43 protein-coding genes (2 of these 43 only partly in view) are annotated in these 57671 nt (G+C 55.8%); 21 read left to right on the top strand and 22 right to left on the bottom strand.

Features of this window, described 5'->3' with window-relative positions:
- From VHE34_RS08155 to msrB, 3 genes are all read right to left on the bottom strand, one after another.
- Positions 1-252, bottom strand: the 5' portion of a protein-coding gene (locus VHE34_RS08155; RefSeq protein ID WP_325586567.1) for a hypothetical protein. 468 nt of this gene lie to the left of the window's left edge; 252 of the gene's 720 nt are visible here — the first part of the coding sequence; the start codon lies at positions 250-252; the stop codon falls past the left edge of the window.
- 146 nt (positions 253-398) lie between these two features.
- Positions 399-1043, bottom strand: a complete 645-nt coding sequence (gene msrA / locus VHE34_RS08150) for a peptide-methionine (S)-S-oxide reductase MsrA (protein WP_325586565.1) — start codon at positions 1041-1043, stop codon at positions 399-401.
- 1 nt (position 1044) lies between these two features.
- Positions 1045-1584 carry a peptide-methionine (R)-S-oxide reductase MsrB gene (gene msrB / locus VHE34_RS08145; RefSeq protein WP_325586563.1) on the bottom strand — a complete coding sequence of 180 codons (540 nt, stop codon included), beginning with the start codon at positions 1582-1584 and terminating at the stop codon, positions 1045-1047.
- A gap of 136 nt (positions 1585-1720) precedes the next feature.
- Here msrB and VHE34_RS08140 point away from each other — a divergent pair, with 136 nt between their 5' ends.
- Positions 1721-4084, top strand: coding sequence for an ABC transporter permease (locus tag VHE34_RS08140; RefSeq protein ID WP_325586561.1), 2364 nt, complete (start codon positions 1721-1723; stop codon positions 4082-4084).
- A 37-nt stretch (positions 4085-4121) separates the two neighbouring features.
- Here VHE34_RS08140 and VHE34_RS08135 read toward each other — a convergent pair whose 3' ends face one another.
- Together VHE34_RS08135 and VHE34_RS08130 are read right to left on the bottom strand one after the other, a co-directional pair.
- Positions 4122-4919: an ABC transporter permease gene (locus tag VHE34_RS08135; protein ID WP_325586559.1), complete on the bottom strand. Its 798-nt coding sequence runs from the start codon at positions 4917-4919 to the stop codon at positions 4122-4124.
- A 22-nt stretch (positions 4920-4941) separates the two neighbouring features.
- On the bottom strand, positions 4942-5724 hold the full coding sequence (locus VHE34_RS08130) for an ABC transporter ATP-binding protein (protein WP_325586557.1): 783 nt from the start codon (positions 5722-5724) through the stop codon (positions 4942-4944).
- A 196-nt stretch (positions 5725-5920) separates the two neighbouring features.
- Between VHE34_RS08130 and VHE34_RS08125 the strand changes: the two genes are divergently transcribed.
- From VHE34_RS08125 to VHE34_RS08105, 5 genes are all read left to right on the top strand, one after another.
- Positions 5921-7546, top strand: a complete 1626-nt coding sequence (locus VHE34_RS08125) for a tetratricopeptide repeat protein (RefSeq protein ID WP_325586555.1) — start codon at positions 5921-5923, stop codon at positions 7544-7546.
- Between the two features lie 190 nt (positions 7547-7736).
- Positions 7737-10562 carry a TonB-dependent receptor gene (locus tag VHE34_RS08120; protein ID WP_325586553.1) on the top strand — a complete coding sequence of 942 codons (2826 nt, stop codon included), beginning with the start codon at positions 7737-7739 and terminating at the stop codon, positions 10560-10562.
- 20 nt (positions 10563-10582) lie between these two features.
- Positions 10583-11950 (top strand): hypothetical protein, encoded by a 1368-nt coding sequence (locus VHE34_RS08115; RefSeq protein WP_325586551.1) that lies wholly within the window; start codon positions 10583-10585, stop codon positions 11948-11950.
- A 5-nt stretch (positions 11951-11955) separates the two neighbouring features.
- Entirely contained in the window at positions 11956-13278 is a 1323-nt protein-coding gene (locus VHE34_RS08110) for a histidine-type phosphatase (RefSeq protein ID WP_325586549.1), read from the top strand.
- An 80-nt stretch (positions 13279-13358) separates the two neighbouring features.
- Positions 13359-13736 carry a hypothetical protein gene (locus VHE34_RS08105; protein WP_325586547.1) on the top strand — a complete coding sequence of 126 codons (378 nt, stop codon included), beginning with the start codon at positions 13359-13361 and terminating at the stop codon, positions 13734-13736.
- A 31-nt stretch (positions 13737-13767) separates the two neighbouring features.
- Here VHE34_RS08105 and VHE34_RS08100 read toward each other — a convergent pair whose 3' ends face one another.
- Positions 13768-14175: a hypothetical protein gene (locus VHE34_RS08100; RefSeq protein WP_325586545.1), complete on the bottom strand. Its 408-nt coding sequence runs from the start codon at positions 14173-14175 to the stop codon at positions 13768-13770.
- Positions 14176-14550: 375 nt separating this feature from the next.
- Here VHE34_RS08100 and VHE34_RS08095 point away from each other — a divergent pair, with 375 nt between their 5' ends.
- Entirely contained in the window at positions 14551-15576 is a 1026-nt protein-coding gene (locus VHE34_RS08095) for a glycosyltransferase family 2 protein (RefSeq protein ID WP_325586543.1), read from the top strand.
- Here VHE34_RS08095 and VHE34_RS08090 read toward each other — a convergent pair.
- The 7 genes from VHE34_RS08090 to VHE34_RS08060 all read right to left on the bottom strand — a co-directional run bounded on the left by VHE34_RS08090 (position 15573) and on the right by VHE34_RS08060 (position 26678).
- Positions 15573-16874 carry a response regulator gene (locus tag VHE34_RS08090; protein ID WP_325586541.1) on the bottom strand — a complete coding sequence of 434 codons (1302 nt, stop codon included), beginning with the start codon at positions 16872-16874 and terminating at the stop codon, positions 15573-15575. The genes VHE34_RS08095 and VHE34_RS08090 overlap by 4 nt on opposite strands.
- 175 nt (positions 16875-17049) lie before the next feature.
- Positions 17050-19377 carry a hypothetical protein gene (locus VHE34_RS08085; RefSeq protein WP_325586539.1) on the bottom strand — a complete coding sequence of 776 codons (2328 nt, stop codon included), beginning with the start codon at positions 19375-19377 and terminating at the stop codon, positions 17050-17052.
- Positions 19378-19392: 15 nt separating this feature from the next.
- Positions 19393-20547 (bottom strand): DUF4249 domain-containing protein, encoded by a 1155-nt coding sequence (locus VHE34_RS08080; RefSeq protein ID WP_325586537.1) that lies wholly within the window; start codon positions 20545-20547, stop codon positions 19393-19395.
- Positions 20548-20549: 2 nt separating this feature from the next.
- Positions 20550-23306, bottom strand: coding sequence for a TonB-dependent receptor (locus VHE34_RS08075; protein ID WP_325586535.1), 2757 nt, complete (start codon positions 23304-23306; stop codon positions 20550-20552).
- Positions 23307-23316: 10 nt separating this feature from the next.
- The gene (locus tag VHE34_RS08070; RefSeq protein ID WP_325586533.1) at positions 23317-24024 is read right to left on the bottom strand and encodes a hypothetical protein; all 708 of its coding nucleotides are present in this window, start codon (positions 24022-24024) and stop codon (positions 23317-23319) included.
- A complete protein-coding gene (locus VHE34_RS08065) occupies positions 24021-26192 on the bottom strand; it encodes a molybdopterin cofactor-binding domain-containing protein (protein WP_325586531.1) in 2172 nt (723 codons plus the stop codon). The genes VHE34_RS08070 and VHE34_RS08065 overlap by 4 nt, the downstream gene beginning before the upstream one ends.
- Positions 26193-26198: 6 nt before the next feature.
- Positions 26199-26678 (bottom strand): (2Fe-2S)-binding protein, encoded by a 480-nt coding sequence (locus VHE34_RS08060; RefSeq protein WP_325586529.1) that lies wholly within the window; start codon positions 26676-26678, stop codon positions 26199-26201.
- Positions 26679-26884: 206 nt separating this feature from the next.
- Here VHE34_RS08060 and VHE34_RS08055 point away from each other — a divergent pair, with 206 nt between their 5' ends.
- Complete coding sequence (locus tag VHE34_RS08055) at positions 26885-27427, top strand: hypothetical protein (protein WP_325586527.1); 543 nt, start codon at positions 26885-26887, stop codon at positions 27425-27427.
- A 60-nt stretch (positions 27428-27487) separates the two neighbouring features.
- Entirely contained in the window at positions 27488-28273 is a 786-nt protein-coding gene (locus tag VHE34_RS08050) for an SDR family oxidoreductase (protein WP_325586525.1), read from the top strand.
- 1 nt (position 28274) lies between these two features.
- Here VHE34_RS08050 and VHE34_RS08045 read toward each other — a convergent pair whose 3' ends face one another.
- A complete protein-coding gene (locus tag VHE34_RS08045; RefSeq protein WP_325586523.1) occupies positions 28275-28946 on the bottom strand; it encodes a DUF4159 domain-containing protein in 672 nt (223 codons plus the stop codon).
- Positions 28947-28948: 2 nt separating this feature from the next.
- Here VHE34_RS08045 and VHE34_RS08040 point away from each other — a divergent pair, with 2 nt between their 5' ends.
- The 7 genes from VHE34_RS08040 to VHE34_RS08010 are packed head-to-tail and all read left to right on the top strand — an operon-like array spanning position 28949 to position 38280.
- Entirely contained in the window at positions 28949-29953 is a 1005-nt protein-coding gene (locus VHE34_RS08040) for a MoxR family ATPase (RefSeq protein ID WP_325586521.1), read from the top strand.
- Positions 29954-29973: 20 nt separating this feature from the next.
- Complete coding sequence (locus VHE34_RS08035) at positions 29974-30837, top strand: DUF58 domain-containing protein (protein ID WP_325586519.1); 864 nt, start codon at positions 29974-29976, stop codon at positions 30835-30837.
- Positions 30834-31868, top strand: a complete 1035-nt coding sequence (locus VHE34_RS08030) for a BatA domain-containing protein (RefSeq protein WP_325586517.1) — start codon at positions 30834-30836, stop codon at positions 31866-31868. Before VHE34_RS08035 ends, VHE34_RS08030 begins: the two co-directional genes overlap by 4 nt.
- On the top strand, positions 31849-33894 hold the full coding sequence (locus tag VHE34_RS08025; protein WP_325586515.1) for a DUF4175 family protein: 2046 nt from the start codon (positions 31849-31851) through the stop codon (positions 33892-33894). Before VHE34_RS08030 ends, VHE34_RS08025 begins: the two co-directional genes overlap by 20 nt.
- Positions 33891-35261 carry a hypothetical protein gene (locus tag VHE34_RS08020; RefSeq protein ID WP_325586513.1) on the top strand — a complete coding sequence of 457 codons (1371 nt, stop codon included), beginning with the start codon at positions 33891-33893 and terminating at the stop codon, positions 35259-35261. The genes VHE34_RS08025 and VHE34_RS08020 overlap by 4 nt, the downstream gene beginning before the upstream one ends.
- A gap of 31 nt (positions 35262-35292) precedes the next feature.
- Positions 35293-36933 (top strand): TldD/PmbA family protein, encoded by a 1641-nt coding sequence (locus tag VHE34_RS08015; RefSeq protein WP_325586511.1) that lies wholly within the window; start codon positions 35293-35295, stop codon positions 36931-36933.
- Between the two features lie 12 nt (positions 36934-36945).
- Positions 36946-38280 carry a TldD/PmbA family protein gene (locus tag VHE34_RS08010; protein WP_325586509.1) on the top strand — a complete coding sequence of 445 codons (1335 nt, stop codon included), beginning with the start codon at positions 36946-36948 and terminating at the stop codon, positions 38278-38280.
- Between the two features lie 64 nt (positions 38281-38344).
- Here the strand turns inward: VHE34_RS08010 and VHE34_RS08005 are convergent, their stop codons facing one another.
- The 3 genes from VHE34_RS08005 to VHE34_RS07995 are packed head-to-tail and all read right to left on the bottom strand — an operon-like array spanning position 38345 to position 42641.
- Complete coding sequence (locus VHE34_RS08005; RefSeq protein WP_325586507.1) at positions 38345-39925, bottom strand: M1 family metallopeptidase; 1581 nt, start codon at positions 39923-39925, stop codon at positions 38345-38347.
- Positions 39925-42129: a xanthine dehydrogenase family protein molybdopterin-binding subunit gene (locus tag VHE34_RS08000; protein WP_325586505.1), complete on the bottom strand. Its 2205-nt coding sequence runs from the start codon at positions 42127-42129 to the stop codon at positions 39925-39927. The genes VHE34_RS08005 and VHE34_RS08000 overlap by 1 nt, the downstream gene beginning before the upstream one ends.
- 11 nt (positions 42130-42140) lie before the next feature.
- Positions 42141-42641 carry a (2Fe-2S)-binding protein gene (locus VHE34_RS07995; RefSeq protein WP_325586503.1) on the bottom strand — a complete coding sequence of 167 codons (501 nt, stop codon included), beginning with the start codon at positions 42639-42641 and terminating at the stop codon, positions 42141-42143.
- A gap of 190 nt (positions 42642-42831) precedes the next feature.
- Between VHE34_RS07995 and VHE34_RS07990 the strand changes: the two genes are divergently transcribed.
- Entirely contained in the window at positions 42832-43392 is a 561-nt protein-coding gene (locus VHE34_RS07990; protein WP_325586501.1) for a DUF1345 domain-containing protein, read from the top strand.
- A gap of 37 nt (positions 43393-43429) precedes the next feature.
- Here VHE34_RS07990 and VHE34_RS07985 read toward each other — a convergent pair whose 3' ends face one another.
- Complete coding sequence (locus tag VHE34_RS07985) at positions 43430-44041, bottom strand: hypothetical protein (protein WP_325586499.1); 612 nt, start codon at positions 44039-44041, stop codon at positions 43430-43432.
- Entirely contained in the window at positions 44038-44949 is a 912-nt protein-coding gene (locus VHE34_RS07980; RefSeq protein WP_325586497.1) for a hypothetical protein, read from the bottom strand. The genes VHE34_RS07985 and VHE34_RS07980 overlap by 4 nt, the downstream gene beginning before the upstream one ends.
- A 57-nt stretch (positions 44950-45006) precedes the next feature.
- Here VHE34_RS07980 and VHE34_RS07975 point away from each other — a divergent pair, with 57 nt between their 5' ends.
- Positions 45007-47427 (top strand): glycoside hydrolase family 95 protein, encoded by a 2421-nt coding sequence (locus VHE34_RS07975; protein WP_325586495.1) that lies wholly within the window; start codon positions 45007-45009, stop codon positions 47425-47427.
- Between the two features lie 41 nt (positions 47428-47468).
- On the top strand, positions 47469-48506 hold the full coding sequence (locus VHE34_RS07970; RefSeq protein WP_325586493.1) for a DUF4097 family beta strand repeat-containing protein: 1038 nt from the start codon (positions 47469-47471) through the stop codon (positions 48504-48506).
- Positions 48507-48536: 30 nt separating this feature from the next.
- Here VHE34_RS07970 and VHE34_RS07965 read toward each other — a convergent pair whose 3' ends face one another.
- A complete protein-coding gene (locus VHE34_RS07965) occupies positions 48537-50195 on the bottom strand; it encodes a RagB/SusD family nutrient uptake outer membrane protein (protein ID WP_325586491.1) in 1659 nt (552 codons plus the stop codon).
- A 23-nt stretch (positions 50196-50218) separates the two neighbouring features.
- Positions 50219-53374 (bottom strand): SusC/RagA family TonB-linked outer membrane protein, encoded by a 3156-nt coding sequence (locus tag VHE34_RS07960; RefSeq protein ID WP_325586489.1) that lies wholly within the window; start codon positions 53372-53374, stop codon positions 50219-50221.
- A gap of 158 nt (positions 53375-53532) precedes the next feature.
- On the opposite strand from VHE34_RS07960, the gene VHE34_RS07955 reads away from it, so the two are divergent.
- Both VHE34_RS07955 and VHE34_RS07950 read left to right on the top strand, forming a co-directional pair.
- Positions 53533-54882: a M20/M25/M40 family metallo-hydrolase gene (locus VHE34_RS07955; RefSeq protein ID WP_325586487.1), complete on the top strand. Its 1350-nt coding sequence runs from the start codon at positions 53533-53535 to the stop codon at positions 54880-54882.
- A 138-nt stretch (positions 54883-55020) separates the two neighbouring features.
- Positions 55021-57453, top strand: a complete 2433-nt coding sequence (locus tag VHE34_RS07950; RefSeq protein ID WP_325586484.1) for an ABC transporter permease — start codon at positions 55021-55023, stop codon at positions 57451-57453.
- 1 nt (position 57454) lies between these two features.
- Here VHE34_RS07950 and VHE34_RS07945 read toward each other — a convergent pair whose 3' ends face one another.
- A protein-coding gene (locus tag VHE34_RS07945; RefSeq protein ID WP_325586482.1) for a VOC family protein crosses the window boundary here: on the bottom strand, positions 57455-57671 show its 3' portion. It continues 212 nt past the right edge of the window; 217 of the gene's 429 nt are visible here — the last part of the coding sequence; its start codon lies beyond the right edge, outside the window; the stop codon is at positions 57455-57457.

The following is a 57671-nucleotide window of genomic DNA, read 5'->3' as shown; positions in this document are numbered from 1 at the left end:
GACCAATGAGCCTGAGACGAGGTTGGGGGATTCGAACCAGGGGTTGCCTTCGATACCGCGATAATCGGGCTGATAGGCGACGCCGTTATAGATGGCTGCGTCCTGGCCGATATAGGATTGGTAGAAGATGGCGGCCCTTGCGGCGGGGATGCTGTCGGCGGGGGTGGGTTGGGCAAGGGTGGATTGTCGCAAGAATGACAGGGCCAGGGACAGGCATAGGATGGGCTGCAAGCGGTTAGTTTGAATGATCATAGCGGAATAAATATACCAAAAAAGAAACCGCCCCTGGATTAAAATTGGCGGTTTCTTTTTTGGCCATTGATGTCCGGCATGGGAAGCATGCCGGGGAAAAAAAAGGGCTGTCGCAAGACAGCCCTGTGTATATTCACCGATTTTAATCAGGATTTGAAGTTGAAGTTCGTTTTGTTGGCTTGTTTGAAGCGAAGCCAATCGGGGATGGAGACGTGCTCTACGTAAGGGTTTTCGGGATGGTTCTTTATGTATTCCTGGTGATAGGATTCGGCGGGGTAGAAGCTGTTGAAGGGGAGTACCTGGGTGACAATCTTTCCGGAGTACTTCTTCGAGGCGTTGAGCTTTGCGATCTCGTCGTCGATGACCTTCTTTTCCTGAGCGTTGCGATAGAAGGCGATGGAGCGGTACTGGGTGCCTTCGTCGGGACCCTGGCGATTGAGCTCAGTGGGATCCATGCTGGCGAAGAAGGCAGCCACGAGTGTGGAATAGGAAATTTTTGAAGGATCGTAGAACACCTGTACGGTTTCGGCGTGGCCGGTTTCGCCGGTGCAGACCTTTTCATAGTCGGGATGTTTGTCGGTGCCGCCGGCATAACCGGAGACTGCATCGCGAACGCCGACGAGGCTTTGGAAGACGATCTCCGCATGCCAGAAGCAACCTTCCGCGAAATAGGCGACGGCTTCATTGGAGGAGGGCTTTGTCTGGTCTTTTACCGGGATGTTGACCGGTTGTGTGTTCCCGCAAGCTGCCAGAAGGAAGAGGGCGCCAAGGGTTATAAAGAGTCTTTTCATTTTAGTGTGATTTTGTTGGTGCGGGTTGGCCGTCGGGCACGAAGATGAGTGCCGCGGAATTCATACAATATCTTTTTCCCGTGGGGGCGGGGCCGTCATCGAAGACATGGCCGAGGTGCGAGCCGCTTTTGCTGTCGACCACTTCCCATCTGTCCATGCCGTCGCTGCCGTCGTGTACGAGGCGGACCGCATCTGGGTTTATCGGGGCATAGAAGCTTGGCCAGCCGGTATGGGAATCGAATTTCGTATCGGAGCTGAAGACGGGTTGGAGGGAGGCTGCAGAGTAGTAGGTCCCTTTTTGATAGAAGTGGTCATATTTCCCGGTGAAGGCGCGTTCGGTGCCCTGTTCCCGGAGGATGTAATACTGGTCGGGCGTCAGGCGGGCCTTCCAATCGGCATCGGAGAGCTTCATGGGCCAGGCCGCTTTTGGGCCGACCGTCGGGGGATCGGGGTATTTCTTCGATTGTGCCGCGGCGGGCAGGGCTCCCAGGAAAACTACGGCCAGCGTGAGGATTGTCAGTTTCGTGATGCTCGGTTTCATGATCGTTTGTTTAGTATGTTTAAATAACGAAGGAAAGGGCAGGAGGGTTTGTTAAAGCGGAAAAAGTGAGAATTTTGTTAGAATTGCTGCAACATTTTGTATCCCATGCCCGTCCTATTGAAAAAAATGCGGGTCCATGTTTACCAACTATTTAAAAGTCGCCTTTCGCAACCTCTGGAAGAACAAGGGGTTTTCCTTTATCAATATTGCCGGTTTGGCCATCGGTATGGCCAGCGCCATCCTGATCCTGTTGTGGATCCAGAATGAGGTGAGCTATGACGGATTCCATGAGAAGCGGGCGCGGATCTATGAGGTCTGGAACCGGGCGGAATTCAGTGGGAGTCTGCATTGCTGGAATACGACGCCGAGGGTATTGGCTTATGCGATGCAGCGGGATTTCCCGGAGGTGGAGCATGTATGCCGGGTGGACTGGCAGCGGCGGCTGCTTTTTGAAATTGGTGACAAGAGATTGATGATCAAGGGTAATGTGGTAGATTCCATCTTTTTACAGGTGTTTACCTTCCCGATGGTGGAGGGGGACCCGAAGACGGCCTTGAATGACGGGCATAGCCTTGTGATCACGCAGTCGACGGCCAAGGCGCTTTTTGGGAATGCGGATGCGATGGGGAAGGTGGTGAGGATCGATAATAAAGACAATTATACCGTGACGGGGGTGTTGAAGGACCTGCCCAACAATACCCGGTTCAATTTCGACTACCTTCTGCCCTGGCCTTACAATCGCCGGGAGGGGAACGATGACGCAAATTGGGGTAATAATTCGACGCGGACCTATACGTTGCTGAAGGAGAATGCGAGTCTGGCGTCGATTGCGCCCAAGATGAATGTGATCAAGACCCGGTATGACAGTTCGGAAAAGAAGTGGGAGATGTTTTTATATCCCATTAGCCGGTGGCGGCTGCATTCGAAGTTCACCGGGGCTGCCGAGGATGGAGGGTTGATCGAATTCGTGCGGTTGTTCGCCATCATTGCGAGTTTTATCCTGCTCATTGCGTGTATCAATTTTATGAACCTGAGCACGGCGAGGAGTGAGCGGCGGGCGAAGGAGGTTGGGATCCGAAAGGTAGTCGGGGCGCCGAAGTCAAAACTTATTGCCCAGTTCATCGGGGAATCGGTGCTGATCTCGTTCCTTGCGGCGTTGGTGGCGATCGGGATTGTGTTGTTGAGCCTGCCGGGATTCAATACGCTTACACAAAAGCAATTGTATGTTCCGTTCGGGAGTGTCTGGTTCTGGGTTTCAGCGATAGGGTTCATTTTATTTACGGGTCTGCTGGCGGGGAGCTATCCGGCTTTCTTCCTCTCTTCCTTTCAGCCGGTGAAGGTATTGAAGGGAACATTCAAGGCGGCGAATGCCCTGGTGAGCCCAAGGAAGGTACTTGTCGTGGTGCAATTTACCTTTGCGATCATCCTGATCATCTGTACGATCATCGTGACGCAGCAGATCAATTATGGGAAGGACCGGGAGGTTGGATATGAAAGAGCCAATATGGTGTATCATTTTATGACCGGGGATATCGGGAAGAACTATGAGCTGATCCGGAGGGAATTGTTGTCTTCGGGCGTGGCTACGGCGGTATGCCGAACCAACAGTCCGTGGACGCAACGGTATAGTGATACCTGGGGTTTTGTATGGGAGGGGAAGGACCCCAATGACAAGACCGATTTTATCCGGGAATGTGCGGATGAGAATGTCGTGGCAACAACGGGTGTCAAGCTTGTGGCTGGGCGGGATCTGGACCTCGTGCACTATCCGACCGACAGCCTGGGTATCCTGTTGAATGAGTCGGCGGTAAAGGCGATGCATTTCAAGAATGCGATCGGGCAGACCATCAAGGATGATGACGTAGCCTTTCACGTGGTGGGGGTGATCAAGGATTTTATCATCGAGTCGCCGTATACGCCGATCGAGCCGATGGTGATCGTTGGGGCGAAGCAGTCCTGGTATAATTGTCTGAATCTCCGGCTTAACAATAAGAATTCGACCGAAGCGAATCTGAAGAAGATGGAGGCTATCTTCCGGAAATACAACCCGCAGTATCCTTTTGAGTATCAAATTGTCGATGAAGAGTATGCCCGGAAGTTCGATGATACGCGACGGATCGGCACGCTGGCCGCCCTGTTCGCTGTTCTGACCGTCGTAATTTCCTGCCTGGGGTTGTTTGGGCTGGCGACGTATATGGCCGAGAACCGGGTAAAGGAGATCGGGGTGAGGAAGGTGCTTGGGGCGTCGGTGGCCGGTATTACGACTTTGTTGTCGAAGGAGTTTTTGATGCTGGTATTGATATCGTTTGGGATTGCGACGCCGATCGCGTGGTTTGCGATGTACAAGTGGTTGCAGGGGTATCCCTTCCGGGTGGATATCGAGTGGTGGGTGTTTGCGATGGCGATGGTTTTATCACTGTTGATTGCTTTGTTTACGGTGAGTTTTCAGGCGATACGCGCGGGGATGGCGAATCCGGCGCGGTCGTTGCGGAGTGAGTAAGGGACTTCGGCCCGGGCGTACCGCCCGGGCCGAAGTATTATTTGGTCGACCAGCGGAAGTAACGGATGCCGAAGAGGGTGAAAATTGCGGTGTAGCCGATGCTGGCGAGGAGGTACATATTGGTTTGGTTTACCCAGGCGCCAGGGGTGAAGGCTGCTGCGAGAATATTCTTTGTGGTGCCGTAGGGGGACCAGTCGGCGATGGCTGTGATCTCGGGCCCAAAGGCGCCGAAGGAGGCGAACTGGCCGATCATGATAAAGAGGAAGAAGACCAGGCGAGTGGTGACGTTGACGGTTTCCGGCGTTTTTACGAGGCCGACGATCATCTGGCCGAGGCTCAGGTAGACGGCGCCGCCGACGATGGCCGTGAGGAAGCCGAGGGCATAGCTGGATGCTTTCAGGATGATGTGATCGAATTGGTAGCCTATGGCGAAAAGAAGCACCGTTGTGATAAGGATCATGAAGAGCTGGACTGCCAGGCGGCTGGCGATGATCGTCCAGCGGGGAGCTGGTGTGACGCGGAGGCGTTGGAAGATGCCTTTGTCGCGATCGCGGGCAATGGCGTTGGTGTAGCCCATGAGCCCGATAGCATTGAGGCCGATGGCGATGCAATTCGAAAGGGCGAACGCTCCGCCTTTGAAGGCGACGATACTTTTCCAGGAAATGAGAATGATGGACGGGATCAGCACGACCATGATGGTTGCGCGGCGGTTGCGCCACTGGGCCGTGAGGTCGGCCTTGAGGAGGCTGGAGAAGACCGTTTTGGCGGAGGGGAGGGTGAGGGCAGGCCGGCTTTGCCGGGTGATGGGGGCTGCGGTTGTTATCGTGGATGACATGTTTGTGTTTTTTGCGGATGAGTTAAGAGCGGATAGCGGCGCCGGTGAGGCCGATAAAAACGTCTTCGAGGGTGATGCGGCCTTTGCGGGAGGCGCGGATGACCTCGGGATTGTCGCGGTTAACGTCGATGATGGCCTGGGGTGTATCGATGGTGATGATCTGGCCGTGGTCGATGATGGCGATGCGGTCGCAGATCGATTCGGCTTCTTCCATCGAGTGGGTGGTCAGGAGGATTGCGTGGCCTTTGTTGCGCATGGCTTCGATGCGTTCCCAGAGCTGGCGGCGGGACTGGGGGTCGAGCCCGGTGGTGGGTTCGTCCATCAGGACCAGGGGTGGTTGGTGGATCGTGGCGATCACGAGGGATACCCGCTGTTGCTGGCCGCCGGAGAGCTGGCCGAATCGTTTGGATGCGCTGTCTTCGAGTTTGATATCGGCCAGGATGGCGGCGGTGCGTTCGTTGGAGAGCTCGATGCCATGGATGCCGGCGAAGAGGCGGATGATCTCGGATATGTTCAGTTCGGGTTGGAAACTGGTGGACTGCAGCTGGACACCCATGGAGGCGCGGGCGTGGAGCGGTTGTTCCCGGGTGTCGTGGCCGGAAATGCGGATCGAGCCGCCGTTTGGTTTTAGCAATCCTTCGATGGCGCTGAGGGTGCTGGTTTTGCCGGCGCCGTTGGGACCGAGGAGGCCGAAGATCTCGCCAGGTTGGACCTCGAAGGACACTCCCTTGACGGCCTGGAAGCTGCCGTAGCGGACGAGAAGGTTCTCCACTTCGAGGACAGGCTGGTTGGTTGGCTTGTTCATGGTACTAAGGTAATGCGCGCGGGGCAACGGGACAAGGGGAGGGCGGCGGTGATGGGGGGAATTGCCGGTGAAATCAATGGATTTCACGGCGAAGGCCTTTGTTTCGGCGACATTGGCCGGCCGGGGTAGGGGTTAACAATTACATAATATTAAAGACCGATCTTGCCGTTCCATGTCATATTTTGGCCGGCTTACAATGTCTGACCTTCGGTCGAACCGCATCCTGCGGCTCTTGATAATGTCGCTGCTGACTGCTTTGAGGGTTTCGGCGCAGGAGGGCGACCGGGCGGAGCTTGTGTATACCCAACGACTCAGCAAACGGTTCCCTGACAGCGCTTTTTTGTTGTTGCGGGAGATGTACAGCCAGGCGTTGGTGCGGAAGGACCGGCTGGGAACGGGTAGCTGTCTTCAGCAGATGGGCCAGATCTGTTTTTATCTTGGCAATTTCCCCAAGGCTTTGGATTTTCATGGGCAGGCGGATAAGCTTTTCCGGGAGGGTGGGAGCGCGGACCTCGAGCGGGTCGCGGCGAACCTGAACGATATGGGGATCGTCTATTATTATAATAAGCAGACCCCGCTCGCCTGGACGCAATATGAGGAAGCGTTGGGTATTTACCGAAAGACGAACAATGTCGAGGGGATGGCAGATACGTATGGGCGCATCGGGCATCTTTTCGAGAAGCGGCGGCGGTATGACAGCGCCATTTATTTCCAGCGGATGGCCTTGCAAGAGTATAGCCAGATCGCGCATAAGCAGGGGATGGCCAAGATCTATGAAAATGTCGGAAGCATTTATGAGGATCTTGAACAATATGATTCCAGCTGGTATTATTTCACCCGTTCACTGGAGCTGTATGAACAGGCGGGAGAGGAAGTGGCCAGCATCGAGGTCGTGAACAACCTGGGTGATATCTACCGGAAGACGGGCCGGTACCGGGAGGCCATTGTGCAGACGGGCAAGGCGTTGGCGCTGGCGGAAAAGACCAACGATCTTTATGAGAAGGGGGCGGCCTATCGCGATCTTGGGAAGGCCTATGATCTGCTGCACCAGGAAGACAGTGCCTATCATTACCTCGAGCTGTCCCGGCGGGCCACCATCGATATTTATAGTAAGGAAAATACCCGGCAGACGGCTTTTTTGAGCGTGCTTTTCGATATCGACAAGAAGAATGACGAGATCGTAAGGCTGGAGAATGCCCGGAATATCACCCTTATTGTGACGGTGGCCGTGGTCGTCGTTGTGTCGCTGCTGGTAGCGCTTGGGTGGATGATGGTCCGGCGGCAGAATGAGCGGATGGAGGCTGAGCTGGCGCGGAAGCAACTGGAGGAGGAGCGCCTCAAGCGGGAACTGGAGACAGACCGTAAGGAGCTGGATGTCAAGAGCCAGGAACTGGAGGTAAAGCGGAAGGGGCTGACCTCGTATACTTTACACGTAATCCAAAAGAACCAGCTATTGGAAAGCCTGCGGGACCGGCTGGCCTTTCTTGTTAAGGAGGACAAGCGGGACCAGAAGAAGCAATTGACGCAGCTGATCCAGCAGATCAACCAAAACTTCAACCATGACCAATACTGGGAGGAGTTCCGGGAGACTTTCGGGCAGGTGCATCAGCAATTCTTCGATACGCTCAAACGACATTCCGATGATCTTACGGCGAATGACATGCGGCTTTTATCGCTTATTAAGCTGAATCTGGCGTCGGCCGATATTTCCACCTTGCTGGGGATTTCCCAGGATAGCCTCCGGGTGTCGCGGTACCGGCTGAAGAAAAAGCTGAATCTTGGGGCCGATGAGAGCCTCACCACGTTTGTGCAAGGGGCCTAGTAACAATTTGGTAATGGCGATTTTGTTTCTCTGTCTTTTATTGATAAATAAGGAGTTGCGCGTTGTCTGTTAACGGTGCTGCCGCTGCGTATACGGTATTGGGGAGCCTGTTGTCATTTTGTTCACTCCCGTTTTTTCCCAGTGTTTCTACAGGATTGCATTTTTGGGGAGAAAACAAAAACCAGCTAATATGAAGCGACTAATCCCTTTACTTATTTTTTTCCTGGGTGGCTGGACGGCGGTGTTTGCACAGACTGCCCCGTTTGCAGGAACCGTAAAAGATCAGCGTACCGGGGAGCCTTTGCCCGGGGCGAGTATCGAGTTGTCCATCAAAGGCGTAGAAGGTAAGCAGAGAGATATTCATTTAATCGCGGGGCTTGACGGCAGTTTTGTGTTGCGGCATGTTCCTTCGGGTCATTATGCCGTATCCGTGAAGGTTGTCGGGTACGAGCGGGTTTCCCAGGAGATGGACCTGGTGGATGGAACGGTCAAGTTCTTGAATTTTACCATGGAGCCGGGTAAGAAAGAGCTGACGACGGTGAATGTTACGGCGGCCGGCGGTGGCCGGGGGACCGATCGGGGTTCGCAGCTGGCTGACCGGCGGGCGGATATCGTGCAGAATTCGCTTTCGGCGAGGGCGATCGAGGTGTCGCCGGATCTCTCGGTGGCCAGCACCTCGCAGCGGGTCTCGGGGGTTACGACGGAGCGGGGTAACAATGGCGAGGCGCAGTATGTGATCATCCGGGGAATGGACAAGCGATATATCTATACGCTGGTGAACGGGATCAAGATACCGAGCCCGGACAATAAGAACCGGTATGTGCCGCTGGATATTTTTCCGGCGGACCTGTTAGAACGGTTGGAGATCACGAAATCTCTGACCCCGAATATGGAGGGGGATGCCATTGGCGGCGCCGTCAATATGATCATGAAGGATGCTCCGAATAAATTCTCCGTGAATGCGAGTGGGGCGTTGGGGTATGCGAATGATTTTTTTACGCAGGATTTTCAGAAATTTAGCACGAGTGGGAGTTTGGACCGGTCGCCGCGGGTGTTGAATGGGCCCAGCTACCAGGCGACGATGAAGGATTTTCCCAATAATGCCTTTCTCCATAGCAAGAGTCACCATCCGTTTGGAGAGGTGCTGGGATTATCGCTTGGGGGACGGCTTTTTGGGAACAAGCTGGGTGTGCTGGTCGCGGGAAGCTTTCAGAACACGTTCCGGAATGTCAAGTCGATCCTTTTCGATCAACCTGATGAGCTTGTCGAGGGCAAGGGGCAGCTGGGTGATCTTTCCGTCCGCCATCTTTCGGTGCAACAGCAACGAAGCGGTACGCATTTAAAGTTGGACTACCAGCTGAATGATAAGAATAAGCTTGCCTTTTATGGAGGCTATATGAACCTGATGCGGCAGGAGTTCCGCAATGCCACTGATACCAATTTAGAGTTGGGGCGTACGGGACCGGGATTGGGCCGGGTCAGCAACAGCAATCGCGATCTGCATGAGGTGCAGCAGATCATCAATTTTACGCTGAAGGGAGAACATGCGATCGGCAGCAATTTCTTCCTCGACTGGACGGGGGCGTATTCGAAGGCTATATTGAACCGGCCCGATGAGGGGACGATCAATTGGGATGGTGGAGCGCAGACGGACAGCTATACGGGTGCGATCGTGATCACCAAGCCAACACTGGAGCGGTCGACGCGGGAGTTTACGCATAGCAGCGACGAGGACAAGAGCGGGTATTTGAATCTTCGGTATGCTTCGCTGATCGGCGGGGCTTCTGTAGATTGGACGATCGGTGGGATGTACCGGGATAAGAACCGGAACAGCCAATACGATGCATACAACCTGGACCCGGCTTCAACCGCAATTACACAGACCTACAATGGGGATGCCAACCAGAATAGCTGGACTGTGAATAATTCGACGGGTACGCCGGGCAATCCCCTGAACTATACCGCCGAAGAAAAAGTCGGCGCGGGTTATGGGATGGTGAAGATCGAGGCCGGTCCCTGGCTGATCACGGGGGGGGCGCGGTATGAGCATACGGATCTGACCTGGCTCAGCGCTCTTCCTTCCGATCAAAGTGGTAAGACCGGAGACATTGCTTATTATGATGTATTGCCCAGCGGCAACATCAAATATAGCCTTGACCGGAAGCAGGCGGTGCGGCTGTCCTATTATTCCGCCATCAGCCGGCCCAACTTCTATGAAGTGATACCGCATACCCTTTATGATCCGGAGACCGGGCAATTGGAAAGGGGGAATCCATATCTCAAGCGGACGACGGCCGACAACTTCGACCTGCGTTATGAATATTATCCGAAGGGATTGGATCAACTATTGGTGGGCATCTTTTACAAGAAAGTCCAAAATCCCATCGAATATACGATCACGAATATCCCTGACGTAACCCAGCCGCAGGTGCCCAGCAACAACACCTTTTATATGGCCGAGAACTTTGGCAATGCCAACAACAAGGGAGCGGAACTGGATATCACCAAATTCTGGCGTTGGTTTGGGATAAAGGCGAACTATACTTTTACCGATTCGAAGATCACTACTATCAAGCAGCGTGAAGTTGCGGCTACGGGGAGTAATATACACAGTACTCCCGAGCAAAGCCGGCCGCTGCAGGGTCAGTCGAAGCACGTCGGGAATCTCTCGTTCCTGTTCAAGGACGACAACAAGCTGGGGTTGAATGCGCAGCTGGCATTCCAGTATACGAGTGCGCGGATCAATACCGTTTCGCAGTACTATAACTACGACATCTGGCAAAAGGCGTTTGCACAAATGGATTTCTCGGTCGAGAAGCGCCTTGTGCGTCGCTGGTATGTTTTCGTCAAGGTGAACAATATCCTGAACACGCCCTATGAGCTCGAAGTCCATCAGCCTTACGATACGCAAAACATTAATCCCTATGCGCCGTATCAGAAGGAGGGCAAGAACCTCCTGATGCGTAAGGATACTTATGGGGTCAATTACCTGCTTGGCGTGAAATTTAAACTTTAATCTCTTTTAAAAACAGTATCATGTACAAGAGTATTTTAAGGATGAGCGTTGTGGCGGCTGTTTTGGTTGCGATTGGGGCTTGTCATAAGGAATCGAAGGTGTATGTCAGTCCTGCCCAGCAGACGGCCAGCCATCCGATCACCAGCGATTCACTGACGGGGGCCGTCGCAGGGACCCTGCTTTCCGGGAGGACCTATTATTTTTCTGCGGATATCACGATCAACAAGGGGGATACGTTGTTCATGCAGCCCGGTTCCCGGCTGGTTGCTATCGGCGATGGTAAGACGCCGCAGACGAGTCCGCAAGTGACCTGTAACGGCACTTTTATCAGCGTGGGAACGGCCGACAGCAATAACTATATAACAGTGCCGGACAATCTGCGTAACGCTGCGAGTATCGGTATGGGCCTTTGGGGTGGTATCCAGTGTGGCGAGACCAGCGGGGACGTGGTCATCAAGTGGACGCATATCGAGTTTGCGGGTGGTCCGGCGGGTGCCAATGCCGATCCGAATGTGTTTGCGCCCGCAGACCCGCGCAACAGTTTGTCGTATACCAATATCGATGGGAATATCATACTCGAGGATTCCTGGATCTTTGGGACCTCCGATGACGGGATACGGTTATTGCACGGACATGTCAGCGTGATGCGGAATACCTTTGAGGACTGCGGAACGAAGGGCGGGGAAGGGCTGAACCTTAAGAATGGCTGTGTAGGGGATGTAGCGTACAACCTGATCATCGGCGCTGCGACGAATGCCTTCAAGATATCCAATAGCGGTGGTGGTCCGGTAGAGAACAAGACGTATTTGTACAACAATACGATGGCCAACTGCGGTTTCCGTCAGCTCAAAACGGGGCGGGGCGGGTCTATCGACTATGAGAAGGGAGCCGGCGGGAAGATATATAATAATGTGATCGTCAACTGCCGGTTTGGGGTGCGGCTTACGCCGGACGCCGATCTTCCGAATATAACATATAGCAACCAGTTGTTTTATGGGAATGCCGCCTATCTGCTGGGACAGTTCTATTCCACTGACGGCAAGGGGGTGAAGCAGGGTGCGGACATCATGAGCGCCACGCCGAAAGATAACAATCCGCATTTTGTCAACTACAATGTCGACCAGTTTGACTACAGTACGGTCACGCCGCCGTTGTCGGCTGCGGCAATGCCGATGGCGATCGTGACGGATGCCGGTTATGATTTTACGTTGTTGCCGAGCAGTCCGGGATATGGCAAGGGGTTTACGGGCTTCCAGCCTTTGAAGACGGTGCCTCAGGGTGGGGTAACCGGCGCTACGACAGTGGGTCCCAATGTGGATATGGGGGCATTTCCTTCGGATGGGACCGGCAACAAGCATTTTACTTCGAGTCTGAGTTCGACAAAATAAGAGGCATGAGAAAATTCAAATGGGTACTTGTATTTGTGTTTGCGGCGTGGGTACAGCGGACAGCTGTGTCCCCGCCGCTGTTTTTAGGGACGAAGACCCCATACGAGGCGCCGGTGGGGCGGTCTACTACCGCGCCCGCAGGTTACCGGCCGGTCTTTGTGAATTATGTCGGCAGGCATGGGGCGAGACATCTTACCAAAGCCGGGGCGGATATCGGGACATTGCGGGTGTTGGACGAGGCGGCGGGTAAACAGGGGCTTACCCCATTGGGGTACCGGATGCGGGCGGCGGTGAAGCGGCTTTGTCTTATCGAGAAGGGGCAATATGAGAATATCACGTTGCTGGGAGCGGCCGAACAGCGGGCTATCGCGCAGCGGATGCGGGGCCGGTATCCGGGTGTCTTCCAGGGCCGCGGGCTGGATGTGGTGATGACTTATAAGATTCGGACGAAGCAGAGCGCAGATGCGTTCTTACAGGGACTCGGCGGATATCATGGGACGGTGCGGATGTCGCGGCTGCCGGATTCGCTGGATGCGGTCTTGCGGTTCTACGATCTTTCGCCGGCTTACCTTAAATATAAAAAAGGGGATGTGGTGAAGAAGGGGATGGATTCGGTGGATCGGGATGCGCGGACGGCGGCGGTTGCGGCGGCGGTGAGCGAGCGGATCTTTACGCCTGGGTATTTGAAGGGCCGGACGGCGGCGGAGGCAATGACCTTTTCCGATGACCTTTACGATCTGTTCTCGGTGCAGTTCTCGATGCCGGGGGAGATCAGGGAGCGGGGATGGAGTGCTGATAGTGTTGATCTTTCGCTTGCATTTAGCCGGGAGGATCTTGTTTGGGATGACTTTCGGAATGGGGCGCAGGATTTTTTGGAGAAGGGGCCGGCGCGTGATCCGTTGGGGATACAAGTGAAGGTGGCGGCGCCGTTGCTTGTTGATTTTGTCCGGACGACCGATGAGTTTGTCGCGGCAGAGGGGAAGGATGCGGTGTTGCGGTTCACGCATGCCGAGGCGATATCGCCATTTGCGAGCCTGTTGGGTATCCCGGAGGCCAGTGTGGCGGCGCCGGGTATTGCGCGGTATCATGACCATTGGCGGGCGGAGCGGATCATTCCCCTGAGTGCGAATATCCAATGGATCATCTATAGTAATGGCGAGGATGTGCGGGTGAAGCTGCTGCTCAATGAGCGGGAGGTGGAGTTGCCGATCGGAGGCGGTCCTTATTACCCGTGGAAGGAGTTGCGTGGCTATTGCATAGAGCGGTTGAAGGCTGTGCAGGCAGGGATGCAGGGGGATATGGTCGGGTGGTTGAAGGAGCTGAAGTAGGTTAAGCTATCGCTAAGGTTTAAGCGTTGGGGGATAGAAAGTGGGCGGATCGGCTAATTTGCGGGACAAAATTTTCTTTTATGCGCCTATTTGCGATCGCTATTCTTATTCTTTTTTTGTCTGTGGGAGCTAACCATCTGCAGGCACAGTCGCTGGCCAATACGGCCTGGAAATTCTATGTGGAACCGTTGCATGATACGCTGACGATGCATATCGGGGCGGATACGAGCTTTTCTACTTCGAGCTCGGGGGAGATGATCGTCCGGTCGTTGTGGAAGCAGGTGAAAGATACGGTGAAGATAAATGACCTGGATGGGATGTATCCCTGTACGGCCGGGGAGGGTGTTTACCGGGTGAGTATCGAGGGGGAATATCTGAATTTTATCATGGTCACCGACCCTTGCAACCAGCGGGCGGATGCGTTGAACGGGGTAAAATTCAAAAAGGCGGATCGGTAAACCGATCCACCTTTTTATCAATTTGGATAAATTAGAGCTGAGTTGCGACTGTGTTCTCGGTTACGGTCTTGCTAACCTGGAACTGACGAACGATCTCGGTGTTATCGGCGGTGCGGATAACGAAGGTCGGGTGGATGTCAGAGTCCGTGTCAGCGATGAAGACGTTCCTGGAGAAGTGAGCGTCGCTGAATTGCTGGTGGTAAACGATGTCCCCGTTGTCATTCTTGATGATGAGGGAGAACTTTTCGCCGGTGGGGTTTTCGAATTCGACCTTAAAAGCGATGGCGTTGTTAGTGGCGCCCTGGTATTTTACGGTTACCTGTTGTTCGGTTGCTGCCTTCTTGTTCTCACCACCGTTTGCGAGGGTGGTCAGGGGGTTGCCGGCGACGATTACTGCTGCGGTGAATGCTACTGCTACGATCTTTGCTACTGCTTTCATACTATTGTTATTTTTATACTTTACAAAATTGTTAACAAAAAAACTTTTTCGGCAGGCAATAGTCTTGGAGTGGATGGCAGGAGACAATCGGGATATGGCGAGAACAACCGGGTGAGCAATTTTCCTGTTTGGGGGCGGTTGGGCGCCGCTTTGCTCTTTTGTTACACAAATGTAGAACGGAATTCCGGCGCGTGGAAACCGTATTTAGTCGCCGTTTATTATGTCAACGGAGTAGAGTATTCAGGCAATGGTCTGAAAATTAAGTGGTTGTAGTCTGGTATTGAATGATAACCAACCCAGTTTGAGGCTTCGGAAAAGGGTGGTATATTGTGTGCTATAGAGAAAATATTCAACCTTACGATTTCTGTGGCCCCTATGAGTATTGAACGTATTCCTTTAGTACCCCCCACTATTGCTCCAGTCGGCGCCGGAGTCAGGCGTCCATTGTTCTCGGTTATGATACCGACCTATAATTGCTCTAACTATTTACGGGAGTCTTTGCTGAGCGTACTTGCCCAGGATCCGGGTCCTGACCGAATGCAGATAGAGGTTGTGGACGATTGCAGCACCGATGCCGATGTGCAGGCGCTGGTTGCCGAGATCGGGAAGGGCAGGGTTGGTTATTTCCGGCAGGAAAAGAATGTGGGCAGCTTGCGGAACTTCGAGACCTGTCTAAACCGGAGCACGGGGGAGTGGGTGCATCTATTACATGGGGATGACCTGGTGAAGCCGGGGTTTTATCAGGAGATAGAAGCTCTTTTCCATGAATACCCCGAGGCTGGGGCCGCGTTTACCGGCTACTTGCATGTCGACGAGCGGACGGATGTGTTGTATCCTAATGAGCCGTTATCGGACCGGCCGTGTATTATCGAGGACTGGCTGAGCGTGATCGCTTCGAGTCAGCGGGTGCAGCCGCCGGCGATGGTCGTGAAGCGGTATGTCTATGAGCGTCTGGGCGGTTTTTTTGCCTTCCATTATGGCGAGGACTGGGAGATGTGGGTGCGGATCGCGGCGTACTACCCGGTGGCGCATTCCCCGAGGCATCTGGCCAAGTACCGGGTCCACAGGAATAATATAACGAGTAATTATTTTTGCAGTGGGCAGAATATCCGGGATATCGAGCGGGCGATAGAGATCGTTCAGGAGTATCTCCCGGAGGATAAGCGGGCCGTGTTGTACGAGCGGGCGAAGCGGCATTATTCGCGGTATTTTGCCCGGACCTCGGACATGGTCTATCATGGTTTCCATCATCCACAGCAGGCGCTTGCGCAGGCGAAGAGGGCCTTTCGGATGGACGCGAATCCCACGACGGCTTATTTTGTGTGCAAGATGTATGTGAAGTTGCTGTTCCGGTACCGGTTCAAGGATATTGGTGGAAACGGGCTTCAGGCAAATTCCTAAACTTTGTGGGGGGCGTTGATGAGATGGCCCCATTTTTTCAGCATGATCACGAGCTGCCCGAGATCGACGGGTTTGCTGATGTAGTCATTCATGCCTTCTGCCAGGCATTCGTCGCGGTCCTGCCGGGTGGCGTTGGCTGTCATGGCGATAATGACGGGTTGGTGGCCTTCGCCGCGACGGATGAGACGGGTGGCTTCGAGGCCATCCATTTCCGGCATTTGGATATCCATCAGGATGAGGTCGAAGGGGGCCTTGTCGAGCTGGTTCAGTACTTCTTTTCCGTTGACGGCCACCATGGGGTTATAGCCCATTTTTGTGAGGATGATCAGGGCCAGCTGCTGGTTGATGGGGTTATCTTCGGCCAGCAGGATACAAAGCGGATATTTGTTGGCGAGAACGGGGATGGAAACGTTATCGGGAAGGGCATTTATTTCGACGGGATGAGCGAGGATGGTGAAGGTAAAGGTCGATCCGACGCCGGGGGTGCTATCGATGGCGATATGGCCGTTCATCAGTTGGACCAGTCTTTCGGAGATGGGCAGCCCGAGGCCGGCGCCGCCGTATTTGCGGCTGATGGAGGAGTCGGCCTGCGCGAAGGATTGGAAGAGATGGCTGAACTGATCGGGCTCGATCCCGATACCGGTGTCTTTTATCTCGAAGCCGATCTGGACATGACCGGGCGGAGTATCGGGCGGGAGGGGCCATGAAGGAAGGAAGAGGCGGATGCAGATCTCTCCCTGTTCGGTGAATTTCATGGCATTGCCAACGAGGTTGAGCAGTACCTGCCGGAGGCGGGCGTTGTCGGTGATAATGCGGGCGGGGACGTCTTCTTCGATCTGGCAGTGGAGGAGGATGCCGGCGTTGATGGCCCTGGCCATGAACACTTCCAATACCTCGTCCACGCAGCGGCGGAGATCGGTTTCTTTTTCTTCCAGGATGATCTTGCCGGATTCCATGGTTGAGAAGTCGAGGATATTATTGATCACGGTGAGCAGGGTATCGCTGCAGCTGCGGATGACTTCGACATAGCCGCGTTGTTCTCTTGTGAGGTTGGTCTGGGAGAGGAGGGAGGACATGCCCGTGATGCCGTTCATGGGCGTGCGGATCTCGTGGCTCATATTGGCAAGGAAGAGGCTTTTGGTACGCATGGCTTCTTCGGCCAGTCGGGTTTGCTGGTCCGCCAGGAACTGCAGCTGTCTGGATTTTTTTCTCAGCCTGCGGATGGTGACCAGGCAGTATGCCAGACAGGACGACAGGAGGCAGGCCAGTACTGTTATCTTAATGGTTAATGACAGCATCTGCTTAGGTTTCAGGGCTAAATAATAATATAGGATAGGACCGCGGGGTCTATGGTTAACGGCGCCTAAGGGGATGTATTTTGGGCTTTCGGCCCTATTTGGCCGTCATAAGGGTTTTCGCTTATTTGCGTCACTTTGATGGTTATAAAATCTGACGGTTAGGGCTACATGCTCTCTAAGGGTTAATTCTAAACTCCGCGACGGCACTGCCTGTTTTTCCGTCCGTGGTGATGCCCTGGACGATCACCGAGTAACGGCCGGGCATATCGGAAGAATAGAAGCTAAGCTGTTGTTTGCCTTGCGGGCCGGTGAGGATGTCGCCGGACCAGTAGAGGACGTTGCGGAGGTCGGGGATGCGGGAGGTCTGCCTTTCTTTGGAATCGTATACCGGGGAGTAGAATTCCCGGTGGAGCTGCCAGCCGTCATAGTCGACGGTATAGGCGTTTGCGTCGAGGGGGAAGCCGGAGATATCGCCCTGATAGGTGTTATAGCTGACGATGCCGTCGTAGAGCAGGCCGCCGGCGTAATAGCGTTTTGCGACCACTTCGATCCTTTGCATTTTCAGGGGATCGAACCGGATGATGTTGTTGGTGTTTGTGGTGGGTACTCCGTCCACGAGGATGAGCGGGGTTTCGTCGAAGAAGAGCTGGTTGGCCTGATCGGATTGGACGTGGAGCTCGAAATCTCCTTTCCTGGTGTTAAGGCGGACCTCTTTTACGTATTCGCGGATGACCTCTTCCATGCTTGTGAAGCGGGTGTAGTCGTCGAGCTTATAGCGGCGGTCGGGACGGCCGTAGAAGGCGTTGGTATCGGTTTGGACGGGGCGGGTAAAGTGCTGGCGGAGGGCGGCCTGATAGGCGTTCTGCGCCTGGGCGCCGATGCTGTGCTGGAGCAGCTGGGTTGATGAGGGGTGTGGTAGCGGGAGGTGGGTGAAGGCGGGCTTCGTGGCGGCGTCTGCGAAGGGGGAGGTGATCTCGATGTGGTAGTTGCTGTCGGTCGTTGCTGGTTGGACGACCAGCTCGCGGGCTCCATAGAGGTCGCCCATGTCCCAGAGGATGATGCCGTATGCGTCGCTGGTGGAGCGAGCGAGCTGGTAGTGCTTGCCGGGGGCGCTTAGCCAGGCGGGGATATTTGGGGCGGATGCGCCGGTGCGGCGATCGGTGATGTGTCCTGAGACGAGCAGGCCGCCGTATTCGGGGATATAATGGGGTTGCGACTGCGTCATTTTCAGGCGGCGCCACCCCTGGGTCATCAGGAGAAGGGAGGCGATGTCTTCGCGGTCCGTGTTTTGGGGCGAGAAGTAATAACCGGGGGATTCGACCTGTCCTCTGCAGTCGGCGGCCAGTCCGAGATAGTTGACGATATCCTGGTCGCCGGCGGACTGGACATCGTCCTGCAGGACCACGGCAATGGAACCGTTTAGGCTGAGCGGGGTATTACCGGCGTCCTGCGCCGAGAGGTCGAGGGTGATCTTTTCCCTTTTATTATAGGTGGGTTGGTCGGAGACGACTGTCAGTTTGAGCGGGGTCGGGGCCTTGAACCAGCCGCGTTCGCAAACCGGGATCATCGATCCGGTGATCTGTTCGGCCAGCACGGTGAGCCAGGTGACGCCGTCGGGGAGGCTGTCCTTCGGGATAAGGAAGGACGCGTTTCCGTTAGCCGGGGTTGTTAGGCGGGTAGTGATGGGGCGAAGGGTATGGGCGAGCAGCTGGACCGGGAGATTCTGGGTTTGGCCGGCCGAGTGGATATCGATCTGCAGATTGCCGTTACCGGCATCGGCGACGTGCATGGCGTAGCCTGAGGATTCGGGGATTGGGAGCGGGTGGAGGCTGGGTGGAAGGCTTCCGGTGCGGATTTGGGCAGTATAGCGGGTTTTTTCGGCTGGGGTGAGGGTAAACTCGCCCATGCCGAAGCGTTTTGTCCGGAAGTGGGCGAGGGTGTCGCCGGTGTTGTTGGTTACGGCGCCTTCGGCGCTGATGCCTTTGCCGGTGCTGTCGACGATGCGAAAGGCGATGTGGTTGGGGGTGCCGGCGATGAGGTTGCCGCCTTCGGGAAAGAATTGGATATCGTATGGGGGTGTGGCTGTTGTTGGGGTTGGAGGGGTTGCGGGGTTGTTTCGGAGGGTATTGAGGATGACCAGCTGTTTTTCGAACCAGCTGTCGGCCGGCGAATTCTTCATCCAATTGGTATAGGCACGGAGCCGATAGTTGCCGGAATGCAGGGAGAAGGGCAGTTGGAAGGAGCCGTTTCCGGTACCGCTGTCCAGGGCGATGCGGGCCTGGAGGACGGGTTTTTGTTCATCGGAGAGGATCTCGACGAAGGCGGAGCGGCTGAGCCTCCCTGGGCGCCGGGTGCCGCCATCGACAACATAGAGCTTCATCCAAAGGATCTCGCCTGCGAGGTAGGTGTCTTTGTCCGTGTGGATGAAGAGCTTTTCCTGCGGTTGCGAGTGGCTGAGGAAGGAGGTGAGGAGGAGACCGATGATATAGATAAAGCGATTCATTTTCGATGTACGTTGTTATGGCCAGTAAGAAGGTTTTTGAAGTGTTCCGCCTTGTAACCGGCAGTCGAGGCAATCCCGTTTTGTCAGATAGAGAACGGGTCCCGAGAAATAATAGGGGCCCCAGAGGGTATCGGGATAGCTGTAGTTATGAAAGTTATTTGGGTCCCAACCGGTTTGCCGGAGTGGGCAATCCAGTGCGAGGGTATCCCAGTTGTGTACCTGTTTGTTATCGATGAACAGCCGTTGTTGGGAGATGGAGCTGGCGGTGAGGTAGCCGATGACGGGTTCCTTTGGATTCGTCAGGCAGTGGATGTTCCCAGCCAGCTGGGAGGGCTGCGGATCGAAGAGGGTGCCGAGATTTTGCGTGTTCTTTTGAAGGATCAGCCAATATTGATAAGCATCCGGTGTGAGGACGTACTGGCTGGCGAGCATGCTGTATTTCACGCTGATCTTTTGCGCGCCCCGGGGGACTGTTCCTATGGGCTGCTGGCTGACGCGATCCTGACCGAAGGAGGTGGTGTTACCCAACACGATATCGGTGGAGTTGGCCGAGCGCCAGCAATAATAGATGAGGAATTGCTGGGTAAGGGAGTCGATGGCGTAGTAGATCTCGCCATTGATCAGCTGGAGTTCGGCCTGGAGGGGGGCGTGGTATTCCCAGGTCTCGGTGTAGAACCAGCGGTAGTAGTGGCTGTTATTGCCCGGGTCGTGGGTATTGACACTGACGATGACATTGCCGGAGCTGTCATCCTGCCGCCAGGTCAGGCTGTCGATGGATGGGGCGATCTTTGCAGAGACCGTGTCGGATTCGTATCGACCACCGTTGCGGGTGGTGATCTTCAGCCGGTATTTCTGGGCTGGGTCAAGGGAGAGCTGTGTGGAGCTATAGATGCCGTTGCCCAACTCCTGCAGCGGATAGCTATTCCCGTTGCCTGCGAGGATCGTGACCGTGGCTTGCAGTTCGGGTGTATATGCACCCAGGCTATCGCCGAGCTTTTGCGACCGGGAGAGATTGAAGGCCGTGGTAGAATTGGCGCCCATGTTGATAAAGCCGTCGATGACGAGGATATTGGGATTTGTCTGGAGGGCGGGTGGAGTATAGTCCCGTTTGCACCGGGTGGCGATGAAGAGAGTGAGCAGGAGCGGTATGGTCAGTGTCTTTTTGCGCATGGTCAGAACCTGATATTATAAGAAAGGAAAGGAATGGCGGTGCCAAAAATGGAGAGCTGGTAGCCTTTTATGACGCCGTTCGTTTCAGTGAAATAGACCGAGTAGGGGTTCTTGCGGGCCGTCAGGTTATAGACGCCGAAGGACCAGGAATTGTGGAAGCGCTGGTGGACCTTTGCGTTACCCTCCATGTTGAAGGAAATATCGGTCCGGAAATAGTCCGGTATCCGGTATTGGTTCCGGTCCGAGTAGTATACCCGCTGGCCGCCGCCGAGGTCGAAGGTGGCGATGGGCAGGGTAATGGGCCGGCCTGTGGTATAGATGCCGGTAAGGGACAGGCTGTAGCGATGGGAGAACCGATAGTTACCGACAAAATTGACATTATTCGGCCGGTCGAAATTGGCGGGATACCAGGCGCCGTTGTTGATCATCTGGCCGGCGAGGGGGTCATCCTGCTTCAGGAGGGTCCTGGACCAGGTGTAGCTGAGCCAGCCGTTGAGCTTTCCCGTCGTCTTTCTTATCAGCAGTTCGGCGCCGTAGGCTTTGCCGCGGGCATTGAATACATCGGTCTCGATATGGGGGTTCAACAGGAGGCTGGCCCCGCTTTTATAATCGAGATAGTGTTCGATCGTCTTATAATACAACTCGAGGGAGGTTTCGAGTGTGTTGGACCGGAAGTTCCGGTAGAAGCCGAGACTGATCTGCTTGCCCAACTGTGGCTGAAGGTGCGTGTCGCTTAGCTTCCAGATATCGGCAGGCGAGATGGCCGTGGTATTGGAGAGCAGGTGGATATATTGCCGAAGGGTATTATAGCTCAGCTTTACGGAGGTATTGCCGTCGAGCGTATAGCGGAGGCCGAAGCGGTATTCGGGTCCGCCATAGGTCTTTACATTCTTCCCCGCTGCATAATGAACGGTATCGAGGATGGTCGAGGTCTCTTTTGGCAGGCTGGGTTCGTAGTCGTAGACATCGTGAGGACCGAGGTAGTTATAATGGGAATAGCGAAGGCCGATATCCAGCGCCAACTTGTCGGTGATGGCAAAGCGGTCGCCGGCATAGATTGCCGATTCCAACGCCTGTTCTTTTGGAACGACGTTGGGGGTGACGATGGACTGTTCGCCTGAGGGCTGCATGGAGCCGGGCTGGAAGGCGTAGCGGCTGGAGCTGATGCCGAAGTCGATCGCGTGTTTGGCCGAGGCGTTGTAGCTGAAGTCGATGCGGGCCGAGGCCTGGTCGAGCTTGTAGGCGAAGTCGTAGGCGTTCACCGGATTCCTGTTCGCCGACTGGGAATATTGATAGTGATCCAGTCCCGCGGTGATGACACTGTAGAAACTATTGCTGAAGATGTGCTTCCATTTGATGTTGGCGTTGCGGTTGCCGTATTTATAGGTTGTGTCGCTGTTGAGGCGGAACTTGTCGTTGCTGAGATAGCCGGTGAGGTAGAGGCTGTTCTTTGTGTTCAGGGCATGGGCGATATGGAGGCTGAGATCGTTGAAGGAGGCGCTGCTGTTGTTGTATTCCTTGTCGGGCAGCGTTTTCAGGATCCAGTCCGAATAGGTCGTCCGGCCGCTGACGATAAAGGTCGTCTTATCCTTGACGAGGGGTCCTTCGAGGGTCAGCTTGCTGGTGAGGGGGCCGATGCCGGCGTTGCCGGAGAATTGTTTGCTGTTGCCGTCCCGGGTCGTCACATCGAGGACGGAGGAGAGGCGGCCGCCGTATTTTTCGGGGATGGAGCTTTTATACAGTTCGACCCCTTTGATAATATCGGCGTTGAAGGCTGAGAAGAAGCCGAAGAGATGGGAGGGGTTGTAGATGGTGGCATCATTGAAGAGGATCAGGTTTTGATCGGCGGAGCCGCCGCGAACGTTGAAGCCTGTGCTGGCTTCGCCTACCGTCGTGACCCCGGGAAGAGTGATCACGGCGCGGAGGACGTCCGATTCGCCGAGGACGGAGGGCATTTGTTTTATGGAGCGGACATTGATCCTTGCCACGCCCATCTGGAGGGCTTTTATATTGGATTGTTTTTCGGCGACGACGGTGGCGGTCAGGAGGCTTGGGATGAACTCTTCCATTTCGATGTTCAGCTTACCGTCGGAGTGGAGCAGGATCTGGCGGTGGGTGCTTTTCATCCCTGCGCTGCTGATTTGCAGGACGTGGCGGCCGACAGGCATTTGGAGGGAGAAGTAGCCGAATTGGTCGGTGATGACCCCGATGGCAGGTTTGTCGAGATATACTGCGGCGCCGACGATGGCCTCGCCGTTGCGGACGTCCCTGACGTAGCCGACGAGGGTGGCGTTGCCCTGGCGGGTGCGGCCGGTGAGAGAGCCGATCTCGAAGAGCTTGTTTTCGAGAGAGGTGCGTAGCGCCCTTGCGGCGGGGTATTTTCCCGCCGGCCATTCGGTGGTGTCCGAGGTCTGGCTATCGTGTATGTCTCCGGCGGCGCCGAGGGTTGTTTTGATGGCGTTGAGGCGGGTGATATAGACGTTGTTCTGATCGATGCCATAGTGGAAGACCGTGTTCTTAAAGGCAGCGTCGAGGACTTCCGGGAGGAGGGCGTGACGGGCTTTTAAATTGATGATGAGTGTATCGACCTCTTCGGGGTCGAAGAAGAAATGGTAGTGGGTGATCGATTCGATCTGGCGGACGAATTCGGGAAAGGGTTTGTCATTGAAGTCGGCGTCGATGCGGGTGGGCTCCTGGGAGAATGCATGGTAAGAGACGAGGAATGCGATAAGGAGGGGTAACAGGCGACGAAATCCCATGCGAGTTTAATTATTTGTTTGATTGGCTAAGGAGTTCCGCGGCGGCGGTGAGCGCTGCGACCGGGTCTTTTTTAAAGCTGATGTTCTTTGAGTGGAGGATGTTTCGAAGTCCTTTGTCGCCGGCGCCGAAGGCTTTCAGGAGGCTCTTCTGGCTATGGATGAGAAGATAGCGGTTGTTCATTTCGAGATACCAGCTATCGTATTGCCGGTAGATGGTCAGGTTCTCTTCTGCCTTGCCGTTATTCTGGACCTGTTTCCAGTGTTTCGCGAGCGCACGGGCCTTGCCGTTGTATAGGAGTTGGTAGTACCCGGCTGTGGGTTGGCCTGTGGCGGTGCTGTCTGCCGGGAGGTAGATGAATTTGTCTTCGCCGAGGCTGAAAGCGGTGAGCTTTTCGGTGAGGAGCTGAACGTAGGCGGACTTTTGTTTGTCGGGGATGATGACGATATCTTTTACGAGGTCATAGGAGAGGTTGAGGGCTGGGAAGAAGATGCCGTCGTAATCAGCGGCGCCTGGCTGGGGACCGCCGGAGCCGAAAAAGGGGTGGCCCTGGGCGTGATGGTCATAGCCGAGGTAGAGGGGGCCGTTGTATAGCCGCCATTCAGCGGCGGAGCTGCCGGTGTAGGCAAGTATGGCTTGCTGGGCAGCGGCTGGAGGGTGGGAAAGGATAAGGCCTAAGAGGATCGTCGGGCAAAGCAGTCGTTTTGGGTTCATCGTCATATCTCATCCAGGTTGAATGGCAGTTTTCGAATACGCTTATTTGTCAGGTCGAAAATGGCGTTGCATAGGGCAGGCGCCAGGGGCGGGAGGCCGGGTTCGCCGACGCCGCCGGCTTTTTCATCGTTGTCGACAATATGCACTTCAATTTCGGGGATCTCGTGTATACGTGGCATTTGGTAGGTGTCGAAATTATGTTGCACTGCCATGCCGTCTTTGAATTGGATGTCGTGTTTTGTTGCGGCGCCGAGGGCCATGACGATGCTGCCTTCCACCTGCTGGCGGATGATGTCGGGATTGACGTACCACCCGCAGTCCATCAGGGCGATGACCTTGTCGACCTTTATCTTACCGTCGGGTTTCCTGGACACCTTTACTACTTCGCCGACGATGCTGCTGAAGCATTCGGTGATGGCCACGCCCCAGCCCTGGTTCTTTCCGCGGTTCTTCCAGTCCGTTAGGGTGATCAGCTGGTCGATGAGCGCCTGGTAGCGATCGTTGTCGAGGTGTTGGCGGCGAAATTCCAGGGGGTCCTTGCCGGCGGCATGGGCCATCTCGTCGATAAAGGACTCGTAGGCGAAGCCGTTCGTGGAGGCGTATACGGAGCGCCACCACATGACGGGGATGGGCGAGGCGGTGGGGATATCGGAGAAGCTGTAGTTGCTGAAGGAGTCATAGTAGGGTTTGCAGAAGCCGTCGAGGGTGTCGCCGTTGTAGGTGTGGAGGTCGGCCCCGGGATTTTGGAGGCCCATGTTCTGGGTGGCAGTTTTTGTCTGGAAGGCTTCTACATGGCCTTCCTTGCTAAGGCCGCCTTTGCAGGCGTAGACGGCGCCGGGGCGGAAGGGGCCCTGGGTAATGTCGTCTTCGCGGGTCCAAACCACTTTGACGGGGGCTTTGATGGCTTTCGAGATGACGGCTGCTTCATGGGGATAGTCCAGGAAGGCTTTGCGTCCGAAGCCACCGCCGAGGAAGGTCATATTGACGGTGACCTTGTCGATGGGCATATTCATGCGCTGGCTCAGGTCGGACTGGATCCAGTCGGGGCCCTGGATCGGTCCCCATATCGTGATGGAATCGTCCTTTACGTCGGCGATACAATTGAGGGGTTCCATGCAGGCGTGGGCCTCGTAGGGGGCTTCGTATACGGCTTCGACCTTTGTGGCCGCATGCTGGAAGGCTCTTTCGAAGTCGCCGCCGGTGCGGTCGTTCAGGCCGGGTTTTTTCAGGTCTTCGTGCATGCGGGCGAAGAGCTGGTCGGTGCTGACGTGTTCGAAGCCGGTGTCATCCCATTGGACTTTGAGGAGTTTGCGGCCTTCCATGGCGGCCCAGAGGTTGTCGGCGACGACGGCGACTCCTTCGAACATGTTGTCGAAGACGGTGCGTTTTACGGCGATGACGTGCCGGACGCCGGGGATGGTCTTTGTCTGGCTGTCGTCGAAGCTTTTGACTTTGCCGCGGATACGGGGGCTGCGTTCGACGACGGCATAGAGCATGCCTGGGATCTTTTTGTCGATGCCGAAGACGGCTTCGCCGTTTGTTTTTAACGGGATATCGCGGCGGGGGAGGGGTTTGCCGATGAGCTTATAGTTCTTTCTTGCTTTTAGCGTTACTTCTGTTGGCGGCTGCAGCTTTGCGGCGTCCTGGACGAGATCGCCGTAGTTGAAACTTTTGCCGGAGGGTTTATGGAAGACCTTGCCGTTTTCTGCATAGCAGTCCGACTGTTGTGCGCCCCATTTTTTTGCGGCGGCTTCGATGAGCATCTCGCGGGCGGAGGCGCCGATGCGGAGAAGATGTTTATAGGAGCCGCGGACGGTGGAGCTTCCGCCGGTGATCTGGCTGCCGTATTTCTTTTGGTTGCCGGGGGCGAAGGCGATGTTGATCTGATCCATGGCGACCTCCAGCTCTTCGGCGATCATTTGCGGGACGACCTGCCAGGCGCCCTGACCCATTTCGGAGCGGTGGTTGAGGATGGTGATCTTGCCGGTGTTGTCGATGGATATCCAGGTCATCAGTTCGATGGCCTGCGGGAGGACGCCTGCGGCGGCGTTGATGACCTTTTGATCGGCGCCCGGGTGGCAGCCCGGAAGGTAGGCGCCAAGTACGAGAGCGAGGCCGGATAGGCCGGTGTCCTTTATGAATTGACGGCGGGACCGTGAAATAGTCGATTGCATGGCTGTTTAGTTGAGTGTGGAGGCGGGTTTGGCTGCGGCGGCGGCCGTTTTTATCGCTTTGCGGATGCGGGGATAGCAGCCGCAGCGGCAGATGTTGCCGGACATTGCCGCGTCGATGTCCTGGTCGTTGGGATGGGGGTTCTTGCTGAGGAGGGCAGCGGCGGCGAGGATCTGACCGCTCTGGCAATAGCCGCATTGGGGTACCTGTTCGGCGATCCATGCTTTTTGTACGGGGTGCGAGTTGTCGGTGGAGAGTCCTTCGATGGTGGTGATGGGCTGACCGGCGACGGCGGATGCGGGGATGGAGCAGGAGCGGATCGGGTTGCCGTTCAGCAGGACGGTGCAGGCGCCGCATTGGGCGATCCCGCAGCCGAATTTTGTGCCGGTGAGGCCGATGAGGTCGCGGATGACCCAGAGAAGCGGCATTTTTTCGTCCGCTTCGATGGTGGTGGACTTGCCGTTTATGTTTAGCGTGTATTTGGGCATGGCAATTCGGCTTTGGTGTGTCAGAAAGGTACCGAAATTATGGCAGGCCGGAAAATAATTTATAGGAACGGTTGTTCCGGATAAGCGGGACGAGCGGGCTTTAACAATTCTTTACGTTATTTATTGGTTATAGGCGACTTAGCTGATTAATCCTTGTACCATTTTTGCCTTCTTATACTAGATTCAAGAACGAAAAAATAAAAACTATGAAACGGATACTTGTAATACTGTTCTCGCTTGGCCTGGCCTATGGCGCTTCGGCCCAGCGTGGTCATTTTGCGGGAGGCGGATTTTATCATGGCGGCGGTCGTGTCGTGGTTGTTCCCCGGACTTATGTAGGAGTCGGATTCGGTTTTGGATATCCCTGGGGTTATCCATATGGCTGGTATGGTCCCTGGGGTTTGCCCTATCCGCCGTACTATTACGGCTATGGCGCCATGCCTTCCCAGCTGGAGCTGCAGGTGCGGGACATCCGGCAGGATTATGATCAGCAGATCAAGGATGTAAAGCACGACAAGTCGCTTACCAAGCAGGAAAGAAGGGCTAAGGTCGATCAGTTGAAGAAGGAAAAGGAGGACGCCATCGTTCAGGCCCGGCACGATTATTTCGACCGGAGCCGGAGGAACTATAATCCTCAGCCGAACAACAATCAACCAAATAGCAATCAGCCGAACAATAACGAGCCGAAGAACGGTTCTTCGTCCGGTGATGGACCGGAATACCAGAGCGGTGATACCGGCTCAAAGTAATACTTAGGTTTGTTGATAAAATATAGGGCCATCTTGCGGTGGCCTTATTATTTTTAATACATGAAAGTCATTTGGATCACCGGCGCCTCCTCGGGGATCGGGGAGGCGCTTGCTTATGCTTTTTCGGCTGCGGGAGACAAGGTGCTGATATCAGCGAGGAGAACGGAGGAACTGGAACGGGTAAAGGCCGGATGCGCCAATCCGGGTATGGTGAGAGTTTTGCCGATGGATCTGCTGGATACCGCTTCGTTTGGCGAACGGGTGAGGGAGGCGATCGGCGCGTTTGGGCAGGTGGATATCCTGGTGCATAACGGCGGGGTCACGCAACGCGGGTATGTGGTGGATACCGAGCTGGCGGTGCAGCGGCAGGTGATGGAGCTGGACTATTTCAGCTATGTCGCCTTGACGAAAGCGATGTTGCCGCATTTTATCGAGCGGAAGTCGGGGCATTTTGTCGTGATGAGCAGCGTGATGGGGAAGATCGGGACGCCGATGCGGAGCGCCTATGCGGCGGCCAAACATGCGCTGCATGGATTCTTTGATTGCCTGCGGGCGGAGGTTGCGGCGATGGGAATCCTGGTGACGGTGCTGACGCCGGGTTATGTCCAGACGAATATCTCGCAGCATGCTATTACCGGGGACGGGTCTGCGCTTGGGAAGGCTTCGGAGAATATCGAAAAGGGGCTGCCTGCTTCGCGGGCAGCGGACAAGATCATGCGGGCGGTGCGGAAGGGGCGTTATGAGGCGTATATCGGGAAGAGGAGTATGGAGTGGGTTGCGCTTGTGTTAAACCGGCTGGCGCCGGGTTTGGTTATGAAACTTGCCCCGAAATTTGTGCCGAAGTGAATCATATTTTATTCAGGGCGTACATGATGATGTTGACGCCGAATTTTGTGTTGTCTTCGGCCAGGAAGCGTTTGTTGCGGAAATCGTAGTCCCACTCACAGCCATAGTCTTTGTTGCTGTAGAGTACGGCTATACGGTCATCGATCGTGATGGCCTTGAGATAGTCGTGCACGAGGTCGTCGCCCCAGCCATTGAGCTCGAAGCCGGTATTCGGGGGGCCTTTTTCGAAATGAAAAAAGGAGTTGTAGATGGCATGGTTGTTTGGGATCTTTTTCAGGCTCCCGGCGCCGAAGAGGGTAGCCATCTGGGTTTCGAAGCTACGGGCGAACAGGCCATCGATGTCATGATTGCAATCATCGGCGAATACGAAACCCCCATTCTCCACATATTTTTTGAAGTTGGCGCTTTCCTGCGCATCGAACTGGACGAGCTTGTGCCCGCTTAGATACGCGAACGGATAATGAAAGATCTCCGGGCTATCCAGGGCGACAACCTTTTCCTGCAAATTGACGGGGACCGTCGTGTATTCAATAAGCGAATTCAGCAGGTTGGTGGGCATCCGCTGATCGGTGTCCCAGTCGCCGGACCGGTAGCGCAGCCGCATGAAGGTAAATGGATTCAACCGTTCCTGTAATTTTTTTAAAGTTGGTGATTTTATGGGTAATTTTCTCATATATGTTTAAAAGTTATGTTGAAACCCAGGTGGAGTCGCTGCTTGCAAAGCTGTCGCAACTAAAGGTCGAGATGGGGAAGGTGATCGTGGGACAGGAAGCCATCGTGGAAGAGATGCTGGCGGCGATGCTGGCTGGTGGACATTGCCTTCTGGAGGGTGTGCCGGGCCTGGCGAAGACCTTGATGGTGCGTACGTTGGCGCAGGCGCTGGACCTGGATTTCCGGCGGATCCAATTTACTCCGGACCTGATGCCGACCGATATTGTGGGGACCGAGGTGTTGGAGGAAGATCATGGAACGGGACGGCGCATCTTCAAATTCGTGAAAGGGCCGTTGTTTGCCAATATTGTGCTGGCGGATGAGATCAACCGGACGCCGCCGAAGACCCAGTCGGCGCTGCTGGAGGCGATGCAGGAGTTTTCTATTACCTACGGCGGGGTGACGTATCCGCTGGAGCGGCCTTTCTTTATTCTGGCGACGCAGAATCCCATTGAGCAGGCGGGGACGTATCCGTTGCCGGAGGCGCAGCTGGATCGATTTCTTTTGTATATACGGATCGGGTATCCTTCGGCGGAAGAGGAGACGCGCATTCTTTCCGCTACGACGGGGGTGCGGCAGCCGGTGGTCGGTGCGGTGCTGGGAGGGTTGGAGATCAGGCAGCTGCAGGGGCTTGTGCGGGAGGTGAGTATTTCCGATGATCTTGTCGGGTATGTGGCGGCATTGGTGCGGGCTACGAGACCCGGTGATGGCGGGGATGGTTATGTACGGGAGTGGGTGCGGTGGGGCGCGGGTCCGCGGGCGGGGCAGGCGTTGATATTGACGGCGAAGGCCAGGGCGCTGTCGCTTGGCCGGTATGGAGTGGTGCTGGAGGACTTGCATGCAATGGCTTTGCCGGTTTTGCGGCATCGGGTGTTGGTGAATTTTAAAGCCGAGGCCGAGAACATCGGTTCGGATGATGTCACGCGGCATTTGATCAAGGCGGTATCCCGGCCGGGAGGGCGGTTGTGATGGTAAGACCTGGGGAAATATTGGCCATTAAGGACCTGTCGCTGGCTGCGCGCCGGACGATGGATGGGTTTATGGCGGGCATCAATAAGAGTCTTGTGAAGGGGGTGGGGCTGGAATTCAGCCAGTATCGGAGCTATCAACCGGGGGACGATCTGCGGTGGCTGGACTGGAAGCGGGTGGCGCGGACAGACCGGTATTTTATTCGCGAGTCGGAGCTGGAGACGAGTATTTCGGTGCGGTTGTTGGTCGACGCGAGTAAGAGCATGGACCATCGTGACGGTTCCTTTTCCAAACTGGATTATGCGCGGCATTTGGCGGCGGCGCTGGCGTGGCTGGCGCATTCGCAAGGCGATGCCGTTGGGCTTTACACTTTTCGGGACGGGCAGGCGTACGCGGCGCCGGCGCGGCGCGATCCGCAGCATTTGGCGCGGGTGTTCCATCAGCTGGAGCATTTGACGGCGGGGGGAGTGGTTGGGGATGCGGTATCCTACCGGCATATCTTTTTAGGGGAGCAGAAGCGGGAGTTGCTGGTTTTTATCACGGATTTTTATGAGCGTTCCGGCGAGATCGGGCGGATGTTGGAATTGTTGGCCGCGTTGCGGCATGAGATCATCGTGTTCCATGTGATTGGGGGGAATGAGTTTTCGCTGGATTATGGTGGATATAGCCAGGTGGAGGATCTTGAGACGGGGCAGCGGGTGGTTGTTCCTTCGGGCACTGCTTTGCAGGGTGCTTATGGGGAGCGACTGGCGGCGTGGTTGTCGGGTGTCCGGATGGGATGTCTTGACCTGCAGATCGACTATCAATTGATGCGGATGGATGAGCCGATGGATGCTGCGTTGCGGAAATATCTGAAGGGCCGGATGGGGGCCGGCGGGGTTTGATCCATTTTTTACAACCTATAGGCTTGTTGGCCATGGCCGGGATCGTGATCCCGGTGATCGTTCATTTGTGGAAGGACAGGAGGGGCAAGGTTTTGCGTATCGGGAGTGTGGCCTTATTGACGGGGGGGGCGGCGCGGGCGGCGTGGAGTCCGCGGCTGACGGAGCTTTTGTTGTTGTTGTTGCGTTGTTTGCTGGTCATTGCGCTTGCGGGGTTGTTGGCGGGGCCATATTATTTTCGGCCCGCGTCGCGGAGGAAATGGGTGCTTGTGGCGGGGCGTAACTCCATTGCGGATTCATTGGTGAAGGTGGGGTTTGAGCGGCACGCGCTGGACAGCGGGGTTAATTATTGGGATGCCTTTCGGCGGATGGATAGCGTTGCGCCGGCGGGGGTTGCATTTTTTGTTTTTACGCCGGATCTGTTGAGTGGGTTTGCGGGTAGCCGGCCTGTGACGTCGAGGGAGGTTCATTGGGAGGTGTATCCGGCAGGCGATTCGGTGGAGCGATGGGTGGAAGGGGCTTACCGGGTTTCTGCGGATAGTGTTTTGGTGACGCGGGGGGTGAGCCGGGCTACGGGGACTAGTTTTTCGAAGGAGCGGGTGGCGTTGCGGGCGGATCGGTTTGAGGGCATTGCGGTGGATACGGCGGCGGTGGCGGTGATGGTGGATGATGGGGGTGATGTTCGCAGGGGCAGGCAAATCCGGGCGGCGTTGAAGGCGCTTGAAGAATATACGGGAAGGAGGATCCGGGTAGGGGCTGCGGGTACAGTGGTTCGTTGGCGGCCGGAATGGGACGAGGCGGCGTGGGATGGAAGGTTGCCTGTGGTGTTGGGGGAATTGATCTTTCCAGGCGGGGTAAGTGACAAGGACCGGCGGGTGATCGATCCGGAGCAAGCGGAGCCGGTGCATGTTGCCGGTGCGGCGGGTGGAGTTACCGAGCGGGTAGATCTGCGACCGCTGCTGTGGGTCATTGTACTTGTATTGTTTGTTTTGGAGCGGATAAAAGCATTTCATCATGGGCGCCAAAAAGCTTAGGAGCATCTGTTGGCGCTGGCGTGCAGGCGGGATCCTCTTCTGCCTGCTTGTTGCGTTGGCCGCCACAGTTGCTGTGGTGGAGGTGGGGTGGTCGGATTTCAAATGGCCCTTGTGGGCTGTGTTGCCTGTGTTTGCCGGAAGTTTTGGGGGAGCCTTATTGCTGTTCCCAACCTGGCGGATAAGATTGGCGGATGTGGTGAGCTACCTGGACCGGCGATTACCTGAGCTGGAAGACAGCTGCGGGTTGTTGTTGCGACGGCCGGAAGATCTGGGGAGGCTGGAGAGGTTACAGGCGGCGCGGGTGGAGGAGCGGCTTTTGTCGGCGAAGCTTCCGAGGCCGATGCTGCGGAGGTTGTTACTTGGGATAGGGTCGGTTGGTATCGGAATATTTGCGGGTATGGCTTTTCTTGTGGTCGGGGATCATTTCGGACCTGGCAAGATCCGTGATCGTTGGCCGCTTCCTGATATGCCGGCGGTCGGGGTTAGGGCGGTGCAGGTGCGGATCACGCCGCCGGCCTATACCGGGCGGGTGGTGAGAAGGCAGGATAATTTTTCCCTGGAGGCAGAGCAGGGGGCGCAGGTGAATTGGGAGGTGGTTACGAAGGGCGTGGCGGATACGGTGGCGTTTGTTTTCAATGATACGGCGGTGAAGGTGTTGAGGCGGGAGGATAGCGTGCGGTGGACCTTCTCGGAGGTTGCGCAGCAACCGGGTTTTTACCAGGTTCGGGTGGGCGGACAATTGTCGTCGTTATACCGGTTCGATGTGGTGAAGGATGAGCCGCCGAAGGTGCGGATCGTTCGGCCGAAACCGTATTCGATGATCGATTACGGGGAGTCCATGCGAATTCCTTTGCGGGTGGAGTTGACGGATGATTATGGGATCACCGGTTCGTCGGTGTTTGCGATGGTGTCCAGTGGGAAAGGGGAGGCGGTAAAGTTCAGGGAGCAGGAGCTGCGATGGGACCGGGGCTTTCCCGGGGGAAGGGATTATATGTTGAACCGGGTGCTTGATCTGCCGGCGCTGGGACTGAAGCCGGGGGACGAGCTTTATTTCTATTGCACCGTGCTGGATAATCATGGCCAGGAGGCGCGGTCGGATATGTATATTGTTGCGCTGGCCGATACTGCGCAGTTGATGAGCCTCGAGGGGATGACGATACCAACGGATGTCAAGCCGGAGCTCTTCCGGAGCGAGCGGCAGATCATTATCGAGACGGAGCAGCTGTTGAAGGTGAAGGATACGATCGCGTTACGGGCGTTCAGGGATAAGAGTAATGACCTGGGGATCGATCAAAAGCTGTTGCGGTTGCGATATGGGAAGTTCCTGGGTGAAGAAGCGGAAGAGGGTGGGGCGAGGAGCGATACCACGGATTTTGGAACCTTTGGCGACGCGGCGAGGATATTGGATGTGTATTCGGACAAGCACGATAATGCGGAGGATGCGACGTTTTTGGAACCGGCGGTGAAGGCGCAATTGAGGGCCACGTTATCGGAGATGTGGAAGGCGGAGCTGCAATTCCGGGTGAATAAGCCGCGGGATGCGCTGCCTTTTTGTTATAGGGCGTTGCGATTGCTGAAGGACCTGCAGCAGCAGTCCAGAGTGTATGTGGCGAAGACGGGGGTGCGGCTGACGCCGTTGAACCCGGATAAGAGACTGACGGGAGAGTTGGGGGCGATCGAGGCGCCGGTGCAGCGGCTTGGGCGGATAGATGAGTTGCCGGAAGAGGAGGTATTGCGGATGGGACTGGCGGTGCTGGAGGGAATGCGGGTTGGGATGCGCCTGGGTGAGAGGGATCGGATGGTATTGGGGCGGGTTGAGCGGCGATTGGGTAAGGAGGCGGCGGCGAAGCCGGGAAGGTTTCTGGCGGGATATGAGGGGATGAAACGGCTGAGTAACGAGGAAGAGATGGTGGCGGCGGAGAAGGCGATCGGGATGTTGTTGCCGGTGGCGGAGCAGCGGCCTGGTTTGCGGAATGTCGCGGCGGATGGCGGATTGGGAAGGCTTTATTTTCATTTTATTAAATGACCAGCTGGCATTATATCGTATTGGGGCTTTGCCTGGTGTTGTTAGGAGGATTGTTGTGGGCTGAGTGGCGGCGGGTGAACCGGGCGAGGTTGTTTTGGCGCTGCGCTGCTACGGTGGTGGCAGTGGCGTCCTTCGCGTGCCTGGGATTGCCGATGTATCATTGGCGGGAGATGGCGCGACCGAGTCCCGTGGCGGCGGACCGGCATTTGAGCGGTGTGGTGGAAATCGACTGGCAGCGGAAGTTGAATCGGGGAGAGCGGTTGCAGGTGCATGGTAGCTGGGCCGGCGGACCGGCGAAGCTGTTGTTGATGGGGATGGGCGAGGTGGTGGATTCGACGAAGCCAGGGGCTGGGGGGCGTTTTTCGCTTGGCGTTGTGCCGGCCCAGGTTGGGAGGGCGGTGTATCGATTGGTGGGTATTGTGGGGAAGGATACGGTGGACCGGGAGGAGGTGCCGGTGGAGGTGGCGACCGGAGGTGCGTTGAGGGTCCTGTTGCTGGCGGCCTCGCCGGATTTTGAGAATAGATTTTTGGTGAAATGGCTTTCGGGTGATGGGCATGTCATTGCGAGCCGGACGATGGTGAGCAGGGGGAAGGCGGAGGAGACCTTTGTGAACCGGGACCGGATAGCGCTGGCGCCATTGACGCCGGCGTTGCTTGGGAATTTTGACCTGGTGGTCGCGGATGGGGCGGCATTACCGGCGCGCGGAACGGTGGAGCGGGGTGTGCTTCAGCGGGAAGTAGCGGAAAGGGGACTGGGATTGGTGGTGAAGGTGGATAGTGCGGGTTTGGACTCGATGGTGCGCGTTATGGGGGGACGGATTTCGAGGGTGCTTGACCGGGATCCGGCCGGAAAGATTGTTGCGGGGGCTTTTTTTGAAGGGAGCGGGAAGGTGGTTTTTACGGCATTGGATACGAGTTATAGCCGGTTGCTGGCGGGAGATCACGTGGGGTATGCGAGGTATTGGTCGGAGTTGTTGCGGGAAGGGAGGAAGAAGACGGGGGCCAAGAGGGGTGGAGGGACTGGACGACTCAGGGTGGGTGAGGAGACGGTGGTGGAGTTGCCAACAGCAGATGATTGGCCGCAGGGAATTGCCGGCGAAAGGGCGGTGTATTTGGCGCAGGATGCGCAGCTGAGTTTTTTATGGAGGGGCAAATATTGGCCAGAGCGGGCGGGTTGGCAGGCAATAAGCCGGCCGATGGGGGATACTGTATGGTGGTATGTGTGGCCTGCGGTGCATAATGCGGTTACCGGTGAGCCTGTCGGGCGGGGGCAAGTGGAGTTTCCAAAGATCTGGTTCTGGGGGTTGTTCCTGTTGGGGGCGGTCTTTTTATGGGTTGAGAGAAAGATGGGCGGGATGAGCGGATAGATGGATCGTCTTTTTTTCGATAGCTTGGGTTATGAAAAGAAAAGAATTCCTACACATGGCGGGGATGGGGCTGGGAGCCCTTGCCCTGCCGAAGCTTCCTTTGGGCTCGCGGTTGATCGACGAGGCCGAGGCGCTGCAGGGCGGGATGGACGTGGCTACCAAGAAGAGCCTCGCCGATGTTGCTCTGAATGCGGCCAAATCGGGAGGCGCTACCTATGCCGATGTTCGCATCGGGAGATACCTGAACCAATTTGTTATCACGCGGGAGAACCGGGTGCAGGCGATCGCCAATACGGAGTCGTTTGGCGTCGGCATCCGGGTGATCGCCAACGGCAGCTGGGGCTTTGCGGCCACCAACGACGTTACACATGACGGAGTGGCGCGAACGGCGGCCAAGGCGGTAGCGGTAGCCAAGGCGAACGCGAAGATCATCACCGAGCCGGTGCAGCTGGCGCCCCAGAAAGGGTATGGGGAGGTTTCGTGGAAGACTCCCATTATCAAAAACGTCTTTGAGGTTCCGTTGAAGGAGAAGATCGATCTGCTTTTGCAGGTGAATGGAGCAGCGATGACGGGAGGCGCCAGTTTTGTGAATTCTGCGTTGCTGGCCATCAACGAACAGAAATATTTTGCTTCGACCGATGGGTCCTATATCGACCAGGACATCCACCGGTTGTATCCGAATTTCAATGTTACGAAGATAGATAAGGCGTCGGGTAGGTTCCAGACGCGCCGGAGTTTGAGCAGCCCGGTGGGGATGGGGTATGAATACCTGACGCCTACGCCCGAGGGCAAGGTGGCGGGGATCGTGACGCGGTATAAGGACCGGTATGATATCCTGGAGGACGTGAAGAATGCGACGGCTGATGTGGCGCAGAAGATTACCGCGAAGAGTGTCGAGCCGGGTAAGTATGACCTTGTGCTGGATCCGTCGCATCTCTGGCTGACCATTCATGAGTCGGTAGCGCATCCTACCGAGCTGGACCGGGTGCTTGGCTATGAGGCCAACTATGCGGGGACCAGCTTTTTGACCCTCGACAAGTGGAAGTCGGGGAATTTCCATTTCGGGAGCAAGCTGATGAATATCGTGGCGGACAAGCTGCAGCCCGGATCGTTGGGAGCCGTGGGTTATGATGATGAGGGTGTTAAGTGCGGCAAATGGGACCTTGTGAAGGACGGGGTGTTGGTGAACTACCAGGCCATCCGTGACCAGGCGCATATTATTGGTCTGAAGGCTTCGCAGGGCTGTTGTTATGCGCAGAGCTGGGCCGATGTGCAGTTCCAGCGGATGCCGAACGTTTCGCTGCAACCTGGTAAGGAGCGGCTTAGCGTAGACGACATGATCAAGAACGTCCAGAAGGGCATCTATATCATCGGGGACGGAAGTTTTTCGATCGATCAGCAGCGGTACAATTTCCAGTTCGGCGGTCAGACCTTTTATGAGATCAAGGATGGGAAGATTGTGGGGATGCTGAAGGATGTGGCTTACCAGGCGACAAACCAGGAGTTCTGGAACTCACTGGTGGCGGTTGCCGACGAGCGGGATTACCGGCTTGGAGGCGCTTTCAACGATGGGAAGGGTCAGCCGGGTCAGTCGAATGCCGTTTCGCACGGAAGCGCCACTTCCCGGTTCAATGGGGTCAATGTCATTAACACTGCAAGAAAAATCGGTTAAAAAAATAATTGTATGTCCATTTTTAGCAAAGAAGAAGCACAGAAGCTGTTAAAGAAAGCGCTGAGCTATTCCAAGGCGGAGGAATGCGAGGTCGCGTTGAACGGATCGGAGTCTGGAAATATCCGGTATGCCCGCAATGCGGTGTCGACGGCCGGGGAGATCAGCCGGATGAGCCTGGTGGTGAGCTCCAGTTTTGGCAAGAAGACGGGTACGGCCAGTATCGATGAGTTCGATGACGCCTCCCTGGAGAAGGTGGTGCGGCGCAGCGAGGAGCTGGCGCAGCTGGCGCCGGAGAATCCCGAGCATATGCCGTTGCTGGGACCGCAGGAGTTTCCCGAGTCTATCACGTTTGTGCCGGCGACGGCGTCGATCACGCCGGATACCAGGGCTGAGGCGGTGGCAAAGAGCATCCAGGTGTCGAAGGATGCGAAGCTGCAGGCGGCGGGTTACCTGGAGAACAGCACCAATAGTGTGGCTATCATGAATTCGAAGGGGTTGTTTGCGTATAATAAGGATACGGATGTGGTATTCTCGGTTACGACGCGCAATGAGGAGGGAACGGGTAGCGGCTATGCAGCGCGCGGGTTCAACGATGTGTCGAAGCTGGATACGTTCTCGGCGACGAAGGTTGCTACAACCAAGGCCAATGGGAGTGTGGGTGCGCGGGCGATCGAGCCGGGGAAGTATACCGTTATCCTCGAGCCGGTGGCGGTGGCGTATATGCTGGAGAATATGTTCTTTGGGCTGGATGCGCGGAATGCGGACGAGGGCCGGAGCTTCATGAGTAAGCCGGGCGGTGGGAACCGGCTCGGGGAGCAATTGATGGATCAAAAGGTGACGATCTATTCCGATCCCTTTCATCCCGAATTGCCTTCGTCGACCTGGAATCGCGAAGGGCAGTTGCTGACCAAGCGGAACTGGATCGAAAAGGGAGTGGTGAAGAACCTTTCGTATTCGCGGTATTGGGCGTCCAAGAAGGGGGTGGACCCAGTGCCGGGGCCAGGAAATATCATCATGGAGGGTGGAACGGAGAGTATCGAGGAGATGATCAGGAGTACGGAGAAGGGGGTTCTTGTTTCCCGGTTGTGGTATATCCGGATGGTGGATCCGCAGACGTTGTTGTTGACGGGTTTGACGAGGGATGGTACGTTTTATATCGAGAACGGCGAGATCAAGTTCCCGGTGAAGAATTTCCGGTTCAATGAGAGCCCGGTGATCATGTTGAACAATGTCGAGACTCTTGGGAAGCCCGAGCGGAGTATCAGTGTCGAGTCTTATCGGAGTTATCTTGTTCCGGCGATGAAGGTGCGGGACTTTACGTTTACGTCGCTTTCAGACGCGGTTTGACGTCGGCGGGTTTTCGGAGGTCGTGCGCCTTATTTTTGGGAAGATCCGGGAAATCCGGATCTTTTCACTTCGGGGGGCTGCCGGTGACCTCGAAGTCGGCGAGTAGATTGGTATCGGGATCGGGGACGATGCTTTCCGGCTTTTCTACGAAGGGTATTTCCAGGTGGGTGGTTTTGTGGCTGATGTCGAGGTGCTGGCTGATGCCGTCGATGCTGAGCTCGAGGGGGAAATGGAAGATGTGGTCGCCCTGCTGGGTGCAATCGAGGAGGACGGCTTTTTTATCGGGATCGTATTTCCAACTGATGTTAAGATGGGGATGGCCGGGGGTGTTTAGCCATTGATGGAAGAAGGTGTGGAGATGGGTATGGGCTACGGAGTCTACGACGTGCTCGAAGTCGGTGGTGGAGGCGTTCTTGTTGCGATAGAGGGTGTAGTAGGTACTGACGGCGTTCCAGAAGGCTTTGTCGCCGATGGTGCGGCGGAGCATATGGAGTACCCAGCCGCCTTTCTCATAGCTGTTGGGGTTGAGGAGCTGCATATAGTCGCTTTTCACGGTGGTGTCGACGACGGGCGTGAGGCGGCGTTTTTCGAAGCTGATGACTTTTTTCCGGTCGGCTATAAGGCTTTTTTGAAGGGTATCGGGACCGTATTTGTTCTCCAAATAGCATAGGGTCATATAGGTGGCGAAGCCTTCGCTGAGCCAGAGGTGTTGCCATTGTGTCTCGGTGGCGGCGTCGCCGAACCATTGGTGGGCTATTTCGTGGGCCATGAGGGATTCTATGCCGGGTGAGCCTACGGAGTTCTCATAGTAGAAGATGGCGCTGGCGTTCTCGAGGCCACCGAAGCGGGTCTTGGACTGGACGTTGCCGCATTTCTCGAAGGGGTAGGGGCCGATATGGGTGATGTAAAAGGGTAGGATGTCGAGGGCGTAGGCGTAGCTTTTAAATCCTTCTTCCTTATTTTCTTTATAGACATAGTTCCAGACGGGGATGCCCATTGCGTTGCCGGGGTGGTCGACGGCGAAGTCGGCGACGCCGATGACCATTACTTTGGGCGAAAGGGGTTGGGATTCGACCCATTGAGTGAGCTTGCGGTGGTCTTCGAGGGTTTGTTCGTTCTTCAGTGCACCGTTTGCGACGACGGTGTAGTGGTCGGGGGCGGTGATGTTGAACGATACGGTGGCTTTGTCGGAGGGATGGTCGACGCAGGGCAGCCAGTTGTGGGCGCGGTTGGGCCAGTTGTCGCCGAAGAAGCCGCGGCGGCCGAATTTGTTGTTGGAGATGATGAGGCCATCTGCGGGGATGCCTTCGTATTTTATCGTGAAGGTGTGCTGGGAGTCTTTTGTGCCGGTGGAGTGGATGACCAGGCGGTCCGTCTCCTGGGTGAATTTGATGGGGCTGTTGTTTTCGGTTATACCTGTGACGGTCATGCCTTTGCCTTCGGCGTTCTTTTTTGCCAGGTCGAGGTGGAATTCGTTGGCATTCGCGCGGAAGCGGATGGATACGGCGGCTGAGCCGTGGATCACGTTATTGCTATCCGAGAGGGTTAGATCGAATTCATAATGTTGGACGTCGATCGTTGGGTTTTGGGCGTTGAGGCGGGTACAGAGGAGGGCCAGGATGGCCAGGGCAATCAGTTTTGGCATTATACTTTGTTTAGGTCGAAGGGCAGTTTACGGATGCGTTTGCCGGTGGCGGCGAACACGGCGTTGGCGAGGGCGGGTGCAACCGGGGGAAGGCCGGGTTCGCCGACGCCTTTTATCACGGGGCCGCCTTCGGCGAGGATATGGACTTCCACGGCGGGCATTTCGTTGATGCGGAGCATGCGGTTGTTGTGGAAATTCGATTGGATCGATTTGCCGGCTTCGAAATGGACGGCGTCTTTTGTGGCGGCGACGATGCCCATGACGATGGCGCCTTCGACCTGGGCTTTTACCATGTCAGGGTTGACGACGGTGCCGAGGTCGATGACGGTGATGACCTTTTCGATCTTTATGCTGCCGTCCTTGCGGGTGGAGACTTCGACCACGTTAGCGGCGAGGCCGGCGAAGAACTCATATTGGGCTATGCCGCGGCCCCAGCCTTTTGGAAGAGGGTGGTCCCAGTTGGAGACCTCTTTCAATTTTGCCAGGACGCGTTTGGTATCCGACTCTTTTGTCAGCATTTCGAGACGGAATTGCAGCGGGTCTTTTTTTGCGGCGGCCGCCATTTCGTCGATGAAGGATTCGTGGGCGAAGGCGAGGGTGCTGCTGGTGACGGAACGCCAGGGTTGCATCGGGATATGGATGTCCGCGAAGACGTAGGCGTTCTTCATATTTGGAATTTCGTATTTCTGATCGCTGATGCCTTCGGTCATGGAGCGATCGGGTTTGGTCTTGTCGTATTTGTCTGATTTTGTTGCGCTGATCGAGGGGGAGATGACCTTGTGCTGGAAGGCGAGGGCTTTGCCGTCCGGGGTGACGGCCCCTTTCATAGCGGAGAAGGTCATGGGGCGGAAGGGTCCGAGTTGGATATCGTCTTCGCGGGTCCAGATGATCTTGACCGGTTTGTCAAGTTGTTTTGAGATCATGGCGGCTTCGCCGGCGTAGTCGGCTGCGAGTCTTCTGCCGAAGCCGCCGCCGAGGAAGGAGATATGGGCGGTGATGTTGTCCTGGGGGATGCCGAGGGTTTCCGCGAGTTCGCGTTTGACGATGCCGGCGCCCTGGACGGAGGTCCACACATCCACCTTATCGCCTTCCTGCCAGTGGGCGAGGCAGTTCATGGGCTCCATGGTGGCGTGGGCTACGACGGGTGTTTCGTAGAGGGCTTCGATCTTGTGGGTTGCGTCCGCGTCGGCCATGGCTTTGTCGAAGTCGCCGCTGTTGTGGGCGATGAGACCGTCGGTGGCGGCGAGGTCGCGGAGGTGTTGTTCGTAGTCTTTTGTATTGAAGCTGTCGAAGCCCTGGTGGTCCCACTGCACTTTCAGGGCTTTGCGGCCTTTGAGGGCGGCCCAGTAGTTGTCGGCGATTACGGCCACGCCTTCGTATCGGTTCTTGCCCAGGACGCGTTCGGCTTTTACTGTTTTTATGACGCCTTTGACCTTGAGGGTAGCGCTGTCGTCATAGCTGACCAGCTTGCTGCCGAAGACGGGGCAGCGTTCGACGGAGGCGTAGACCATGCCCGGCAGTTCCATATCGATGCCGTAAATGGCGCGGCCGGTGACCTTTAGTGGGATGTCGAGGCGGGGCATGGACTTGCCCAATATCTTAAAATCCTTTGGATCTTTCAGTGTGGGGTTGGCGGGTACTTCGAGGGTGGAAGCGGCTGCTGCCAGGTCGCCATAAGCGAGGGTCTTACCTGTTGCTTTGTGAACGATCTTTCCATTTTCGGCGATGCATTCTTCTGTTGCGACGTTCCATTGTTTAGCAGCGGCGGTGCGGAGCATTTCTCTTGCTGCGGCGCCGACTTTTCGGAGGTTGGCGTAGCTGCCGCGGACCGAGGAGCTGCCGCCGGCGGATTGGCCCGGGATATTTTTCTGGCCGCTGCTGGTAATGATGGTAACGGCGTCGAGGGAAACTTCGAGCTCTTCGGCGATGAGAGCAGGGATGGATTGATACGTACCCTGGCCCATTTCGGGTTTGGGGTTGATGATCGTTATTTTATTGTTGGGTTCGATGATGATATACGGGGTGATATTGGCTACATCGAATGCCGGGGCGCTCATTGCGGCGGCATCGATCCCGGCGGCGTGTAGTTTTGTGATGGCGGCGTTGGCTTCTTCGGTGGTGGCGATCCCCAGGATGAGGGCGAGGCCGGAGAGGCCGGTATGTTTGAGAAATTCCCGGCGGGCGATCTTATGTGGAAACGACATAATTTGTTTTTTTAGCTATGTGTAAGCGACTTTTGCAGGGAGGTGGGGTGGGAGGGCATGGCTGCGGCCTTGTGAATGGCTTTGCGGATGCGGTCATAGGTTCCGCAGCGGCAGATGTTGCCCTGCATGGCGACGTCGATCTCGGCGTCGGTGGGTTTTGGGTTGCGGTGAAGGAGGGCCACGGCGCTCATGATCTGGCCGGACTGGCAGTAGCCGCATTGGGGCACCTGCTGTTCGATCCAGGCTTTTTGAACGTTCTCTGCCTGTGGGTTGCCGGCGAGTCCTTCGATGGTGGTGATCTTCTGGCCTGCTACTTCGGAAACGGGAATGCCACAGGACCGCACGGCGCTGCCGGCGAGATGAACGGTGCAGGCGCCGCACTGGGCGATGCCACAGCCGAACTTTGTCCCTTTCAGGCCGAGGAGATCGCGGATGACCCAGAGAAGGGGCATGTCTGGTTCGGCATCCACCTGAACGGGCTTGTTGTTAACGGTGAAAGAGTAGACTGCCATAGAGAAGAATTTACTATAAATATACTTCAATTTGTCCTATTTTTATCTCACTCAATAATTCGTTAGTGTGCCTGAATATCTGAATTGTCCGAATTGGTTTCACCGGTTGCCCTCTATCTATAAGCTGCTTGTCAGTTTTTGTGTCGCCACGATCATTACTGCGTGTTTATGGCCGGTAAAAATGGAAGGCATGACGAGGGTCATGATCGGGTGGGATTCTTTTAGCATTTGCATGATCATCATCAGCGTCGTCATTTTTTCGAGCATGCGGCCGCGCCAGATCCGGGTGTTGGCCAAGCAGGAGGACGCGGGGCGGATCGTGGTTTTTTTGATCGTGCTGGCGGCAACATTAGGGAGCCTGTTAGGGGTGTTGTTGTTGTTGCAGAATAAGGAGCCCTGGTTGTTGGGTAAGGGGATCGAGACGGCGATATATATCACGGGCGTCAGTACCAGCTGGGTGTTGTTGCATACGATGTTTGCGTACCGGTATGCGTTGTTGTATTATGGGGAGCACCCGCTGGACCCCGATATCCATACGGTGGGCTTGCAGATTCCGAATGAGCTGTGGCCGGACTATCTTGATTTTGCCTATTTCTCGTTTGTGATCGGGATGACCTTCCAGGTCTCGGATATCGAGATCTCTTCGCGGCTGATCAGAAGGCTGGCGCTGGTGCATGGGATGCTTTCCTTCCTATTTAATACGGTGATCGTGGCGTTGACGATCAATGTGATCGTGGATTTGAGAAGCTGATGATCTTTGCTTATGATCGGTCTTCGTTTTTGCGAGATCATCTGAACCGGTCGGAGATGGTGTAGGCGACCTTGTCATTGAGGCGGAAGAAGACGGATGCGTTGATCTTGCGGATATGGCGGCGGCGCCGGCCGCTGAGCAGGCGGCCCTGGTTGTCGAAGTATTGGGGTTGTTGGAAGTAGGTGAGGATATAATATTTCTTGTTGACGAAGGGGGAGTTGAAGGCGCGGGGCCAGAGGGAAAGATAGATAAGGGAGTGGCGCTGTTGTTCTTCGTAGTAGTCGAGCTTGTCTATCCAGGTGCATTCCATGCTGTGCATCCGGGTGATGAGCCAGTCGATGGGGAGGCTGTCGTAGCCGTATTTTTTCAGGGTATCCTGCAGCCGGGTCTCCCCGATGCGATATTCGTAGATATAGGTAAGGGTGTCGGTGATGAGCTCCAGCGAGACGCGATCGAAGGGCCGGTCGGTAAATTCGATGGAGAAGGGTTTTTTGCTGTATGCTTTCCGATAGGTGTCCTCGATGCTGTCGAGGGCGGGATGGTGTCTTCGATAATATTTGGTGATGTTGAGCTTTGTGCAGGAAGTTGCGCCTGCGGTAATGACGAAGATGGCGATGAGGAGGGCCTGATATGGCAGGATCGTTCTCATGAGTGTTGGGGTGGGGTGCAGTGACTGACCCCGAAGAGTATTTTCTTCAGGAACCGGAGGTCTACCTGGCGGAGGGTGCGGCCGCCATAGTCCCAGTATATGATATCGACCCGGTCTCCGTCGCCGGGGAGTCTTGTGATGCTTTCCAGGACGATATAGTGGGTCGGGAAGCTTCCCCTGAATTTATTGTGGTTCTTTTTGTGAAGGTAGGTATTGTTGACATAGAGATAGGTAGTGCCGGTTTGCAGGCAGTTGGTGAGATAGTCGAAGAGATCGTGGAAATGGGGCCGGAAGAGGTCGGAGCCATGGGCGGTCACGTGCCATCCCAGCATTTGACGGATCATGCGATTGAACTTGCCGTAGTTGCAGGCTGCCCAGAACGTGTCTTCGGAACCGGGGTGGAACCGGCGGTTGAAAAAGTTGAGATAGCTGCGGAAGTGATCCGCGAGGGCGAGGAACCATAGTTGGTCGGCGGGGCGGATGTCGAGGATGCCTTTGAAGCGAAGGGTTCCGGCGGCCTGGTGGATCTCTTTGGAGGGGCGAAAGACGATGTTGTTCCATTCGGCTTCGCCATTGAGGTAGAGTGTGAGCATGAAGTGGGTCCAGCCGACCGGATCGTCCTGCAGGGGGAGGTAGGAGAAGGCGGCGTAGCCGCAGAAATTGGTGTTGCTGCCCTGGTACATTTTCAGGGGTTCAGTTATATTGGCTTTTAGGTTCTCGATAAACAGATTGAGCTTGATATTGGGCCACCAGATGCTGGAGTCGGGGAGTTTTATGTTTTTTATTAATTCGAGCGCTTGCTGGCTGGCAGAGGTGTGCCGGGCGGTGTCAATATTAGCGAACCCGGCGCGCCCAAGGGCGAGGGTGAGAAGAAGCAGTATAATCCTGATCGGTGCGAAGCGGTTCATGGTTGCGGTGCAAATTTACCGGATATTGGTTAACTTCCTACACATAAACAGGGCACTATGTATATACGTTATGGGTTATGGTTTGTTACATTTTTCGTTTTTTGGGGTGGGGTGGAGGCGCAGAAGAATATCCTGACCTATGGGGAGCCGGCGAAGATATGGACGGAGGCGTTGCCGGTGGGGAATGGGCGGATCGGGGGGATGGTGTTTGGCGGGGTGCGGGAGGAGCGGATCGCGTTGAATGAGGCGACGTTGTGGTCGGGCGGGCCGGTGCCTGTATCTATCAATCCGGAGGCCCGGCAGTATCTGCCGCAGTTACGGAAGGCGGTGATGGCGGAGGACTATTCCGAGGCGGAGCGGTTGGCGAGGAAGATGCAGGGGGTGTGGTCGGAGAGTTATTTGCCGTTGGGAGAGCTGGTGATCCGGCAGGAGCTGGGCGGGAAGGAGGTATCGGATTACCGTCGGGAGTTGAACCTGCGGGATGCGGTGGCGAGGACGTTGTACAGGGTGGATGGAGTGCAATATACCCGGGAGGTGTTTGTGTCGGCGCCGGACCAGGTGATGGTGGTGAGATGGATTTGCGACAGGATGGGTGCGCTGAATGTGGCGATCGGGGCAACGAGTCTGTTGCGAAATGAGAAGAAGACGGGGGCGGGGTACTGGGAAATGAATGGAAAAACGCCGGCGCATGTGGAGCCCAGTTATGTGGAAAGTGATAACCCCGTGGTGTATGAGGATAATAACCCTTGCCGGGGGATGCGGTGGGCGATGAGGGCCCGGGTGGCGAATAAGGGCGGGTCGGTAACGAGGGATACGAGTGGGATAACGGTAAAGGGTGCGTCGGAGCTGGTGTTGTATGTTTCGATGGGGACGAATTTTAAGGGTGCGCTGCGGTGTCCGGAGGGTGATCCGAATATGCGGGTAGTGGATAAGCCGTTTGAGCGAATTTGGACGGATCACCTGGCGGATGTGCACAAATATTTTGACCGGGTAGAATTGCGATTGGGAGAGACGCATACCGGGGTGTCCGCCACGGATGAGCGATTGGCGGCGTATGCAAAGGGTGGGGCCGATCCCGGGTTGGAGGCTTTGTATTTTCAGTATGGCCGGTACCTGCTCATGAGCAGCTCGCGGACGCCGGGGGTGCCGGCGAATCTGCAGGGCATCTGGAATGCCGAGCTGCGGGCGCCGTGGTCTTCGAATTATACGAGTAACATAAACGTTCAGATGAATTACTGGCCGGTGGAGGAATGCAATTTATCCGAGATGCATGCGCCGCTGTTCGGGTTGTTGGAGGCATTGGCGGTGACGGGTAAGCGGGCGGCGCAGGAATTCTATGGCGCGCCGGGATGGGTCGTCCATCACAATACCGATATCTGGGCATTGGCGACGCCGGTGGGGGATAAGGGCAAGGGGGAACCGAAGTGGGCGAACTGGCCGATGGGCGGCGCGTGGATGGTGCGGGATCTCTGGGAGCATTTTTTGTTTACGCGGGATACGGCGTTCCTGCGGGGTACGGCCTATCCTTTGATGAAGGGGGCGGCGGAATTTGTGTTGGGCTGGCTGGTGAAGGATGCGGAGGGGCGGTTAGTGACGGCGCCGTCGATGTCGCCGGAGAATGATTTTATCTATGCGGATAAGAAGGTCGGGGATGTGAGTGTGGCTACGACGATGGATATGGGAATCTGTCGTGATCTGTTCGACGCGCTGTTAGAGGCGGGGAAGGTGTTGGGCGGCGATGCGGGATTCCAGGCCCGGGTCGGGGAGGCGAAGAAGAGGTTGTTCCCATACCAGGTGGGGGCCCAGGGGCAATTGCAGGAATGGTATAAGGACTATCCGTCGCCGGACCCGCATCACCGGCATGTGTCGCATCTTTATTCGCTTTACCCGGCCGATGAGATCTCGGTGGCCCGGACGCCCGATCTGGCGAAGGCGGTGGAGAAGTCCCTCGAACTGCGGGGAGATGTGGGGACGGGTTGGAGTATGGCCTGGAAGGTGAACCTTTGGGCGAGGCTGCGGGATGGGAATCATGCCTACCGGCTGTTTCGCAGCCTGTTGCGGCTGACGAAGGAGAATGATATCAATATGCATGGGGGCGGTGGTGTCTATCCCAATCTTTTCGACGCACATCCGCCATTCCAGATCGACGGAAATTTTGGCGGGACGGCAGGTATCGCGGAAATGCTGTTGCAGAGCCAGGATGGGGAACTGTCCCTGTTACCGGCGCTGCCGGATGCCTGGGAAGAGGGCGCCTTCCGGGGCCTGGTTGCGAGGGGCGGATTTGTCGTGGATGTGGAGTGGAAGGCGGGGAAGGTGACCACTGCGGTGATCCGACCGCGGGTGGATGGGGTCTGCCGGGTGCGGACGGCAGGGCCGATGCGGCTAATTGGGGTAGGTTTGGCGTCTAAAAAGACTGCCGATGGTTGGGTATTGACTTTCAATGCCAAAAAAGGGGGACGGTATGTGCTTGGGCTGTAACTTTATCAATGGATGAAACGTCCTAACGCAAATTGCTATTTATGAAAAAAGTATTGTTTTTACTGGCTTTTGGGTTGCCCGTGGTTTCTTTGTATGCCCAGCGTGACCATGAACCCTATCTTCAGAAGAGTTTTGCCCGGGGAGCGGTGCATGAGTTGGAAGCCCAGACCTCGGGGGGGAATATCTCGGTTGTTGGAACGACGACCGGGGAGGCCCGGGTGGAGGTATATGTCCAGGGGAACAATGGCCGGTGGAACCTGAGCCGGGAGGAGATAAAGCAGCGGCTGGATGAGCAATACGACCTGACGGTGGAGCTGCAGGGGAATAAGCTGGTGGCGGTTGCCAAGGGGAAAAAGACTTTCAACTGGAATAATAATCATGGGGTTTCCATTTCCTTCCGCATCTTCACCCCGGTGGAGGTCAGCTCGCATGTGCGGACCAGTGGCGGGAACCTGGATCTGAAAGATCTTTCGGGGAATGAGGATTTCCGGACCAGCGGTGGGAATATCGACGCCGAGCATCTTGTCGGGGCGATCATCGGCCGGACCAGCGGTGGAAACGTAACGATCAGCGACAGCCGGAACGATATCGACCTGCAGACCAGCGGAGGAAATATGGACGCCAGGAATTGCGAGGGGAAGATCCAACTGGAGACGAGCGGCGGGAATGTCGGGCTTCGTGGCGTCAAGGGCAGCATCCGGGCGACTACCTCGGGCGGCCAGGTAGAGGGCGGGCAGATAACCGGGGAGCTGTACGCGCATACGTCGGGTGGAAATATCGATCTCGGCGATGTCAGCGCCAGTCTCGAGGCCTCGACCAGTGGTGGGAATATCCATGTCAATCTTCAGTCTGCGGGGAAATATGTGAACCTTTCCAATTCCAGCGGGGACATCACGGTTCAATTGCCGGGTAACCAGGGGATGGATCTGCGGATCAGTGGGGAGCGGGTACATGTGACCGCGATGAATAACTTCCGTGGGGACCAGGATGAGCATCATATCCGGGGTACGCTGAATGGTGGTGGGATCCCGGTGAAGGTAGATGGGAATGGGGGAAGCGTGCATGTGAGCTTTAAATAATAAAAGAAGCCCGCGTCAGCGGGCTTCTTCTTAATTGCGCACCGGCGCTGAATTTGCGTCGGGTGGGTTGAAGTCGAGCTCGTTTTGTGGGATGTCCCAGTAATCGGAGAAGGAATAGTCGATGAAGCAGGGTAGCACCTGGGCGGCGCTGGAGCCGATCAGGCTGCCGGGCACTACGATATTGCCGATCCGGCCGCCGCCCTGGGATGCGGGTGTGGTGATGCCCCAGCGGCGGGCATCGTACCAGGACACGTTGTGCAGGTAGAGTCCGATGCGTCTTTCGCTGTGGAGATGGGCGATGGCTGAGTCCTGTGAAATGCCGGTGCCTCCGAGGGCCGGCAGCCCCGCCCCCTGGGAAGCGCGCACCTGGTCGATCAATTTCACTCCTGCGTCGACGTTACCAGTATAGATATCGGCCTCGGCCGTCATCAGGGCGGTCTCCTCCCATGTGGGCGCAATGGGGACGGTAGCCGAGGAAGAATAGTTCTCAGTGGCGTATTTGCCGCCTTTTTCGATGTCCTGGGCGATGTACCGGGTGCCGAACTGGATGCCGCGGTTGAGGACGTTGACTACGGCGCCTCCCGGATAGGGCGCGAAGTAGTTGAGGCGCTGGTCACCCGGCCGGATATCCTGCACCAATCGTTCGCTGATGAAGGACAGACCGCCAAGAACGGTATGCAGCACCATGGGGTGGAATAAGGACGGGAGACCTTTGGTGAGATCGGGCACGCCGAGGGGAGCTACGCCCCACTGGAGGGTGAAGTCTCCCTGGGTCATGCCTGCGGCTGCCAGGTTCTGCACGGCCGTCCAGTCGGCCGCGGTCATGGCCGCCACTTTGCGGTTTACCAGGTAATTGCGGGCCTCGAAGCTTTTGATCTGCCGGACCCACATAGCGGGGGTGATGATATTGTTGGGCAAATTGAAAGTGGGGATGATCGCTTTGAAGGTGGCATCATAATCGGCATTTTCGGTGATGCTGCCGAAGATGGCGGCGGCCTGCTCGAAATTTTTATTGGCGGCGGCGATGACCTGGTCATGCGGAACATACAGGTTGCTGGTCAGCCCTTTGGCGGAGCTATCGGGGGAGTCATCGATGACGCCGGCGAGATACATCGAGCCGATCTTGGAGTAGGAATACCCTTTCCAGTAGTAGGCCCATGCCTGGAGTAGTTTTTTCTTGGTAGCGGCATCACCGGTGAGCTTGAGGGCGGGATTGTCGAGGGCCGTCAGCAAGGCATTTGCTTGTGAGTTGACGAAGTAAAAGCAATCCCATTCGTATTGAATGGAATTGCCATCACCGGCGGCGCGGGTGTTAAAAGATTGCAGGATCTTCAGTTGTGTGGCGAAGCCGGATGGGTTTTTCACGACGGTGTTATAGGGTGCCGGCAGGGTGATGCTGGCGATGTTCATGGGATAGCGGGAGCCGTAGTTGGAATAAGGTGTGAAGTCTTCGTCGCCCATATTGCTTTCCATATACCAGGCGATATCGAAGAAGTTGAGATTGCCATCGCCCGTCTCGAAGGCGATCCATTTGTAGAAAATGCCCTGGGCGAAGGCATCTATCCCGCCTTCTGTGACGAGGGAGCCCTGGGGCGTAGGCGCGTTGGGATTGGGGAGCTGCAGGATCGTTTTTTTACACGCGCCCAGGATCAGAACGGTGGACAAGAGAAGATATCGTTGAAATTTCATTTTAGTAAGATTAAGTTGATCAATTAGAATCCGACATTCAGGGCGAACTGATAGGACCGGAGGTTCGGCGTGCCGTAATAGTCCACACCGGTGAAGGCCCCGATCCTTTGACCCGATAGGTTGTTGCCCTGTTCGTCATAGGCGCCGGTATTCTCCGGATCGAGACCGCTGTATTTTGTGAATGTGAGCAGGTTACGCCCTGAGGCGGTGATCGTCAGCCGTTTGATGGCCTTCGTACCGGTAACATACCGGGACAGGTCATAGCTGATGGATACGTCTTTGAGGCGGATATAGGAGCCATTCTCGATGAACGGAGAGACGGGCAGACCGACATTGTAAATGGAGTTATAATAATTGACGAAGGACCCGGTCTGTCCCTGGATGGTGATCTTTTTGTCCAGGTCCCTGGATTCCCCGCCCTGGCCGCCGGTTCCGCCTACCGGTCTGTAGAGCCACTGTTTGGTGACATTGTAGATGCTGTTGCCGTGGATCCAGTCGAACTGGAAGGAAAGGCTCAGTTTGTTGAAGAAGGTGAACCGGTTGGTCAATGAAGAGGTGAAGTCCGGATAGGCGTGACCAACGGCGGAGAGATTGTTTGTTGGCGTATACTGCACGTAGTTATCGCTGTTGAGCACCACCATCCCTGTGCTGGTAACCGAGTAGTTGCCCTGCTGCGCAACGGGGATGAGGGGTGTCTTGCCATCCGGTCCGAGCTGGTTGACGGAGTGCAAGGGGGTTTGCACATAGAACAGTCCCAGGGGCTTGCCTTGTTTCAGGGCGAAGGCGAAGTCGACAACATCCTGGCCATTGGCGATCTTGTTCACGATGGCACGGCTGTATCCCCAGCGGGCGCTGATATCCCAGGTGATGGTATGACCCTTGTATATACTGGCGTCGAGCGAGAAGTCGACCCCATGGGAGGTAATGGTGGTGAGGTTGTCCAGGCGGGTGGAGTAGCCGGTGGAAGGCGCTACCTGGGCGTTCTGATACGCATCTTTTGTCTTACGGTTCCAGTAGCTGACGTTGACCAGCAATCGCGGCAGCCATTCACCATTAAAGGGAGCGACGGTGAAGTCGGTGCCGACCTCCAGCTCGTAGTTGATGGCCAGCTTGAGGCTGTCATTTGTCGCCTGAGACGGGTTGCCGATGGCTACTCCCGTGCCGAGGGTGACCGGGGTGAGTGTGAGTTGGCGGTCGTAGGGTGCGGGTTGGACGCCTGCTGCGCCATAGGCTCCGCGGACTTTCCAGTCTTTTAGCCATCCCTGCTGCCCTTCCATGAGCTCAGACGGCCGGAAATAGACGGTTCCGCGAGGGAAGGTAGCTGCCTTGTAAGCGGCACCGAAAGCGCTGCCATAGTCGGAGCGGACGCCGGCGGAAATCCCGAAGAGGTTACCCCAATCGATGGTCTGGTTGATCAGGTAGCCGTATGTTATCGTCGATTGGTAGAAATCGCCGGCGGTCTTGGTTGTCGCAATGCCTATCGAGGGCGGCGGATAGGATGGTAGCCCGATACCTTCCCCGTAGTACTGTCTTTCCGAGAACTTGCGGTAATCGTAGGCGAACTCGGTGGTTGTCGTGATCGGAAGATTGGAGTGAAAATCTTTTTCGAAGTCGGTACGGACGAAGGCAGAATATAATCCGTTTTGGAAGACGTTCGTGGTGTTCTCGTTCAAAAGTGCGCCCTGTCCGCTGGGTCCCCAATAGGTATTGAATTTGATGTATTGGAGGTTTGCGCTTTGATTTTGATAGTAATTCTTGAAATCGTCATTGTTGTAGTCAATTCCGTATTTGGCATCCAGTTCCACGAAACGCGGGAACTTATAATCCACATCGAAGTTTTGGAAGATATCGAGCGTATGGTGGTTCTGGTGGTGCCATTCGTTCTCCGACAGGGTATTATATCCGCCGGAAGAATTGTTTGTTTTGAAGGGATAGTGACCCGTCGAGTCCCGCCAATTGAAATCGATGAAGTTATAGGCCGTCAGCATATTGAACCGGTTGCCGTTGAGGAGATTCTGGTAGCCGGCGATCGCCTGGGTGATCGTCCGGAAGGTGAACCCTTTAAAGGGATGGATGCCGAGGTTGACGCTGAAATTGGTACGGTCGAACTGATTGCTCAGCACGTCCTGCTGGTTGAGCTCGGAGGCGCCGATGGCATAATCTGCCGTTTGGGTGCCACCTGTGATATTGACTGAGTTCGTGAAGGTCAGGGCCTGGCGGAATCCCTGTTTCAGGTGATCGTAGGTGGGAATGTCATAGGTCTTGTCATTTGTAAGGAAGGCGTTGGCGGGGGCGGTTGCGATAGGCACCTGGGGGTCGCTCCAGATTCCGGTTGCATCCTTCGCGACGAGGTGGCCGGCGGCGTCCAGGAGGTTGTTATTGGCATCCGTCACGAAGTGGTGGTGGTTGCTGAGGAGATTGTGGTTGCCCTTGAGGATATTGTCAACGCTGACCTTAGAGTTGAAGGTGATGGCCATTTTGCCATTGAGCGCACCTTTCTTCGTGAACACCTGGATGACCCCGTTGGCGCCCTGGGCGCCGTAGAGCATGCCGCCGGCGGGGCCCTTTACGACTTCGATGTGGTCTACGGTGGAGGGGTCAAGGTTGTTGATATTGTTGGCGGAATTCATCTGCACACCGTCGACCAGGATCAGCGGATTGGTATTGTCCAGGCTGTTGACGGCCCGAAGGATGATATTGAAGTTGGCGCCGGGTGTTCCGCTGGTCTGCTGGATGCTGGCTCCTGCGATCTGGCCGTCGAGGGCCTGCTGGACGTTGGTGGTGACGCTAGGGGCGAAATCTTTTGAAGATACGGTTGCCACGTCGATGGGCACCTTCTTTCTGCTGGTGGCGACGCCGACGCCGGTTACCACGACATCGGACAGTGCTTTTGATTCGGGATTAAGGGTGATCCGGAGCTGGTCTCTTGCTTCCACTTCCAGGGCTTCGTACCCGACATAGCTGATGATGAGCCTGGTTTTTGGCCGAACCTGGAGGGAGAAGGTGCCATCCTCTTTCGACGTGGTAGCGGTTCGGGCATTTTTTACCAGGATGGTGGCGCCTGCGATGGAGGCCCCTTTTTCGTCTGTGACTTTTCCAGTGACAGTGATTGCCGTTTGGGCTGTTCCTTGCGCACAGGCAAATAGAATAGCCGCGGCTGCAATTAGCAGTCGTCTCATAAGCGTGTTTTGGTTGATGATGTGTTAAGGTCTCCGGGAAGGTAGCGGAAACTGGATGATATTTTTTTGCAGCGGAGACTAAAATTTAACAAAGGGATACACTAATAAAACGCGTAGTTGAAGAAAAGCAGGATATTTGTCAAAACTGCTTATTACACATGAAGAAGCTTCTCGTTATTGCGTTGTTAATGGGAGTCGTGTACAGTGGACACGCTCAAACCACAATTGTTCGTGATCCGGAAATAGAGGCGATGGTTAAGGAAGTGAATGCGGACAGTCTGCAATCTTATATTCGATCGATGGTTGCTTTCGGAACAAGGAGCACTGTTAGTTCGGTGACCGATAAGAAAAAGGGGATCGGAGCTGCGCGCAACTGGGTGCTTAGCCAATTTCAGCGATGGGCGGCTGCTTCGGGCGGAAGGTTGACGGCATTTGTGGATACGACGACCTACCCGGCGGATGGCCGGCGGGTGAAGGAGCCGATCAATTTGGGGAATACCGTAGCCACGCTGAAGGGGACTGACCCTAATGACAACCGGATCTTTCTGATCAGCGGGCACCTGGACAGCCGGCGGACGGATGTGATGGATGGAGTTAACGACGCGCCGGGGGCCAATGATGATGGCAGCGGGAGTGCGGCTGTTATGGAGTGTGTGCGGGTGATGAGCAGACATTCATTTCCCGCGACCATCGTCTTTGTGACGGTGAGTGGGGAGGAGCAGGGTTTGCTGGGCGCCAATTATATGGCCAAGAAGGCAAAGGCTGCCAACTGGAATATCGAGGCGGTGCTGAACAATGATATCATGGGCAGCAATAACAGTAACGAAACGAACATCATCAATAATACCCAGGTCAGGGTCTTTAGCGAGGGGCTTCCGGCGTATGAGCTGGACAAGCAAGCCAGGAATATCCGGCAGCTGGGTTTGGAGAATGACGGGAAGGCGAGGCAGCTTGCGCGATATGTAAAAGAGGTGGGGGAGCGATATGTGGATAACCTGGAGGTGATGCTGATCTATCGCAATGACCGATTTTTGCGGGGCGGGGATCATACTCCTTATGTCGAGAACGGGTATGCGGCGGTACGGATCACGGAGATGAACGAGAACTACAACCACCAGCACCAGGATGTCCGGACGGAGAAAGGGGTTGTTTATGGCGATCTGCCGGAATTTATGGATTTTGAATACCTGCGAAAGAATACGGCCATGAATCTGGCCAACCTGGCCAACCTGGCGAAGTCCCCTTCGATGCCGCAGGAGGTGAAGGTGGAGGTGCGGAATCTTACCAATGGGACCCAGCTGTCCTGGAAGGCGCCGGCCGCAGGGAAGCCTAAGGGGTATTATGTATTGCTGCGGGAGACGACGAGCCCGGTTTGGCAGCGGAAATTCTTTGTTGCGGGTACGGAGGCGAATTTACCTTATTCCAAGGATAACTATTTTTTTGGGGTTCAGGCGGTGTCGGAGGGGGGAAATGAGGGGCTTCCGGTGGTGCCCACTCCTGGAAGATAACGGCCCTGTACGGGGTATTGGAAAAGTAGCCCGCGGGCCGTTACGCTAATGATGGGCCCTCGGCCGGCCGGCCCGTGGCCGTCCCTGAATGTAACCTTTTATAGGGATGGTGCGTCATAAGGATTTAACCATTGCCTAATGCTACGCAACTACTTCAAAACGGCGTTGCGGAACCTTTGGAAGAACAAGGGGTTTTCCGCCATTAACATTGTCGGGCTGGCCATTGGCCTGGCAACCTGTCTGCTGATCCTCATCTTTGTCATGGATGAGCTGAGCTATGATCGCTTCAATGCCAACGCCGACCGGATCTATCGATTGGATGGGGAGATCAAGTTCGGCGGGAATCATTTTATCCTGGCGGTGGCACCGGCTCCTGCCGGGCCGACCATTTTGAGGGAATATCCGGAGGTTGTGAAGGAGGTTCGTTTCCGGAATAACGGCGGGAGGTTGGTGAAGAAGGGGAATCAGAATATCAAGGAGGAGTCGGTGATCATGGTGGATTCCACGCTTTTTGATGTTTTTTCGCTGCCGATGATCGCCGGTGATCCGCATACCGCGCTGAAGGAGTCGCGGAGTGTGGTGCTGACGGAGAAGATGGCCAGGAAGTATTTTGACGGGACGAATATCGTGGGGCGGACGTTGCTGATCAATGATTCGGTGCCGTATAAGGTTACGGGAGTGATCAGGGATCTGCCGGCGCAATCACATTTTCATTTTGACTTTTTTCTTTCCCTGACCGAGTCGGAGGAGGCTAAACGCACTGATGATGGGTGGCTGAGCAACAATTTCAATACCTATCTCGTGTTGCGGCCGGGGACGGATGTAAAGAAATTCGAGGCGAAGATGAACCAGGGGATCCTTGTGAACCATGTCGCCCCGTTGATCCATGCGGCGGTGAATATCACGATGGCGGATTTCGAAAAATCGGGGAACCTGGTGCGTTTTGGACTAACGCCGCTAACCTCGATCCATTTACACAGTAATAAGACGGCCGAGCTGGATGCCAATGGGGATATCAAATACGTCTATATTTTTTCGGCGATCGCGGCTTTTATTCTCTCGATCGCGTGTGTGAATTTTATGAACCTGTCGACGGCCCGAAGCGCCAACCGGGCCAAGGAGGTGGGTATCCGGAAGGTGCTTGGATCGTTGCGGGGAAACCTTATCTCGCAGTTTATTATGGAGTCTGTGCTGATCAGTGGTTTTGCGATGGTTCTTGCTTTGGGTCTTGCTTATTTATTGCTGCCTGTTTTCAACGTGCTTTCCGCCAAGCATATGGAGATCGGGCTTTTCTCCCGCCCCTGGCTGCTGCCTTCGATGGTTCTGCTGGTGCTGGTTGTCGGGCTATTGGCGGGCAGTTATCCGGCCTTTTTCCTTTCGGCCTTCCGCCCGATCCTTGTTTTGAAGGGAAACGTTGCGGCGGGCTTCAAGACCAGCTGGCTGCGTAATTCGCTGGTGGTGTTCCAATTCGGCATCTCTATCTTTTTGATCGTCGGTACGGCCGTTATTTACCGGCAGCTGGACTTTATCCATAACCGGGAGCTGGGCTTTAACCGTGACCAGGTGATGATCGTCCACAATCCTTATGTCATGGGCGACCAGTCAAGGACTTTCAAGGACAAACTGCTTAATCTGCCGGGTGTGCAGGGGGCGACGCTGACGGGATATTTGCCCACCTCGGACAACCGGAATGACGACGCCATTTTCCTGTCGCCTGACCTGGACATCAAGAAATCGATCAGCATGCAGACCTGGCCGGTGGACGATCAGTATATCCCGGTGTTGGGCATGAAGATGGCAGAGGGGAGGAATTTCTCGAAGGAATTCCTTACCGATTCGAATGCGGTGATCGTGAATGAAGCGGCGGTAAGGCTGATGCAGGGACAGAAACCGCTGGAGTCGAAGCTGTATGAGATCGACGATATCAAGACGAAGAAGACGAAAGAGTATCATATCATCGGGGTGGTAAAGGATTTTAATTTCAATTCGCTCCGGGAGAATGTCACGCCGGTGGTATTGTTCCTGCGGCGGGACTATGGGCAATTGGCGTTGCGGGTGGGTACGAAGAATATCCATCTATTAGCCGGACAGATCGAGAATGAGTGGCGGAAGATGGCGCCGTCGCAACCGTTCGCCTATAGCTTTATGGACGACGAGTTCAATAATATCTACCGGACCGAGCAGCGGATGGGTGGGATCTCGCTTTCTTTTTCGTTGCTGGCCATTTTTATTGCCTGTCTGGGTTTGTTTGGGTTAACGGCCTATGCGGCGGAGCAAAGGACGCGGGAGATCGGTATCCGGAAGGTGCTGGGTGCGTCGGTGACGGGGATCATCCGCTTGTTGTCGAGGGACTTTTTGCGGTTGGTGGTGATCTCGGCGGTGATCTCGTTCCCGCTGGCCTGGTGGGCCATGCATACCTGGCTGCAGGATTTTGCCTACCGGATCACGATCGGCTGGGAGATATTTGCGGTGGCGGCGGTGATCGCGGTGGGCATTGCTTTGTTGACGGTGAGTTTCCAGGCCGTGAGGGCGGCGTTGGCGAATCCGGTGAAGAGTTTAAGATCAGAGTAGGTTACTTGGCGAACAACTGGCTGATGTCCTGGAAGGCTTTAAACTCGAGGGCGTTGCCGGAGGGGTCGAGGAAGAACATGGTTGCCTGTTCGCCGGGGAGGCCTTTGAACCGGATATAGGGTTCGATCACGAACTTTATTCCTTTTGCCTTCAGGCGGCGCTCGAGCTGGTGCCAGTCTTCCCAATCCAATACTACGCCATAGTGCGGGACGGGAACA

The organism is Puia sp. (assembly GCF_035546395.1).
GTDB lineage: Bacteria > Bacteroidota > Bacteroidia > Chitinophagales > Chitinophagaceae > Puia.
The sequence above is the reverse complement of the archived record's forward strand: the minus strand, read 5'-3'. Positions and strand labels throughout refer to the sequence as shown.

What these genes read in the sequence shown, in the direction of transcription:
- msrA (WP_325586565.1), bottom strand. Translation starts at nt 1,043, where the DNA reads ATGAAAAGACTCTTTATAACCCTTGGCGCCCTCTTCCTTCTGGCAGCT.
- msrB (WP_325586563.1), bottom strand. Translation starts at nt 1,584, where the DNA reads ATGAAACCGAGCATCACGAAACTGACAATCCTCACGCTGGCCGTAGTT.
- VHE34_RS08140 (WP_325586561.1), top strand. Translation starts at nt 1,721, where the DNA reads ATGTTTACCAACTATTTAAAAGTCGCCTTTCGCAACCTCTGGAAGAAC.
- VHE34_RS08135 (WP_325586559.1), bottom strand. Translation starts at nt 4,919, where the DNA reads ATGTCATCCACGATAACAACCGCAGCCCCCATCACCCGGCAAAGCCGG.
- VHE34_RS08130 (WP_325586557.1), bottom strand. Translation starts at nt 5,724, where the DNA reads ATGAACAAGCCAACCAACCAGCCTGTCCTCGAAGTGGAGAACCTTCTC.
- VHE34_RS08125 (WP_325586555.1), top strand. Translation starts at nt 5,921, where the DNA reads ATGTCTGACCTTCGGTCGAACCGCATCCTGCGGCTCTTGATAATGTCG.
- VHE34_RS08120 (WP_325586553.1), top strand. Translation starts at nt 7,737, where the DNA reads ATGAAGCGACTAATCCCTTTACTTATTTTTTTCCTGGGTGGCTGGACG.
- VHE34_RS08115 (WP_325586551.1), top strand. Translation starts at nt 10,583, where the DNA reads ATGTACAAGAGTATTTTAAGGATGAGCGTTGTGGCGGCTGTTTTGGTT.
- VHE34_RS08110 (WP_325586549.1), top strand. Translation starts at nt 11,956, where the DNA reads ATGAGAAAATTCAAATGGGTACTTGTATTTGTGTTTGCGGCGTGGGTA.
- VHE34_RS08105 (WP_325586547.1), top strand. Translation starts at nt 13,359, where the DNA reads ATGCGCCTATTTGCGATCGCTATTCTTATTCTTTTTTTGTCTGTGGGA.
- VHE34_RS08100 (WP_325586545.1), bottom strand. Translation starts at nt 14,175, where the DNA reads ATGAAAGCAGTAGCAAAGATCGTAGCAGTAGCATTCACCGCAGCAGTA.
- VHE34_RS08095 (WP_325586543.1), top strand. Translation starts at nt 14,551, where the DNA reads ATGAGTATTGAACGTATTCCTTTAGTACCCCCCACTATTGCTCCAGTC.
- VHE34_RS08090 (WP_325586541.1), bottom strand. Translation starts at nt 16,874, where the DNA reads ATGCTGTCATTAACCATTAAGATAACAGTACTGGCCTGCCTCCTGTCG.
- VHE34_RS08085 (WP_325586539.1), bottom strand. Translation starts at nt 19,377, where the DNA reads ATGAATCGCTTTATCTATATCATCGGTCTCCTCCTCACCTCCTTCCTC.
- VHE34_RS08080 (WP_325586537.1), bottom strand. Translation starts at nt 20,547, where the DNA reads ATGCGCAAAAAGACACTGACCATACCGCTCCTGCTCACTCTCTTCATC.
- VHE34_RS08075 (WP_325586535.1), bottom strand. Translation starts at nt 23,306, where the DNA reads ATGGGATTTCGTCGCCTGTTACCCCTCCTTATCGCATTCCTCGTCTCT.
- VHE34_RS08070 (WP_325586533.1), bottom strand. Translation starts at nt 24,024, where the DNA reads ATGACGATGAACCCAAAACGACTGCTTTGCCCGACGATCCTCTTAGGC.
- VHE34_RS08065 (WP_325586531.1), bottom strand. Translation starts at nt 26,192, where the DNA reads ATGCAATCGACTATTTCACGGTCCCGCCGTCAATTCATAAAGGACACC.
- VHE34_RS08060 (WP_325586529.1), bottom strand. Translation starts at nt 26,678, where the DNA reads ATGCCCAAATACACGCTAAACATAAACGGCAAGTCCACCACCATCGAA.
- VHE34_RS08055 (WP_325586527.1), top strand. Translation starts at nt 26,885, where the DNA reads ATGAAACGGATACTTGTAATACTGTTCTCGCTTGGCCTGGCCTATGGC.
- VHE34_RS08050 (WP_325586525.1), top strand. Translation starts at nt 27,488, where the DNA reads ATGAAAGTCATTTGGATCACCGGCGCCTCCTCGGGGATCGGGGAGGCG.
- VHE34_RS08045 (WP_325586523.1), bottom strand. Translation starts at nt 28,946, where the DNA reads ATGAGAAAATTACCCATAAAATCACCAACTTTAAAAAAATTACAGGAA.
- VHE34_RS08040 (WP_325586521.1), top strand. Translation starts at nt 28,949, where the DNA reads ATGTTTAAAAGTTATGTTGAAACCCAGGTGGAGTCGCTGCTTGCAAAG.
- VHE34_RS08025 (WP_325586515.1), top strand. Translation starts at nt 31,849, where the DNA reads ATGGGCGCCAAAAAGCTTAGGAGCATCTGTTGGCGCTGGCGTGCAGGC.
- VHE34_RS08020 (WP_325586513.1), top strand. Translation starts at nt 33,891, where the DNA reads ATGACCAGCTGGCATTATATCGTATTGGGGCTTTGCCTGGTGTTGTTA.
- VHE34_RS08015 (WP_325586511.1), top strand. Translation starts at nt 35,293, where the DNA reads ATGAAAAGAAAAGAATTCCTACACATGGCGGGGATGGGGCTGGGAGCC.
- VHE34_RS08010 (WP_325586509.1), top strand. Translation starts at nt 36,946, where the DNA reads ATGTCCATTTTTAGCAAAGAAGAAGCACAGAAGCTGTTAAAGAAAGCG.
- VHE34_RS08005 (WP_325586507.1), bottom strand. Translation starts at nt 39,925, where the DNA reads ATGCCAAAACTGATTGCCCTGGCCATCCTGGCCCTCCTCTGTACCCGC.
- VHE34_RS08000 (WP_325586505.1), bottom strand. Translation starts at nt 42,129, where the DNA reads ATGTCGTTTCCACATAAGATCGCCCGCCGGGAATTTCTCAAACATACC.
- VHE34_RS07995 (WP_325586503.1), bottom strand. Translation starts at nt 42,641, where the DNA reads ATGGCAGTCTACTCTTTCACCGTTAACAACAAGCCCGTTCAGGTGGAT.
- VHE34_RS07990 (WP_325586501.1), top strand. Translation starts at nt 42,832, where the DNA reads ATGACGAGGGTCATGATCGGGTGGGATTCTTTTAGCATTTGCATGATC.
- VHE34_RS07985 (WP_325586499.1), bottom strand. Translation starts at nt 44,041, where the DNA reads ATGAGAACGATCCTGCCATATCAGGCCCTCCTCATCGCCATCTTCGTC.
- VHE34_RS07980 (WP_325586497.1), bottom strand. Translation starts at nt 44,949, where the DNA reads ATGAACCGCTTCGCACCGATCAGGATTATACTGCTTCTTCTCACCCTC.
- VHE34_RS07975 (WP_325586495.1), top strand. Translation starts at nt 45,007, where the DNA reads ATGTATATACGTTATGGGTTATGGTTTGTTACATTTTTCGTTTTTTGG.
- VHE34_RS07970 (WP_325586493.1), top strand. Translation starts at nt 47,469, where the DNA reads ATGAAAAAAGTATTGTTTTTACTGGCTTTTGGGTTGCCCGTGGTTTCT.
- VHE34_RS07965 (WP_325586491.1), bottom strand. Translation starts at nt 50,195, where the DNA reads ATGAAATTTCAACGATATCTTCTCTTGTCCACCGTTCTGATCCTGGGC.
- VHE34_RS07960 (WP_325586489.1), bottom strand. Translation starts at nt 53,374, where the DNA reads ATGAGACGACTGCTAATTGCAGCCGCGGCTATTCTATTTGCCTGTGCG.
- VHE34_RS07955 (WP_325586487.1), top strand. Translation starts at nt 53,533, where the DNA reads ATGAAGAAGCTTCTCGTTATTGCGTTGTTAATGGGAGTCGTGTACAGT.
- VHE34_RS07950 (WP_325586484.1), top strand. Translation starts at nt 55,021, where the DNA reads ATGCTACGCAACTACTTCAAAACGGCGTTGCGGAACCTTTGGAAGAAC.